At 63.4% G+C, this 50,202-nt stretch carries 47 protein-coding genes and 1 pseudogene (1 of these 48 running past the window's edge); 26 read left to right on the top strand and 22 right to left on the bottom strand.

Annotated features, from left to right (window positions below):
- Positions 1-490: 490 nt before the first annotated feature.
- Positions 491-1,090, bottom strand: a complete 600-nt coding sequence (locus tag JQ611_RS18915) for a cupin domain-containing protein (RefSeq protein ID WP_212263674.1) — start codon at positions 1,088-1,090, stop codon at positions 491-493.
- Positions 1,091-1,274: 184 nt separating this feature from the next.
- Here JQ611_RS18915 and JQ611_RS18910 point away from each other — a divergent pair, with 184 nt between their 5' ends.
- From JQ611_RS18910 to JQ611_RS18885, 7 genes and pseudogenes are all read left to right on the top strand, one after another.
- Positions 1,275-2,042, top strand: a complete 768-nt coding sequence (locus JQ611_RS18910) for an ABC transporter substrate-binding protein (RefSeq protein WP_212263675.1) — start codon at positions 1,275-1,277, stop codon at positions 2,040-2,042.
- Between the two features lie 101 nt (positions 2,043-2,143).
- Positions 2,144-2,797 (top strand): amino acid ABC transporter permease, encoded by a 654-nt coding sequence (locus tag JQ611_RS18905; RefSeq protein WP_192734427.1) that lies wholly within the window; start codon positions 2,144-2,146, stop codon positions 2,795-2,797.
- Entirely contained in the window at positions 2,794-3,525 is a 732-nt protein-coding gene (locus JQ611_RS18900; protein ID WP_212466243.1) for an amino acid ABC transporter ATP-binding protein, read from the top strand. Before JQ611_RS18905 ends, JQ611_RS18900 begins: the two co-directional genes overlap by 4 nt.
- A 19-nt stretch (positions 3,526-3,544) precedes the next feature.
- Positions 3,545-4,840: an FAD-binding oxidoreductase gene (locus JQ611_RS18895; protein ID WP_212466242.1), complete on the top strand. Its 1,296-nt coding sequence runs from the start codon at positions 3,545-3,547 to the stop codon at positions 4,838-4,840.
- A gap of 3 nt (positions 4,841-4,843) precedes the next feature.
- Positions 4,844-4,963, top strand: a pseudogene (locus tag JQ611_RS42505) (Gfo/Idh/MocA family oxidoreductase); the annotation flags it as partial.
- 64 nt (positions 4,964-5,027) lie between these two features.
- The gene (locus tag JQ611_RS18890; RefSeq protein WP_312012029.1) at positions 5,028-5,894 is read left to right on the top strand and encodes a Gfo/Idh/MocA family oxidoreductase; all 867 of its coding nucleotides are present in this window, start codon (positions 5,028-5,030) and stop codon (positions 5,892-5,894) included.
- A 130-nt stretch (positions 5,895-6,024) separates the two neighbouring features.
- Positions 6,025-7,896 (top strand): bifunctional sugar phosphate isomerase/epimerase/4-hydroxyphenylpyruvate dioxygenase family protein, encoded by a 1,872-nt coding sequence (locus JQ611_RS18885; protein WP_212263679.1) that lies wholly within the window; start codon positions 6,025-6,027, stop codon positions 7,894-7,896.
- A gap of 6 nt (positions 7,897-7,902) precedes the next feature.
- Here JQ611_RS18885 and JQ611_RS18880 read toward each other — a convergent pair whose 3' ends face one another.
- The 13 genes from JQ611_RS18880 to JQ611_RS42730 all read right to left on the bottom strand — a co-directional run bounded on the left by JQ611_RS18880 (position 7,903) and on the right by JQ611_RS42730 (position 25,349).
- Positions 7,903-8,631, bottom strand: a complete 729-nt coding sequence (locus tag JQ611_RS18880; protein WP_212466241.1) for an SDR family oxidoreductase — start codon at positions 8,629-8,631, stop codon at positions 7,903-7,905.
- A gap of 7 nt (positions 8,632-8,638) precedes the next feature.
- On the bottom strand, positions 8,639-10,291 hold the full coding sequence (locus JQ611_RS18875) for an AMP-binding protein (RefSeq protein WP_212466240.1): 1,653 nt from the start codon (positions 10,289-10,291) through the stop codon (positions 8,639-8,641).
- Positions 10,292-10,298: 7 nt separating this feature from the next.
- Complete coding sequence (locus tag JQ611_RS18870) at positions 10,299-10,781, bottom strand: aromatic-ring-hydroxylating dioxygenase subunit beta (protein ID WP_212263682.1); 483 nt, start codon at positions 10,779-10,781, stop codon at positions 10,299-10,301.
- 8 nt (positions 10,782-10,789) lie between these two features.
- Positions 10,790-12,103, bottom strand: a complete 1,314-nt coding sequence (locus JQ611_RS18865; protein WP_212263683.1) for an aromatic ring-hydroxylating dioxygenase subunit alpha — start codon at positions 12,101-12,103, stop codon at positions 10,790-10,792.
- 17 nt (positions 12,104-12,120) lie between these two features.
- Positions 12,121-13,095 (bottom strand): PDR/VanB family oxidoreductase, encoded by a 975-nt coding sequence (locus tag JQ611_RS41765; protein WP_212466239.1) that lies wholly within the window; start codon positions 13,093-13,095, stop codon positions 12,121-12,123.
- Positions 13,092-14,633 (bottom strand): indolepyruvate oxidoreductase subunit beta family protein, encoded by a 1,542-nt coding sequence (locus JQ611_RS18855; protein WP_249133274.1) that lies wholly within the window; start codon positions 14,631-14,633, stop codon positions 13,092-13,094. The genes JQ611_RS41765 and JQ611_RS18855 overlap by 4 nt, the downstream gene beginning before the upstream one ends.
- Before the next feature lie 21 nt (positions 14,634-14,654).
- Positions 14,655-16,805 (bottom strand): indolepyruvate ferredoxin oxidoreductase subunit alpha, encoded by a 2,151-nt coding sequence (locus JQ611_RS18850; RefSeq protein WP_212466236.1) that lies wholly within the window; start codon positions 16,803-16,805, stop codon positions 14,655-14,657.
- A gap of 132 nt (positions 16,806-16,937) precedes the next feature.
- Positions 16,938-18,548 (bottom strand): ATP-dependent acyl-CoA ligase, encoded by a 1,611-nt coding sequence (locus tag JQ611_RS18845; protein ID WP_212466234.1) that lies wholly within the window; start codon positions 18,546-18,548, stop codon positions 16,938-16,940.
- Positions 18,545-19,372, bottom strand: a complete 828-nt coding sequence (locus JQ611_RS18840; protein ID WP_249133273.1) for a cyclase family protein — start codon at positions 19,370-19,372, stop codon at positions 18,545-18,547. Before JQ611_RS18840 ends, JQ611_RS18845 begins: the two co-directional genes overlap by 4 nt.
- Positions 19,369-20,613, bottom strand: a complete 1,245-nt coding sequence (locus tag JQ611_RS18835) for an SDR family NAD(P)-dependent oxidoreductase (protein WP_212466232.1) — start codon at positions 20,611-20,613, stop codon at positions 19,369-19,371. Before JQ611_RS18835 ends, JQ611_RS18840 begins: the two co-directional genes overlap by 4 nt.
- Before the next feature lie 13 nt (positions 20,614-20,626).
- The gene (locus JQ611_RS18830; RefSeq protein ID WP_212466229.1) at positions 20,627-21,796 is read right to left on the bottom strand and encodes a thiolase family protein; all 1,170 of its coding nucleotides are present in this window, start codon (positions 21,794-21,796) and stop codon (positions 20,627-20,629) included.
- Positions 21,797-21,801: 5 nt separating this feature from the next.
- Entirely contained in the window at positions 21,802-22,521 is a 720-nt protein-coding gene (locus JQ611_RS18825; RefSeq protein ID WP_212263691.1) for an ABC transporter ATP-binding protein, read from the bottom strand.
- Positions 22,518-25,349: a branched-chain amino acid ABC transporter permease/ATP-binding protein gene (locus tag JQ611_RS42730; protein ID WP_312012028.1), complete on the bottom strand. Its 2,832-nt coding sequence runs from the start codon at positions 25,347-25,349 to the stop codon at positions 22,518-22,520. The genes JQ611_RS18825 and JQ611_RS42730 overlap by 4 nt, the downstream gene beginning before the upstream one ends.
- Before the next feature lie 77 nt (positions 25,350-25,426).
- Here JQ611_RS42730 and JQ611_RS18810 point away from each other — a divergent pair, with 77 nt between their 5' ends.
- From JQ611_RS18810 to JQ611_RS18800, 3 genes are all read left to right on the top strand, one after another.
- Complete coding sequence (locus JQ611_RS18810) at positions 25,427-25,996, top strand: winged helix DNA-binding protein (RefSeq protein ID WP_212263692.1); 570 nt, start codon at positions 25,427-25,429, stop codon at positions 25,994-25,996.
- Positions 25,997-26,259: 263 nt separating this feature from the next.
- Complete coding sequence (locus JQ611_RS18805) at positions 26,260-27,447, top strand: ABC transporter substrate-binding protein (RefSeq protein ID WP_249133272.1); 1,188 nt, start codon at positions 26,260-26,262, stop codon at positions 27,445-27,447.
- A gap of 79 nt (positions 27,448-27,526) precedes the next feature.
- Complete coding sequence (locus tag JQ611_RS18800) at positions 27,527-28,309, top strand: aspartate/glutamate racemase family protein (RefSeq protein ID WP_249133271.1); 783 nt, start codon at positions 27,527-27,529, stop codon at positions 28,307-28,309.
- A 3-nt stretch (positions 28,310-28,312) separates the two neighbouring features.
- Here the strand turns inward: JQ611_RS18800 and kynA are convergent, their stop codons facing one another.
- Both kynA and kynU read right to left on the bottom strand, forming a co-directional pair.
- Positions 28,313-29,182 (bottom strand): tryptophan 2,3-dioxygenase, encoded by an 870-nt coding sequence (gene kynA, locus JQ611_RS18795; RefSeq protein ID WP_249133270.1) that lies wholly within the window; start codon positions 29,180-29,182, stop codon positions 28,313-28,315.
- Complete coding sequence (gene kynU, locus JQ611_RS18790; RefSeq protein ID WP_212466228.1) at positions 29,179-30,372, bottom strand: kynureninase; 1,194 nt, start codon at positions 30,370-30,372, stop codon at positions 29,179-29,181. The genes kynA and kynU overlap by 4 nt, the downstream gene beginning before the upstream one ends.
- A gap of 186 nt (positions 30,373-30,558) precedes the next feature.
- Between kynU and JQ611_RS18785 the strand changes: the two genes are divergently transcribed.
- Complete coding sequence (locus JQ611_RS18785; protein ID WP_212466227.1) at positions 30,559-31,395, top strand: alpha/beta hydrolase; 837 nt, start codon at positions 30,559-30,561, stop codon at positions 31,393-31,395.
- Between the two features lie 30 nt (positions 31,396-31,425).
- On the opposite strand, the gene JQ611_RS18780 is transcribed toward JQ611_RS18785, so the two are convergent.
- Positions 31,426-32,181 (bottom strand): helix-turn-helix transcriptional regulator, encoded by a 756-nt coding sequence (locus JQ611_RS18780; RefSeq protein ID WP_212466226.1) that lies wholly within the window; start codon positions 32,179-32,181, stop codon positions 31,426-31,428.
- Positions 32,182-32,326: 145 nt separating this feature from the next.
- Here JQ611_RS18780 and JQ611_RS43025 point away from each other — a divergent pair, with 145 nt between their 5' ends.
- Both JQ611_RS43025 and JQ611_RS42495 read left to right on the top strand, forming a co-directional pair.
- Positions 32,327-32,770, top strand: a complete 444-nt coding sequence (locus JQ611_RS43025; protein WP_212466225.1) for an alpha/beta fold hydrolase — start codon at positions 32,327-32,329, stop codon at positions 32,768-32,770.
- Positions 32,688-33,107, top strand: coding sequence for an alpha/beta fold hydrolase (locus tag JQ611_RS42495; RefSeq protein WP_283816759.1), 420 nt, complete (start codon positions 32,688-32,690; stop codon positions 33,105-33,107). Before JQ611_RS43025 ends, JQ611_RS42495 begins: the two co-directional genes overlap by 83 nt.
- Before the next feature lie 8 nt (positions 33,108-33,115).
- Here JQ611_RS42495 and upp read toward each other — a convergent pair whose 3' ends face one another.
- Genes upp through JQ611_RS18755 form a run of 3 tightly spaced genes read right to left on the bottom strand, consistent with a single transcriptional unit; the run spans position 33,116 to position 36,266 of the window.
- Complete coding sequence (gene upp / locus JQ611_RS18765) at positions 33,116-33,745, bottom strand: uracil phosphoribosyltransferase (RefSeq protein WP_212466223.1); 630 nt, start codon at positions 33,743-33,745, stop codon at positions 33,116-33,118.
- Between the two features lie 16 nt (positions 33,746-33,761).
- Positions 33,762-34,985, bottom strand: a complete 1,224-nt coding sequence (locus tag JQ611_RS18760) for a URC4/urg3 family protein (RefSeq protein ID WP_212466250.1) — start codon at positions 34,983-34,985, stop codon at positions 33,762-33,764.
- 30 nt (positions 34,986-35,015) lie between these two features.
- A complete protein-coding gene (locus tag JQ611_RS18755) occupies positions 35,016-36,266 on the bottom strand; it encodes a GTP cyclohydrolase II (protein WP_212263698.1) in 1,251 nt (416 codons plus the stop codon).
- A gap of 318 nt (positions 36,267-36,584) precedes the next feature.
- Between JQ611_RS18755 and JQ611_RS18750 the strand changes: the two genes are divergently transcribed.
- Genes JQ611_RS18750 through JQ611_RS18740 form a run of 3 tightly spaced genes read left to right on the top strand, consistent with a single transcriptional unit; the run spans position 36,585 to position 39,117 of the window.
- Positions 36,585-37,355: a 5-oxoprolinase subunit PxpA gene (locus JQ611_RS18750; protein ID WP_212466222.1), complete on the top strand. Its 771-nt coding sequence runs from the start codon at positions 36,585-36,587 to the stop codon at positions 37,353-37,355.
- Entirely contained in the window at positions 37,352-38,080 is a 729-nt protein-coding gene (locus tag JQ611_RS18745) for an allophanate hydrolase subunit 1 (protein WP_212389002.1), read from the top strand. Before JQ611_RS18750 ends, JQ611_RS18745 begins: the two co-directional genes overlap by 4 nt.
- Positions 38,077-39,117 (top strand): biotin-dependent carboxyltransferase family protein, encoded by a 1,041-nt coding sequence (locus JQ611_RS18740; protein ID WP_212466221.1) that lies wholly within the window; start codon positions 38,077-38,079, stop codon positions 39,115-39,117. Before JQ611_RS18745 ends, JQ611_RS18740 begins: the two co-directional genes overlap by 4 nt.
- Positions 39,118-39,145: 28 nt before the next feature.
- Here the strand turns inward: JQ611_RS18740 and JQ611_RS18735 are convergent, their stop codons facing one another.
- Positions 39,146-40,045, bottom strand: a complete 900-nt coding sequence (locus JQ611_RS18735; RefSeq protein ID WP_212263702.1) for a LysR family transcriptional regulator — start codon at positions 40,043-40,045, stop codon at positions 39,146-39,148.
- A 149-nt stretch (positions 40,046-40,194) separates the two neighbouring features.
- Between JQ611_RS18735 and JQ611_RS18730 the strand changes: the two genes are divergently transcribed.
- The 9 genes from JQ611_RS18730 to JQ611_RS18690 all read left to right on the top strand — a co-directional run bounded on the left by JQ611_RS18730 (position 40,195) and on the right by JQ611_RS18690 (position 49,589).
- Positions 40,195-41,154 carry an N-carbamoyl-D-amino-acid hydrolase gene (locus JQ611_RS18730; protein ID WP_212263703.1) on the top strand — a complete coding sequence of 320 codons (960 nt, stop codon included), beginning with the start codon at positions 40,195-40,197 and terminating at the stop codon, positions 41,152-41,154.
- 41 nt (positions 41,155-41,195) lie between these two features.
- Complete coding sequence (locus JQ611_RS18725) at positions 41,196-42,020, top strand: ABC transporter substrate-binding protein (RefSeq protein ID WP_212263704.1); 825 nt, start codon at positions 41,196-41,198, stop codon at positions 42,018-42,020.
- Positions 42,017-42,874, top strand: coding sequence for an amino acid ABC transporter permease (locus tag JQ611_RS18720; protein ID WP_212263705.1), 858 nt, complete (start codon positions 42,017-42,019; stop codon positions 42,872-42,874). The genes JQ611_RS18725 and JQ611_RS18720 overlap by 4 nt, the downstream gene beginning before the upstream one ends.
- Complete coding sequence (locus JQ611_RS18715; RefSeq protein ID WP_212263706.1) at positions 42,871-43,635, top strand: amino acid ABC transporter ATP-binding protein; 765 nt, start codon at positions 42,871-42,873, stop codon at positions 43,633-43,635. Before JQ611_RS18720 ends, JQ611_RS18715 begins: the two co-directional genes overlap by 4 nt.
- Before the next feature lie 16 nt (positions 43,636-43,651).
- Positions 43,652-44,464 carry an ABC transporter substrate-binding protein gene (locus JQ611_RS18710; RefSeq protein WP_212263783.1) on the top strand — a complete coding sequence of 271 codons (813 nt, stop codon included), beginning with the start codon at positions 43,652-43,654 and terminating at the stop codon, positions 44,462-44,464.
- A complete protein-coding gene (locus JQ611_RS18705) occupies positions 44,451-45,335 on the top strand; it encodes a polysaccharide deacetylase (protein ID WP_212263707.1) in 885 nt (294 codons plus the stop codon). Before JQ611_RS18710 ends, JQ611_RS18705 begins: the two co-directional genes overlap by 14 nt.
- Before the next feature lie 49 nt (positions 45,336-45,384).
- Positions 45,385-46,965 (top strand): ABC transporter substrate-binding protein, encoded by a 1,581-nt coding sequence (locus JQ611_RS18700; RefSeq protein WP_212466219.1) that lies wholly within the window; start codon positions 45,385-45,387, stop codon positions 46,963-46,965.
- Complete coding sequence (locus JQ611_RS18695) at positions 46,962-48,335, top strand: amidohydrolase family protein (protein WP_212466218.1); 1,374 nt, start codon at positions 46,962-46,964, stop codon at positions 48,333-48,335. Before JQ611_RS18700 ends, JQ611_RS18695 begins: the two co-directional genes overlap by 4 nt.
- An 81-nt stretch (positions 48,336-48,416) precedes the next feature.
- The gene (locus tag JQ611_RS18690; protein WP_212466217.1) at positions 48,417-49,589 is read left to right on the top strand and encodes an amidohydrolase/deacetylase family metallohydrolase; all 1,173 of its coding nucleotides are present in this window, start codon (positions 48,417-48,419) and stop codon (positions 49,587-49,589) included.
- Here JQ611_RS18690 and JQ611_RS18685 read toward each other — a convergent pair.
- On the bottom strand, positions 49,567-49,797 hold the full coding sequence (locus tag JQ611_RS18685) for a hypothetical protein (RefSeq protein WP_212466216.1): 231 nt from the start codon (positions 49,795-49,797) through the stop codon (positions 49,567-49,569). The two genes, JQ611_RS18690 and JQ611_RS18685, sit on opposite strands and share 23 nt — an antisense overlap.
- Positions 49,798-49,823: 26 nt before the next feature.
- Between JQ611_RS18685 and JQ611_RS18680 the strand changes: the two genes are divergently transcribed.
- Positions 49,824-50,202 carry the 5' end (the start) of an ABC transporter substrate-binding protein gene (locus tag JQ611_RS18680; protein WP_212466215.1) on the top strand. Its footprint extends 1,226 nt past the window's final position, so only the first 379 of its 1,605 coding nucleotides appear in the window; it begins with the start codon at positions 49,824-49,826; the stop codon falls past the right edge of the window.

The following is a 50,202-nucleotide window of genomic DNA, read 5'->3' as shown; positions in this document are numbered from 1 at the left end:
TTACGCCTCGACGACGGCGTGGATAAGCGTACGGCAAAACCGTGTGGTCCTGGCGCCCGTTGCAGGCGTCAAGCTGTTGGAGAAGCGCAAGCGGGAACGGCAGCGACGGAGTCAACCAAGAACTCGTCTCCGGGGAGAGCACGGCATAAGCCGTAAAGCCATTGCGCAGGGAAGGCCGGGTGTTCTCCGCTGCCCTGTATGCTCGTGTGCAGCCTACTTAGTGCTAACCGCACACGGGACCGCGGGTGCAGCGCGCACCCGGTCTTCCCTGCGCCCTCTCATTTCGGGGGCAAGGAGTTTCTGGCAAAGCTCGGGCGCAGTGCGTCGCGAGAATGCGAAACTGTATCCTTGTCGTCCCGGCGAAGGCCGGGACCCATAACCCCAGGGAGTAGTTTTGCGAACGGTCTCTGCTACCGAGCCTCTATTGAGAGATCACGCGGTATGGGTCCCCCGATGCGCAATTGCGCATCGGCCTCCGCCGGGACGACAGCTACTGCGCCGAAACGCAATTCACCCACAGCACCACCGCCTTGGCCTTGTCAGACGGATTGCTGAAACGGTGCGGGCGGCGGCTGGCGAAACGGAAACTGTCGCCGGTCTTGAGCGTCCAGCTTTCGGCGTCGACCGTGAGTTTCATTTCGCCTTCGAGCACGAGACCGGCTTCCTCGCCGTCATGCGTATACAATTCGTCACCGGTGCTGCCGGCGGGCTCCATGTGGACCAGAAACAGATTGAGACGGCCTTCAGAACCCGACGGGCTGAGCAACTGCTTGGATATGCCGGTGCGCCACAAATTCAACTCGGCGCGCTGCGGTTCGCGGGTGACGATGGCTTCCGAGCCGCTTCCGGCCGCTTCCTTGGCGCCGAACAGGCCGGCGATGCCGACGCCCAGCACGTCGGCGATGGTCGCCAACACCCGCAGCGAAGGCGAGGACAGGCCGCGTTCGATCTGGCTGAGAAAGCCGATCGACAGATCGGTGCGGGCGGCAATCGTTTCAAGCGACAGCTTGCGGCTTCGCCGCAGGTCGCGGAGGCGCTGCCCGACCGCGACGTCCACCGCCGGTTCGGCCTTGACGGCCTTCTTGCTCATGCGCTTGCCGCCGCTCACGTCAAACCGCGTCCTTCATGTGTATGAAAATCCCGCTTGCGCAATTCCGGGCAATGTGTCCATAATTTCATGGTTGTGAAAATAGGCTTGGACGGCGAAACCTGCAACTGGCTTGTTGACGATGAGGCAAATTCGCCGCCCGGTGCCCAAACAGTTGAGGGGTACGATGCTTTTCAAACGTCTCGTTCAGGCCGCGGCCGCGGCGCTCGTCCTTGCCGCCGCCACGCCTTCATCGGCGCAGCAGGTGCTCAAGGTCGGGTCGACCCCGACCGGCGTGCCCTTCACCTTCCTCGAAACCAAGACCAACAGCATTCAGGGCGTGATGGTCGATCTGATTACGGAGATCGGCAAGGACGCCGGCTTCCAGGTCCAGATCGAACCGATGCAATTCTCCGCGCTGGTGCCGTCGCTGACGTCGAACAAGATCGACATCATCTCGGCGGCGATGTTCGCCACCGCCGCGCGCAAGGAAGTGATCGATTTCTCGGAGGCCGTCTACACCTATGGCGAGGGCCTCGTGGTGCCGAAGGCCGACGCCAAGAACTATGCCTCGCAGGAAGATCTGAAGGGCGAGGTGGTCGGCGCCCAGGTCGGAACGGCCTTCGTCGATGCGTTGAAGAAGACGGGATTGTTCAGCGAGGTCAAGGTCTACGACACCATTCCGGATATTCTGCGTGATGTGAATGCGGGCCGTCTCAAGGCCGGCTTCGCCGACTTCCCGATCCTCGCCTACAACTTGAAGCAGGGCGCGTTTGGCGAAGTCCGGCTGGTGGATTCCTACAAGCCGGTCACGGTGGGCACGGTCTCGATCGGGGTCCGCAAGACCGACCAGGAACTGCTCGGCAAGATCAACGCCTCGCTCGCCAAGCTCAAGGCCAATGGCGCCCTCGACAAGATTCTCGACAAATGGGGTCTGAAACCCAAAGCTTCCTGATCAGGCCCCTTGATGCGGCATAGCGTTTTCGAGCGAAGTGGATACCGGTTCGCGCAAAGAAAACGCGTCAAAAAATAAAGCCGGCAACGCGTGATGAACTGATGCAAAATTTCCTGCGCGATGCCGTCGAGTTCATGCCGATCCTGCTGCAGGGCGTCTGGCTGACGGTCGTCGTCACCATCGGCTCGCTGCTGCTGTCGACCGTTCTGGGCCTGCTATGGGCCCTGATGCGGGTCTCCGGCATTCGGGTCCTGACTGGCCTGAGCGCCGGCCTGATCAACGTGATCCGCGGCATCCCGATCATCGTGCTGCTGTTCTACCTCTATTTCGTGATGCCCGATTTCGGCGTCGCGCTGACGGCGCTGCAGGCCTCGATCATCGGGCTCGGCATTGCCTATTCGGCCTACCAGGCCGAGAATTTCCGGGCCGGCATCGAAGCGATCGACAAGGGGCAGATCGAGGCGGCGCAGACCATCGGGATGGGCTGGTGGCTGACCATGCGCCGCGTGGTGCTGCCGCAGGCGGTCCGGATCGTGCTGCCGCCCTATGGCAACGTCATGATCATGATGCTGAAGGATTCCTCGCAGGCCTCCACCATCACGGTCGCCGAACTGGCGTTGCAGGGCAAATTGATCGCATCCTCGACCTTCAAGAACACCAGCGTGTTCACGCTGGTCGCGCTGATGTACCTGACCATGAGCATCCCGCTGATCCTGCTGGTTCGCCATTTCGAGAACAAGGCGAAGCGCAAATGATCGAGCTCAGCAACGTCCATAAGAGCTTTGGTTCCAACGAGGTACTCAAGGGCATTACCGCTTCGGTTGAGAAGAGCGAGGTGGTCTGCATTATCGGCCCGTCAGGCTCCGGCAAGTCGACCATCCTGCGCTGCATCAACGGCCTGGAAAGCTACGATTCCGGCGACATTCTGGTGGAAGGCACCAAGGTCGATAACAAGGCGCCATCGATCGTGGCGATCCGAACCCAGGTGTCGATGGTGTTCCAGCGCTTCAACCTGTTTCCGCATCGGACCGCGCTGGAGAACGTCGTCGAAGGACCGATCTATGTGAAAAAGGAACCGCCGGCCGAGGCGCTTGAGCGCGGCCGCGCGCTGCTGGCGCAGGTCGGCCTTGCCGAGAAGGCCGACGCCCATCCGGGGCAGCTTTCCGGCGGCCAGCAGCAGCGCGTCGCCATTGCGCGCGCGCTGGCGATGCAGCCTAAGGCGATCCTGTTCGACGAGCCGACCTCCGCGCTCGACCCTGAATTGGTCGGCGAGGTGCTCGGCGTCATGCGCAAGCTCGCCGATGACGGCATGACCATGGTCGTGGTCACCCATGAGATGGGCTTTGCCCGGGATGTCGCCGATCGCGTGCTTTTCATCGACGGCGGCGTCATCGTCGAGCAGGGGGCGGCGAAGTCCGTGCTTAACGCGCCGCAGCACGCGCGGACCCAGGATTTCCTGCACCGCGTGCTGCATCCCCTCTGAATTGAAGCTGCCGGACCTGATGAACGTGACCCACCATCCCCTTGCCCTGCCGCCGAGCCTCTATGCGGACACCGCCGTTGCGCCGGTCGCGGCGCCGCCGCTCGATGTCGACAAGATCGTGTCGGTGGCGATCATCGGTGGCGGCTTTGCCGGATTGTCGACCGCGCTGCATCTTGCTGAAGCGGGAACCGACGCGATCGTGCTCGAAGCCCAGCAGCCCGGCTGGGGCGCATCGGGCAACAATGGCGGCCAGCTCAATCCGGGACTGAAGCTCGACCCCGATACGATCGAGGCGACGTTCGGCGCGGATCTCGGCCGGCGCATGGTTGCGTTCAGCTACAACACGCCGGTATTCACGCTCGACTTGATCCGCCGCCTCGGGATTGAATGCGAGGCAAGGCAGAACGGCACGCTGCGCGCGGCCTATCATCCGTCCAGCACCGCGGGGGTCGAAATATCAGCCGAGCAGTGCATCCGGCGCGGCATGCCGGTCACGGTACTCGGCCGCGACGCCGTCCGCGAAGCGACCGGGACGGACCGATATCTGCTGGCGATGCGGGACGCGCGTGGCGGCGACGTGCAGCCGCTGAGCTACGCGCGCGGTCTTGCGCGGGCGGCGATGGCTGCCGGTGCTGCCGTTCACGGCGAGACCCCGGCGACCTCGCTGCGGCGCGAAGGCGGACGATGGCGCATTGAAACCCCGCGCGCGGTGGTCCGGGCCGAAAAGGTCCTGATCGCCACCAACGGCTTTACCGATGATCTCTGGCCCGACCTGCGCCGCACCATCGTGCCGGTGTTCAGCTCGATCGCCGCGACTGAGCCTTTGCCCGACGAGGTCGCGCGAAAAATCATGCCGACGCGGTCGGTGCTGTACGAAAGCGGCCATATCACCGTTTATTATCGCATCGATGCGTCGAACCGCCTGCTGATGGGGGGCCGCGGTCCGATGCAATGGATCAAGGATCCAGCGCCGGTCTCGTACCTCATGCGTTACGCGGAACGGCTTTGGCCTGGAATCCGCGGCGCGCGCTGGACGCACGGCTGGAACAGCCGGCTCGCCATGACGCCGGATCACTACCCGCATGTGCACGAACCCGGCGCGGGCGCGCTGGCCTATCTCGGCTGCAATGGCCGCGGCGTCGCGCTCGCAACCGCCATGGGGCAACAACTCGCGAAACGGTTGATCGGGGGCGAGAAGGCCGAGATCGACATGCCGATCACGGGCTTGAAACCCATTCGTTTTCACGCATTGTGGCCGGTGGCGGTCAAGAGTGTGGTGATGACGGGCCGGATCCGCGATCGCCTTGGGCTTTAGGACATGAAGAACATCACGATCGGCGTGATCGGCGCCGGGCTGATCGGGCGCAAACATCTGCGCAAAATCGCCGAGCGGCACGACTACGAGCTCGTCGGCATCGCGGACGTGAATGCCGATGCGGTCTCCGCCGAGCACCCCAGGACGCGCGTTTTCGCCGATTACCGTCAGTTGCTTGACGAAGCCCGTGATCATCGCTTCCCCCAACCAGCTTCATGCGGAGAACGGCATCGAATGCGCCCGGCGGGGCATTCATATCCTGATCGAGAAGCCGGTCACCGATACGCTCGAGACGGCGGCCACCTTGATCACGGAAGTGCGAAAGGGCGGTGTCAAATCGCTGGTCGGACATCACCGCCGCCATCATTTGCCGGTCAAGACGCTGCAAGCGCTGCTGCGGGATGGCCGGATCGGGGATATCGTCGGTGTATCGGCGATCTGGGCGACGCATAAGCCGGCGCATTACTTCAAGATCGCGCCGTGGCGGAGTGAGGCTGGCGGCGGCCCGATCCTGATCAACCTGATCCACGAGATCGATTTCCTGCGCTACACCGTCGGCGAAATCGTCGCCGTCGAAGCCATCGCGTCGAATCGCCAGCGCGGCTTTGCGGTCGAGGATAGCGCCGCCGCACTGATCGAATTCGACAATGGCGCGCTCGGCACCTTTTTCATCAGCGACAGCGCCGTCTCCCCCTGGACGACGGAGCAGGGTCTGGGTGAGGCGCCGGAATTCCCGTTCAGCGGCGAAAGCAGCTACCGCTTCATGGGCCGTCGCGGTGCGATCGAGTTTCCCGAACTAGTGCAATGGACGCAGGCGGGCGACGCGCAGGACTGGAACAAGCCGATCCAGGCCCAGCGCCTCCACGCGCCAACGATCGATCCCTATGTCGCGCAGCTCGATCATTTCCGCGACATTATCCGCGGCACCGCTTCCTCGTTGCAGCCGGTCGAGGACGGCGCGCGGTCCTTGCTCGCAACCCTTGCGATCGCCGAGGCGGCCACCGCCGGGCGGCGCATCGACTTGCGGGACCGGTATGCGGCGCTTTCGCCATAGGTCCGCTGAGAATCAGTGAAAGTTATTGGAGACCAGAGATAACAATTGGTCCAAATGGTTGAAAAAGAAGATGCTTTAGCTCTATCGTGCGGCCCTCGGGACGCGCCTGGGACCTTCCGGAGCTAATTGCATGACCAAACGCTCGATCGCCACGGTTTCGCTGAGCGGCTCGCTCGACGAAAAGCTGCGCGCCATCGCCGGCGCCGGCTTCGATGCCGTCGAGATTTTCGAGAACGACCTGTTGACGTTCAACGGCAGCCCCCGCGACGTCGGGCAGCTCTGCCGCGACCTCGGCCTTTCAATTTGCGCGTTCCAGCCGTTTCGCGATTTCGAGGGCATGCCCGAACCGCAGCGCGCCCGCAATTTTGCACGCGCCGCACACAAGTTCGATCTGATGCAGGAATTGGGGACCGACTTGCTGCTGATCTGCAGCAATGTTTCACCGGCGTCCCTTGGAGGCATCGACCGCGCCGCTGCGGATTTCCGTGCGCTTGGCGAACTCGCGGCTTCGCACGGCCTGCGCGTCGGTTTCGAGGCGCTGGCCTGGGGGCGTCACGTCAATGACTATCGCGACGCCTGGGAAATCGTGCGCCGCGCCGATCACAAATCGATCGGGGTCATTCTAGACAGTTTTCACGCGCTGGCGCCGGGATTTCCGGTCAGCGCGATCCAGTCGATTCCGGCGGACAGGATCTTCCTGGTTCAGCTTGCCGACGCGCCGAAGCTTGGTCTCGACGTATTGTCCTGGAGCCGGCACTTCCGTTGCTTCCCGGGGCAGGGCGACCTGCCGGTGGGGGCCTTCATGGACGCTGTGGCCGCGACCGGATACAGCGGCCCGCTGTCGCTGGAAATATTCAACGATCAGTTTCGCTCCGGCTCGCCGGTCCGCACCGCGACCGACGGGCTGCGTTCGCTGATCTTGCTGGAGGATGAACTCGCCAAGAGTTCGTCCAGGGCATCGACGAACAGGCTGCAGCCCAAAGCGCAGAGCCGCGGCGTCGGCTTCGTCGAATTCGCCGTCGATGAAACCAAAGCGAGGAACCTGTCGGCGCTGTTGGGCCAACTCGGCTTTCGTAAGACCGGTTCCCACCGCAGCAAGGATGTCGAACGCTGGTCGCAGGGCCATATCGAGCTGGTCATCAATTGCGAACCGGACGGCTTTGCTCATTCGCACTACGTCACGCACGGCCCGGGCGTCTGCGCCATCGCGATCGACATCGACGACGCCGGGAAAACCATGGCCCGCGCGGAAGCGCTGAAGGCCCACACCTTCTATCAGCCGGTTGGGCCCGGTGAGCTCGAGATCCCCGCGATCCGGGGCGTCGGCGGCAGCCTGCTGTATTTTCTGGAGGCGGCGGGCAAGAACTGGGACACCGATTTCGAAGCGTTGCGCAGCGATGCCGCGACCGACCGTCTCGAGGTGGTCGACCATATCTCGCAGTCGATGCCTTATGACGAGATGCTGTCCTGGCTGTTGTTCTACACCGGCATACTCGATCTGCAGCGCCTGCCGCAGATGGAGATCGCCGATCCGGTCGGGCTGGTGCAGAGCCAGGCGCTGATCAACGGCAATCAGGGCTTGCGCGTGATCCTGAACGGCTCGTCGGCGACGCGGACGCTATCGGCCCGATTCATTAACGAATTCTTCGGCTCCGGGGTTCAGCACATTGCATTTTCATGCAGCGATATTTTCACAGCTGTCGCGGACATGCGCTCGCGCGGTGCGGATTTCCTGAAGATTCCGGACAATTATTATGACGATATCGAAGCCAAATACGATCTCGATGCCGCGACCATGACAGCCCTGCGCGACAATCAGATTCTGTACGATCGCGAAGGCGACGGCGAATTCTTCCAGGTCTACACCCACACCTTCGATGACCGCTTCTTCTTCGAGATCGTCCAGCGGCGGGATTACCAGGGATTTGGCGCCGCCAATGCCGCGGTTCGCCTCGCGGCGCAGACGCGGGAGTCGCGGCCCTTGACCATTCCCCGCGCGTGAAAAAATCTAGAGCGCGATCGATCCGATACTCGCGCCGCCGCAAACATAGAGCGCCTGGCCGGTGATGAAATCGGCATCGCGGCTCGAGAAGAACATCACGGCGCGCGCCACATCGTTCGGCCGGCCGATGCGGCCGACCGGGATCGAGCGGGCGAGTTGATCGACCTTCGGGCTGCCCTGCGGAATGACCTCGTGGAACATGTCGGTCTCGACCGGTCCAGGGGCCACCACATTGACCGTGATGCCATGGGCGGCCGTCTCCAGCGCCCAGGTCCGCGCCATGCCGAGCATGCCGGATTTCGTTGCCGAATAGGCGGTGCGGGTGGCGGCGCCAAGCGCGGCGCGCGAGGCGATCAGGACGATGCGTCCGAAATGCCGTTGCTTCATGCCGGGCAGCGCGGCCTGGACCAGCGTCAAGGCCGCGCCGAGATGGAGCTGGCTGAGCGCTGCGATGTCGTCTGGCGTCACCTGTTCGATCAGATTGGGCCGGATGATCCCGGCATTGTGGACGATGTGTGAAACTTCATGCCGTGCGGCTACATCCCGGGCCGCATCCGCCGTCGCCTTCGGATCGAACAGATCCACCAGAACCGGCTCGAGGTTGGCGTGCGTCCAGTCCGGCAGGCGCCGGTCGAGCGAGATGACTTGGTGTCCGGCGGCCAGCATCGCCTCGGCGATGGCCCGGCCGATGCCGCCGCTGGCGCCCGTGACGATGGCAACGTTGCGCTCGCTCATGATTCCCTCATCCGGCCTTCTGCACCGGCCGCTTCTTCAGCGACCTTGTATCGACGCACTGATCAGAACCGATCGTCGCAGCAACCAGTTCCTTGAGCGCACCGCGCTGGATTTTCTGCGTCGAGGTCAGCGGCAGCGCCGACACGAACGCGACATAGCCGGGCGCCTTGTAATAGGCGAGGCGGCTCAGGCTCCAGGCGACGAGATCGGCCGCGATCTGCTTGCGTGCCGCGGCGTCCGGGGAGGCTCCCTCGCTCACCACGCAGGCGAAGACCTCGTCGCCGCGCACCGGGTCCGGGGCAGGCGCCACCGCAACCTGCCTCACGGCCGGGTGCTGCATCAGCACGCTCTCAACCTCGACCGCCGAGATATTTTCGCCGGAGCGGCGGATCACGTTCTTCTTGCGGTCGACGAAATGAAACGACCCATCCGGACCGCGCCGCACCACGTCGCCGGTGTGAAACCAGCCGCCATCCCAGGCCTCCGCGGTGGCTTCCGCGTCCTTGAGATATTCGCGGAAGAAGCCGTAGCGCGGCGCTGCGCCGGCATGACGAACCAGCAGTTCACCGGGCTCGTCGACACCGGCGTCTGCGCCAGTATCGGTAAGGATGCGAGCCTCGAGTTCGGATCCGAGGCGGCCGAAGCAGCTCGTGCCGGTGTGGCGCGGTTCCTGGGAGGCGACGACCACGGCGCCGGCACCGGTCTCGGTCATCGCCCATGCCTCGACCAGCGGAAAGCCGAACCGCGCCTCGAACGGATCGTGCAGCGCCTTGTCGACACCGGCGCCAAAACCGAAGCGGACGTCATGGCGCTTGTCGTCGGCGCTTTCGGGGGCGCCCATCAGCATCGGCGGCATCACGCCGAGATAATGCACGATGGTGGCACGGCTTTCCTTGACGCTGGCCCACCAGCTCTTGGGGTGGAAACGGTCGAGCACAATCAGGCAGCCACCGGTGGTCACCATCGCCATTGCGGAATAGGCCATCGCATTCATATGGAATACCGGCAATGGCGTCAGCATCCGCTCGGAGCCATGGTTCAGCGCGATCAAGCCGCCGACCGTGGCGTACCAGTGGCCGGCGTAAAGAAAATATTCGTTCGGCAGCACGCAGCCCTTCGGCCGGCCGGTGGTGCCGGACGTGTAGAGCAGGGCGCATTCGCTGTCGCGATCGGGTGTGCCCGGCTGCGGCGCTGAGGCGTGGATCGCCGCCGGTTCGTCATCCGGCCCGACGACGGGAATGTCGCGCCCGATCGCCTTGGCCGCGGCCGCGACATCGTCCTGACGCGAAGGGATCACGACCGCCGCGACGACCTCGGAATGGCCGATCAGATATTCGAGTTCCGCTGCGCGCATGTCCGGATTGATGGGTACCAGCGACACGCCGAGCGCATTGAGCGCAAACCAATGCAGGAAGAAGCCCGGGCGATTCTCCATGAGGATGCCGACCCGATGGCCGCTTCCGTAGCCCTTGGCGCGATAGGCGTCGGTCAACGCCGCCATCCGCGCGAGCGCCTCGCCATAGCCGATCTCGCCGGCCGCGATGCTATAGGCCTGCGCCGTTTCGGGCAGCACGGCGAGAAATGGCTTGTCGCCGTGGCTCGCCGCGGCGCGCGCGAAAGCCTCGAAGACGGTTGCCGGAGCCTCGATCGGAAGCTGCATCACCGTCTCACATGAACAGTTGGATGTTGCCGAAGGCGGCATCGCAATTGACGATGTCGACCCGCTTCAGCTTGATCTTGAGCGCGCCGTCCACCACGGCCAAGGTGTGCGTGGCCCAGGCGGCGTAGAGGTCCTGCTGATCGAGGCGGGTCTCGACATAATGCATCGGCGTCCAGGTGACGTACTCGTTCAATGCTTCGTTGCGGCTGTCGACCTGCGGCGTTTGCAGCACATGATGACAGCGGCTCTTGGGCTTCTGCGAGAAGGTGCGATTTCCCTTGAGGCGCTCGACGCGGATCTTGAGCAGCAGCTTGTCCTCGTACATCAGCGACGTCGTCAGCCGCGGATCGGTCTGGCCCCATTCAAGCGGCATCCAGTAAAAACCGTCCTCGGCGAACAGGTCGAGCCATTCCTCGAAACGGTGCTGGTCGATCAAGCGGGTTTCGCGAATGACGAAATCTATCAATTGCTGGTCGGTGGGCGCGGTCATGGCAGCACTCACATCGACATCGTCATGAATTTCGACCAGGCGCGGAACTGGTTCCGCATCTGCCATTCGGTGGTGCCGTTGGTGACGGCCGTCGTGTCCGGTATTTCGGAAGGGTCGTAGAGCCGCTGCAGATTGACCCATTGATTGGCGTCGACATGCAGGCCTTCCTGCGCGCGCTCGTACATTTCGAGGTCGTCATGGCCGACGACGGAGGTCGGCGCGTTGATCAGCCGGTTATACATCAAGGTACGTTCCAGCAGCATGTCGGGTGCATCGACGAGGCGGAAGGTCCAGCTTTCCACCAGCGTCTTGTTGGCCGCGATCGGCTTGAACACGCGAACCAGCTGGATCGGTCCCTTGATCATGATGTTGGGAAAATACACCGTGTTGTGGCGGTTCTCACCCAGGATCGCCTTGGCGCGTTCCTCTCCATGGGCTGCCGTCATTTTCTCGAAATAGCCGGGCACCGCTGAATAGTCGGAATGGATCGAGTGATGCACACCGGTATGACCGTGGCCGTTGGGCCAGACGCGGATGCCCATGTTCTCGAAGAACTCGTAGGGCGCCATGAAGGGTGCGTAGATCTCCACCGCCATCGGCTTCTTGGCGCCGGGAGGCGCGTTCTTCCACACCTCGATCGCGGTGCCGGCCGACGATTCATGCGCGACCATGGGATGGCAGGTGTCGGTCTGGTTCTCGACCAGCATTTTCCAATTGCAATTGTGCATGTAACGCAGCACGCCGCCGGCGACTTCGAGCCGGCCGGCCGGGGAACGGTCGACCATGTTGTCGAAGCTCGACAGGCTGTCGCCGAAAAATTCCTCGAAGCCGGGGCCGACATCGTTGAGTTTTGCAAAAACGAAGCCGCGATAATTGTGCACGTGCTTGACGGGGCTCATGCCGCGCCCGGCATGGCTCTGTTCGACGCCGGTGTTCTCGTAACCCTTCTTCAGGGGGATCGCGAGCAGCGAACCGTCGGTCTTGAAGCTCCAGGCGTGATAGGGACAGCGGAAGAATTTTCCGGTGTTGCCGCAGGATTCGGTGGTGATGCGGGTGCCCTTGTGCGGGCAGCGATTGTGCAGCACCTTCACGGTGTTGTCGGTGTGGCGCACCATCAGGATCGGTTGGGTGCCGATGGTGGTGCCGTAATAGTCGCCCGGTTTCGCGACCTGGCTGTCATGGCCGACATAGGCCCAGGTGTTGGCGAAGACATGCTCCATTTCGAGCTGGAAAACCTCCTCGTCGATATAGACGTCGCGATGAACCTCGGTCTCGCGCACGAGGCCTTTGATTGCTTCGAGATTTCCGCGATATCTGGCCATCAACACCTCCTCAGGAATCAAAGATCGAGCACGAGCCGCGGGCTTTTCGACCGCGAGACGCAGATTTGCATGACCTTGCCATCGGCCTTTTCGGTATCGGTCAGGATATAGTCGCGATGGTCCGGCGTGCCTTCGATCACGCTGACCTGGCAGATGCCGCAATCGCCGCGCTGGCAATCATGCATGGGATCTTCACCCGCTTCGATCAGCACGGCGAGAATGGTCTTGTCGGGCGGAATAAGGAAGGTCTTGCCGGAATTGTTCAGCACTACTTCGAAGGGCTGGTCACCGGCGAGGGGGGCGGCGGTGGCAAAAATCTCGAACCGCAAGCGACCGTCGGCCCAGCCGAGATCCTTGGCGCTCTGGATCGCCGTATCGATCATCGGCTTGGGTCCGCAGACGTACAGCGGTTCGTCGCCGGTGAGTGAGGTCATCAGGCCCTTCACGTCGAAGATGCCGTTGGCGTCGTCGGTGTGGACGGTCAAATGCTCGCCGCACAGCGCCTCGCTTTCGCTGAGAAAGGCGAGCTGGTCGCGCGAGCGGCCGGCATAGATGAAGCGGTAGGGGTGCTTGCTGGCGGTGAGCGTCGTTGCCATCGAGAGCACCGGCGTCACCCCGATGCCGCCGGCAAGAAGCACGATCGGTTTCGACGCCGGCTCCAGCGGAAAGTTATTCCGTGGCGCGGCGAGCGAGAGAACGTCGCCGACCTTGAGCGCATGCATGAATTGGGAGCCGCCCTGGCTCGGCTGTTCCAGCCGCACGCCGAGCCGGTAGGCGTGCGGGCGCGTGGTCGCTGCCGGATCGAGCGAGGTGTTGATCAGCGAGTAGGAGCGTTCGCTGCCATCGGGCAGGCGTACTTTGACATGCGCGCCGGCCTCCCAGGAGGGCAGCGGCTCGGCGTGCGGACGGGCGAGCTTGATCGCGCGGATCAACGTGGTTTCCGCGTGGATATCGGTCACGGTGAGGTCGAACTGGTCCATCGTATCAATCACAGAAATGTTTCAACCGTGGCAAGCGCGCCGTCGAGCGCCTTACCTTCTTCATCGGCGAGTGCCGCCTTGCAAAGGCGGCGCAGCCATTGGCCGCCATCAGCGCGACCGGCAAGACGCGGTGCAACCGCGATCACCCTGTCGAATTTCGAGGCGCCGCGCGCGTGGGTGTCGGAATAGCCCTTCACCAGCCGACGCGCCTCGAGAATGGCGACGGCAAGCTCGTAATCTTTTGCGGCGGTCGTGCGGGCAAGATCGAGCCAGGCATCGCGATGGGCGACCTCGCGCTGATGGCGCAACGTGCCGCGGCGAAAGCGCTTCAGGCCACCCAGCACATACAGCGGCAGGAACCAGCGCACGGTGCCGGTCTGCACGCGCCGCCCGCGATTGACGAGGCGGTCGAGCGTCTTGCACAGGCCAGGCTTGCCTTCGAGCCACAGGCCAAGGCCCGCGGGAAGCGTGCCCAAGACCTCTTCCATGCGCGGATGCATGAATTCGGTGGTGTAGACGAGTTGATCGGGCTTTGCGAGAACCTCGCTGCGGACGCGTTCGAAACGGCTCGCGCGGGTCTTGAGGTCGGCAACGCGGATGACGTCGTCATAGGCCATGGCCACGGCGACATGTTTTGCCGCCGCTCGCGTCAATGCGGGATCGCTGCCGCGTTCCAGGCGCATAAAGCCTGCGACGAGATCGAGGTATTCCCGGCCATAGCCGACGTCCTGAAAATCGACGACCTTGCGCAAGCCTGCAGCGATGATGCCGTGCAGGGACGTGGGGAAAGTCGTGCTTGCGTCGGTGACGAGTGCATCGAAGGCGGAGTCGCCGATCGGTGCGAGCGCCGGATACAGCTTGCCGGCTGAAGCAGGCTTGGGCGGCGCGGGCGGCGTCGCGGTTGCGGCATCCGCCTGGGTGCGCTCAAAACCCGCCGCGAACGCGCGCAGGCTCGGTTCGATGCCGATGCCGGCGGCGCGGATGGTCGCTTCATAGGCTTCCCGGCCAAACGGCAGGGCGCCGCTGCCGGCGAGCGCACCGAACAACACGGCCGAGATGGCGCTGCCGGTGCTGTCGGCAAGCACAGCCATGTCGAAGGCGACAAAACGTTTCGCGGTGGCCTCTGCGGCCTCATATACCTTGCTGGAATCGCTGATGCCGTCGCCGGGCACGAGCTTCTCCTGGACCGCGAAGGAACGATGCGACGAGGCGATCAGCGTGGTCTTGTCTGGCGTGACGAGGCCGCGCTGGATGGCGCGGCCGGCTTCCATCAGTTCGGCGCCGACCACGACATCGACCTCGCCGGGAACCGGCATCAGCGACAGCACCGGGTAGGCGGCATCGGCGCGGGCAGGGATCATCTCGACATAATAGATGGTCGCGCCGGTGCGCTGGGCGACACCGGGCACTGAGGTGGATTGCGCAATCCAGTTCTGGCTTTCCGCCAGTGCCACGATCCAGTCGACCAGCACGCCGCCGCCCTGGCCGCCCATCGCGAGCACGGCGATCGAAAGCGGTCGGGTCAGATCGATGGCGGGGGGCTGCAGCATGATGTTCATTCGGTCATGCCCTCAAACCAGAGCGAGACGGCGCCGGTCGCGGCGTCGCTGCAGGAAACCGATAATGCCGCCGCGCAGTTTCGCCATGAACTGATCGAATCCGTTCGGGTTGTGGATGATATCCGCGCGGTAGAATGACGGGCACAGTAAGGCGGCCTCCGCCACCTCACCGCAATTGCCACAGCCGACGCAGCTGTTGTCGATCGCCGCCACCGGATCGTCCTTCAGGGGATCGTCGGTGTGCTTCACCGAAAGCGAGGGGCAGCCGGACAGCCGGATGCAGGCATGGTCGCCGGTGCAGACGTCCTCATCGACACCGAAGCGCTCGCGCACGACGCGCTCGCCACCCTTTACGGCCTTGTTGAACAGCGGCTTGATCCGGCGCTGCTTGTTCAGCATGCATTCGGACGAGGCGACGATGATCTTCGGTCCCTTGTCGGTGCTTGTAAGCGCTTCCTTCAGCGTGTCGCGCATCTTGGCGACGTCGTAGGTGTGGTCGATCTGGCGGACCCATTTGGCGCCGATGCCTTTGACTGCCTCGGTGATCGGGTGGTTGGTCGAGCGCGATTTATTGTCGGCGCGTGACGACAGGATGTCCTGGCCGCCGGTGGCCGCGGAATAATGATTGTCGACCACCAGGATGACGCCGTCATGCTGGTTGTAGACCGCATTGCCGATGCCGCTGGTCAGGCCGTTGTGCCAGAAGCCGCCGTCGCCCATGATAGCGATCGAACGCTTGTCTGCCTTCACGTTAAACGCGGACGCCGAGGCCGGGCCGAGGCCATAGCCCATCGTTGTCGCCCCGATGTTGAACGGCGGCAGGATCGAGAACAAATGGCAGCCGATATCGGCCGCGACATGATGCGGCCCGAGGTCCTTTTCCACGAGCTTCATCGCGGCGAAGATCGGCCGCTCCGGGCAGCCGGTGCAGAAGCCGGCGGGACGCGCCGGCACCACTTCGGCCAAGGCCTTGACCTTGTCGTGCGCTGACATCGATGGGTCGTTCGGGGCGCGGATCCGATCCGGCAGCGCGCCGGGCGCGGCAGCGGTGAGGAAGTTGCGAAGCCCCGCCGCCATCACGGCTGCGGTATATTCGCCGCCGATCGGCAACTCGCCCTTGCCGTAGATCTTCGTAGAGACATCAGCCTTTCGCAGCACCTTGTGCAGGGCCTGTTCGATGTAATCAGGCTGGCCTTCCTCAACCATCAGCACCGCGCGCTTCGATTGGCAGAAGTCGATCAGCTCGTCGTCGATCAAGGGGTAGGTCACGTTCATCACGTAGAGCGGAATGCGGGTGTTGCCCCAGACGTCCGCCAGGCCAAGGCCCTGCAGCGCGCGGATCACGCCATTGTACATGCCGCCTTGCAGGATAATACCTACGTCGTCGATGTCGCCTTCGAATACCTCGTTGAGCTTGCGCGCCTTGATGAACGCGATTGCGGCCGGCCAGCGCTGTTCGATCTTTTCCTTCTCGTGCTGGTAGGCGGCCGGCGGCAGCACGATGCGGTTGGTATCCCGCCGCGGATTTTCCAGCGCCTGGGCCAGCGTGAATTCGGGGCGCTTGTTGTCCTTGGCGACAAAGCGGCCATGGACGTGGCAGGAACGGATGCGCACTTCGAGCATCACGGGCGTATTGGTCGCCTCCGACAGCTCAAATCCGTCCTCCACCGCTTTCACGATGGATTCGAGGTTGGGGCGGGGATCGAGCAGCCAAATCTGGGATTTCATCGCAAAGGCGTGGCTGCGCTCCTGCATGATGGAGGAGCCTTCCCCATAATCTTCGCCGAGCACGATCAACGCGCCGCCGGTGACGCCGCCGGAGGCGAGATTAGCCAGCGCATCGGAGGCGACGTTGGTGCCGGCGGTCGATTTCCAGGTGACGGCGCCGCGGATCGGATACATCACGGATGCGGAAAGCATCGCGGCTGCGGCCGCCTCGGACGCCGACGTTTCGAAGTGAACGCCGAGATCGCCGAGAATGTCCTGCGCATCCGCCAGCACGTCCATCAGATGCGAGATCGGCGCGCCCTGATAGCCGCCGACATAGCCGACGCCGGACTGCAGCAGCGCCTTGGTGATGGCCAGAATCCCCTCGCCGTGGAAGACATCCCCGTTGCCTAGTTTGAGGTCCTGGACCTCTCGGGCGAAAGAGCGTTCAGCCATGACGCATTTCCTTCGGCTTGGGCGATGGCGGCGAGCCGTGCCATCTCGACTGGGGTCGTCGCCAATGACGGCCCGGTGTCGGATCGGTAAAAATGCTAAGCCGACATATTTTAAGTGTCAAATAATTATCCATTACACGGCACCCCGCTTCAGCCGGTAGCCGGCCGCTTCGCGATCCCAGGTCGACGCGGTCACGCCGCGCTCGCGCAACTCGTATTTCCGGATTTTGCCGTTCTCCGTCCGTGGCAGGTCCGCGACAAAATCGATGAAGCGAGGCACCGCGAAATAGGGCAGACGCAGGGCGCAGAATTGCATCAGTTCGACGGGCGGGATCGCCGCTCCCGGCCGCACCACGATCGCGGCCATCACTTCATCCTCGGCAAGTTCCGAGCGCACGGGAAAGACCGCCGTCATCTCGATGTCAGGGTGAGCCAGCAGCACCTGCTCGACCTCATAGGACGAGATGTTCTCGCCGCGGCGGCGAATCGCGTCCTTGAGCCGGTCCACGAAGCGGAAATAGCCGTTCTCGTCACGGATAACCCGATCGCCGGTATGGAACCAGAGATTCCGCCAGGCTTCCACGGTCTTCTCGGCCATGCCGAAATAGCCGCTCGCGAACGCAAACGGCTCGTCGGCGCGCAGCACCAGCTCACCGGCCTCGCCATCCGGCAATTCAACGTCGCTGATATCGACGACGCGGGCCTGAAAACCATCGATGATACGGCCCATGGTTCCCGGCTTCTGCGTTTCCGGCGATGCGCCGATGACGAAATTGGTTTCGGTCGAGCCGTAACCTTCGAGCAGTGTAACGCCAGTGCGCGCAGCGAATGTCGCGCCGAGATTAGCCGGAACCCCTGGTCCGAGCCCGGTGCGGACTTTGTGCCCGCGTTCGTCCGCTCGCGGTTCACCCGCCAGCAGGATCGGCACCATGGCGCCGAGCAGATAGATCACCGTTGCTTCGTTGCGGATCATGGCTGGCCAGAAACCGGAGGCCGAGAAACGCGGTTCGAGGACCATGTGCGCGCCGCTGAGAAGCGCCTGCGCGAAAGTATTGAGGGCATTGATATGGAACAGCGGCAGGGTCGTGCAAAGCACGTCGTCTGCCGTCAGGCCAAACATGCGGCCGGAGTGGATGCCCCACCAATAATATTGTGCATGCGGGCACATCACGCCCTTGGATGGACCGGTGGTGCCGCTGGTATAGATGATCGCGAGCGTGTCGCCGGGGCTGACGGGCGCTGCCGAAATCGGGGCTGCGCGTGGCGGCATGGCTTCCATCAACGGCGCTGCACCCTTGGGCGGGGCATCGGCGCCGATCACCCAGATCGAACCAAGTGAGGCCATGCCTTCGGGGACATGGGCCAGGCGTTCGACGAATTGCGCCTCGATCGCGAACAGCCGTGCACCGCTATTCGACAGGTAGTAACCGATCTGCGGTCCCATCGCGGCGGTGTTGATCGGGACAGCGATGGCGCCGATCCAGCCACACCCCAAAACGATCTCCAGCATTTCGAGGCGATTGGAGCAGAGGATCGCGACCCGGTCGCCGGCCGAAACGCCGGCAGCGCGCAACGTCGCGGCACGGCCGGCCGCGATGTCGCGCGCCTCGCGGAACGTCCATGAATCAGTTGCGCACGAGACCAAGGTCCGGTCGCCGTGGCTTCCGGCCTGAATCTCGAGCATGCGCGGCAGCGTCCGGTCTTCCGGCGGCAGCGGAATCATGCCGGGCGCATGGAGGCTCACGAGCGGGGCGCTCCCGCATGATTTGAAGGCACCAGCGCCAGCACGCGCAATGGGCTGCCGCTGCCCTGTTGGATCTTCAGCGGCGGCGCGATCAGCGAGCTGCCGGTCGGTGGCAGCAGGTCGAGATTCGTCAGGCATTGCAGGCCATAGCGTCCGGCACCGTGCATGTAGTAGTGGCACGGATAGGGAGGCAGGAAATGCGCCGCCTGGCCCGCATCGGTGCCGATGGTTTCGGTGCCGAAGCCGAGCACGTCGCGCTCATTGAGCAGGAAACGCACGGCGTCAGGATCGGGACCCGGTGTGTGCTGCCCGACGTCGTCGAAATTCTGATAGGCCGCCGGATCGGTCTTCTTCGACCAGTCGGTGCGCATCAGCACCCAGCACCGCGGCGGGATTTTGCCGTGCACGGCTTCCCAGGCCTTGATGAAATCCGGCGTCAGCAGGAAGTCGGCATCCTGTGCGGATTCCTTCGAGCAGTCGATGACCACGGCGGGCGCGATGAAATCGGCAACCGGGATCGTATCGGTGGAGCTGTTGGGAAGGTCGCGGCCCGAGACCCAGTGGATCGGGGCGTCGAAATGCGTGCCGGTATGTTCGCCAAAGGACAAATTATTCCAGTACCAGGCGCCGCCGCGTTCGTCGTAACGCGAAATTTCTTCCATGCGGAAGGCGCGGCTCTGGCCTATTTCCGGCGGCATCACGATGCTCGGAAAATCCGGACCAAGCGTCTGCGTCAGATCGATGATGCGGATCGCGCCGGTGGCGAGCGCCGTGGTGAAGCCTGCGAGAATTTCCATGCCGGGCGCTGGATCGTGCGGTTTCATCGGCCAAGCTCCCGTTCCAGTGCCTTGGGATTGTCGCGGAAACGGGCGAGCCAGTCCTGCGCGATATCGCCGGGATAGACGTCCTCGACCGATCCTTTGAGCGCGCCGACGATGGCGCGGGCGACCGCCGATGGCGCCAATTTCGGCGGCAGCAGCAGCTGATTCCATTCGTCGTCGATCGGACCCGGAAAGATGTTGACGACCCTGATGCCGGCGACGCGCATTTCGGCGCGCAGCGCCTGCGCGACCGAAAGGGCCGCGGCCATCGACGCCGAATAGGTCGCGTGCTGCGGAAAATTGGACAGCGCATAGATCGACAGCAGATTGACCCAGGCCACCGCGCTGGTTTCGCCATCGGCGCCGCGCGACTGCATCACCGGACCGAACGCCTGGGCCAGCCGCAACAGGCCGAAGCAATTGGTCTCCATCTCCGCCCGTGCGGTTTCGACGCCGGCACGGCCGAAAATGCCAAACGTGCGATGATGTTCTGATGTGTTGATCACGATGTCGACCTTGAAGCCGAGTTCGGCGGCAAGCTCATTGACCGACTTGGTGTCGGTGACATCGAGCGGGACCAGCGTCACCTTGGGTAGCTCGGCGATCGCCGGCCAGCCTGGCGGGTTCTTCCAGGGTTCGCAATGGCCGGCCCAGACGAGATCGGCGCCGGCCTCCAGCACCGCTTTCACGACAGCCTGGCCGACCGCCGATTTGGCGTCGGTGACCAGCACTTTGCGGAATCTCGGATCCGACGTGAAATTGCGCAGCTTCGGCTCGTCGGCGAGGGCGGTATTGCCACCATCCGGCTTGGCGACGAGTGCGGCCTGGCCGGCGCGGTCGAGCACCGCCTCCACTATGACCGGAGACGGCGCCGGGCCACAGCGCGCGTCGAGGTGGACGACGAGGCTGACGCCTTCGGCCAGGCGGACCAGTCCAAGTCGCCAGGGCATGCGCTCGCGAAAGAACAGTTCCTGGGAATGATGCAACGTGGTCTCACTGACGAGTTCGCCCCGTCCGCTCATCACGGTCCATTCGAGTTCGGCCGACAGACAGCGAACGCAGGCCTCGCGCGGCGGATATTGCACGGCGCCGCAGGCCGCGCAGCATTGCAGTTCGAGGTTACCAAGTGCTGCGCCGCGAACGAGGCCGAGCGCAATGCGGCTGCGGCGGTCCGGCGGCAGTGTCGGCGCGCGCGTCTTCAGGATCGGGTTCTTGCGCTTGGGCCGTTTGATTGTTTCACTCATCATCAAGTCCCAATCATGTTGCGGCGAGAATGGCGGCGCCGGTGCATAGTCCCCGGTCGAAGTTGATCATGCCGAATCCGGAGACCAGCGCATGACGGGCGTTCTCGACCCGCGCGCCAAGCGACTGTCCCGTGACCTGCCGGAGCGCTTCGACGATTCCGAGCGTGCCGCCGGCGGCACCGGCCTGGCCGACAGATAATTGTCCACCCGATGTGTTGAAGGGAAAGCTGCCGTTCGCTTCGAATGTGTGGCGACGAATGAAGTCCGGCCCTTCGCCCTTGCCGCAGAAGCCGAGATCCTCGATCTGCAACACGCAGATCACAGGATAATCGTCATAGGCCTCGAGCAGGTCGATGTCTTCAGGCCCGATGCCTGCGCTTTCGTACAGGCGGTCGCGGTCCATTGCCCAGCCGCCCCGGTGTTGCACGGGATCATCAGGGAATGCGTTGTGCCGCTCGATGGCACCTCGCAGCCGCGCGTGCGGCAATCCGAGGCGCCGGGCCCGGTCTTCGCTCATGACAAGAAAGGCTTCGGCGCCGGCGCAAGGCATCACGCAATCGAACAGCCGAAGCGGGTCGGCCACCGGTCGGGCGTTAAGATACTCGTCCAGGGTCAAAGGCTTCTTGAACAGCGCATGGGGGAATTGCAACGCGTTGGAACGCTGCGCGACGCAGAGCTTGCCGAAATCCTCAGGCTTCGCGCCATAGGTGCGCATGTAATAGGCGGTGAGGAAGGCGAAACTGGTATTGGGCCCACCGGCGCCATAGGGATAGACCGCGTCCTGCGCAAACATGCTGAAGGTCGCCGTGCTGAGCCGGAAGCTGTCGACGTGGTTGGTGTCGCCGGCAATGCAGGCAACGATCTCGGCGTCACCCGCCTGGACGGCGCGCGCGGCGCGGCGGAGGCTGACAATGCCGGATGCGCCGCCCATCGGCACGTGATCGAGCCAGCGCGGCGAAAGGCCGAGATGCTGGGTCAGGCCGACGGCGCTGTCGGGCGCCAGCGTGAAGCTCCCCACGCACAGGCCGTCGATTTCATCCTTGGAAATCCCGGCGCCATCAACCAGGGCCTTCAGCGCGCGGGCGATGAACCAGTGCGCGCCGCGGATGGAGAAGCGCTCATAGGGCACGGTGACGGGTACCGCGACGGCGACCCCGTCGTAACTTGCAATGCGGTTTGCCATGGCGGTCAATGCCCTCCGCCCAGATAAGTTGCCTGCACGCGGGCATCGCCGAGCAGGCTAGCGGCTTCACCGTCGAGCACGATTTCGCCGGTTTCCAGCACATAGCCGTAGTCGGCGATTTCAAGCGCCGCCTTCGCATTCTGCTCAACCAGCAGGATCGAGACTCCGGCATCGCGCAGGCCAGCGACGATGCGCAGGATGTCACGCACGATCAGCGGCGCGAGGCCGAGGCTGGGCTCGTCGAGCATCAGGAGCCGCGGCGCCGACATCAGCGCGCGGCCAAGCGCGAGCATCTGGCGTTCGCCACCGGAAAGCGTGTCGGCGCGCTGGGAACGACGTTCGGCAAGGCGTGGAAAGCGTCCATACGTCTCCTCAAGCGCGCGGGCGACGAAGGCGCGATCCGAACGGCGCGGGTAGGCCCCGAGCACGAGATTGTCGTAGACCGTCAACTCTCCGAACAGCTCCCGCGTCTCCGGCACCAGGCAGAAGCCGTGCTCGACACGCGCCTCGACGTCGAGCTTCAACAAATCCTGGCCTTCGAAGATAAGCCGGCCGCGCGATGGCAAAAGGCCGATGGTGGCCGCAAGCAGGGTGGTCTTGCCCGCGCCGTTCGGCCCGATCACCGTGACGATCTGGCCTCTCTGCAGCGATAGCGAAACGCCGCGTACGGCTTCGACCTTGCCGTAAGCCACATGAAGATCTGATATTTCGAGCATCGCGCTCATAATACGCCTCCGAGATAGGCTTCCTGCACCTTCGGATCGGCGCGGACCGCTGCCGGATTTCCCTCGACCAGTTTGCAGCCGAACTCCATGACCACCAGCCGGTCGACCAGGCCCATGACGAAATCCATGTCGTGCTCGACGATCAGGATCGTGACGCCTTCATCGCGAATCTGGCGCAAGACCTTGGCAAGCGCTTCCTTCTCGGGCGGCCGCAAGCCTGCGGCCGGCTCATCCAGCACCACCAGCACGGGATCGGCCGCCAGCGCGCGGGCAACTTCGAGGATGCGCTGTCCGCCGAGCGGAAGGTTGCCGGCGAGTTCGTAAGATTTGTCGCCGAGACCAACGCGCTGCAACTGCCGCTGGGTCTCGTGCAGCGTCCGCCGCTCTTCGGTGCGATCGAGGCGAAGCGCGCTCTTCAGGAAACCGGTCGCGGTGCGCGCATAGGCGCCGAGCGCGACGTTGTCGATCAGGCTCATGTTCGGCCGCAGCTTCACGTGCTGAAACGTGCGCGCGATGCCCATGCGTGCGATTTCCATCTGTGGACGGTACGTGATGTCCTCGCCCAGGAAACTGATCCGGCCGGCGTTGGCCTGCAACGCGCCGGTCAAGAGGTTGAACATCGTGCTCTTGCCGGCGCCGTTCGGACCGATCAGGCCCAGGATCTCACCGGCCTTGAGATCAAAACTCACCTTGTTGACGGCGGTCAGTCCGCCAAACGTCCTCACGGCGTTTTCGACGTTCAGAATCAGCGTGCCATTTTCCGGCAACGCGCGGCGCGGCATCGCCTCGGCGGCCGCAGGCGCCGGGCGCGTGCCCTTGGGCAGGTGCTTGGCGATGAACGCGATGAGGCCGCCCCGGGCATTCTGCAGCAGCAGGACAAGGAGAACGCTGAAGGCGATGATCTCGAATTGCGCCGGGTTCTTCGTCACCAGCGGCAGCACATCCTGCAACCAGTTCTTGAGCAGCGTGATCAAGGCGGAACCGGCAACTGCGCCCGCGATATGGCCGGCGCCGCCCGCCATCGCCATCAGCAGGTATTCGATGCCGGGCTTGACGTCGAACGGGGCGGGGCTGATGAACCGGTTCATGTGCGCATAGAGCCAGCCGGCCAATCCGGCGAGCAGGGCCGCGATCACGAAGGTAACAAGGCGAATTCGGAAGATGTTGACGCCGAGGCTCGCCAGCAGAATGCCGCCGCCGCGCAGGCTTCTGATCGCACGGCCCTCGCGCGAATTGAGCAGATTGGCGCTGGCCAGCATGGCGAGCCCGACCATCAGCCAGATCAGGTAGAAGATCATTTGCGAGGAAATCAATGAGACCGAGGCGATGGTGATCGGCGGGATGCCGGCCATGCCGGTGTTCTGCCCGAGGCCCGGGACATTGCCGAACAGGAAATAGATCGAGATGCCCCAGGCGATTGTGCTGAGCGAGAGAAAATGCCCGCCTAGCCGCAGCGTCAGCGCGCCGATCGCGAGCGCCGCAAGCCCGGTCATTGCCAGCGCCAGCAGCAATCCAATCCACGGCGACAAATCGAGCGTCACGGTCGCCCAGGCCGTCGCATAGGCGGCGATGCCGACAAAGGCGGCTTGCCCGAAAGACGTCATGCCGCCGATACCGGTCAGCAACACCAGCCCGAGCGCGACCAGCGCGGAGATGCCGATATAGTTGAGAAGCGTAATGGCGAAGCTGCCGAGCAGTGCAGGGGCGATGAGCAGGGCGATGACGGCGGCGCTGAGAAGGCCGATGCGAAGCGGCGCGATCAGCGTGATCGCGTCGGGCATTTCCATTTCCTCGCCTTCCTCATCGGCATGCCCGGCTGATTTCCAGGACTGCCAGAGCAGCACCGGGATCAGCAGGCCGAACACGATCACTTCCTTGTAGGAACTGCTCCAGAACGAGGCGAAGCTTTCCATGATGCCGACAAACACGGCGCCGAGAGCTGCGATCGGATAGCTGGTGAAGCCGCCGATGATGGCGCCGATAAAAGCCTTCAGCCCGATCATGAAACCGGAATCGTAATAGATCGTCGTGGTCGGGCCGATCAGGATGGCGGAGACGCCGGCGAGCAGCGAGGCAATGAAATAGGCGATGGTGCCGGTGCGTGCCGGCCGGATACCGACGAGCCGGGCGCCGATGCGGTTGACCGCGGTCGCGCGCAGCGCCCGGCCCGACATCGAGCGCTCGAAGAATAGGAAGAACAGCAGGCTGAGCAGGGCGGCGGTGACCAGCATCAGCAGGACCTGCGCCGATACGATGACGCCGCCGAAGCTGTAGATGCCATTGACCAAGGGACGAATGCGGAATCCTTCGGCGCCAAAGGCCATCAGGCCCAGTCCGCTGATCGCGAAATGAACCGCCAGCGCGATGATGAGCAGAACCAGCACGGAAGCATCGGCGGCGGGCCGGAACGCGATGCGGTCGAGCAGCGGGGCGATCGGCAGCACGAGCACCAGCGCAAGGATGATCTGCACCGCCTGGGGCAGGGCGTACGATGCGGCGACCCAGGCCAGTACGCAGGGAATAAGCGGCAGCAGGCCATACATGAATATCGAACGCGGGATCCGCGCGTGTTCGCCTGACCGGTAATGACCGGCCGCATCGACAACGGTTGCGATGACGGCCAGGATCGCGACCACCCAGATCGTGCCTGGCACCCGGCCAAGTTCGAACGCGGCGATCGAGAGTACGCAGAACGCCGTGATATCGCCGAACGGCACGAACACGACGCGGGTGACCGAAAAGATCAGCACGAGGCCGAGGCCCGCCAGCAGATAGATCGCTCCATTGGCGATCCCATCGAGCAGCAGAATGATGGCGATTTCAGTCATCATGCGATCCAGCACCTTGATTAGTCAGGTTAATACATTAAATTGCTGTTTGAAATTGATATTTGAGGAGGCATTCTGTGGCCAAAAAACAAGCAGTTTCGGCACAAATAACGGCAGTAGTCTCGGAGCCGGCCGCCGAAATTTCGCCGATCGAGCAGACCGTGAACGCGTTCGAATATGCCGCCTGGCATTTCGGTTCGGCGTTCGCGCGCTGGCGGCGCGACTGTCTGGGCGCCATGCCAACGAACGCGCTGGGCGGTACGGAGGCCTCGATCCTGCATGTGCTTCATCTCAATGGCACGCCGAAGGGCCTGAGCGATGTGGCGCGGCTTCTGCATCGCGATGACCTTGCCAACCTGCAATACGGGCTGAAAAAGCTGCTTTCCCTGGGCTTTATCGAGAAAGCGAGCAATGGAGCCTCGCGCCGCAACACCACTTACGTGCCCACCGAGCCCGGCCGTGCCATCGTCGACGCTTATCTGCAGCACCGGCGCGACACACTGGTGCGTCTGGTCGGCAGCATGTCGGGCACCCAGGACGCACTGCAGCAGGCGACCTCGATCCTCCATGTGATGACCGGTCTCTACGATCAGGCCAGCACGATCCTGTCGAGCCAGATCGGCGACACCCTCGGCCTTCGGCCATAAGGCATGAATTGCAACTTTAATCGGTAAGTTGATCATGTGAATTGCCTCTTGACTGGGGCCATACTGCACGCTTTTATATTTTATGTCTAAAACAATTTTTGTCCGGAATGGCGGATGGCGCGGCTGTGAACAGTAAATCAAGCCACGACGCGGGGACGAACCGGCGGCCGTGCCGCCGTCGGCCTGCCATCGCTCCGGTCTCCCACTTCTTCAGTAGCCCGGCCCCCGTCGACTGACCGGCGGCCCAACAGGAGGTAGCGACGATGAGCAGACAGATGATTTCGCGCCGAAACGTTCTCGTCGGCGGTGCAGCACTCTCCGGTTTCGTCGCGGCTCCCGCGATCCTTCGGGCGCAGTCCGCTCCCATCTCCGTTGGTTTCGTGACCGGTCAGACCGGACCGGGCGCCTCCATCGGCATTCCCTATTCAAGGGGCATTGCCGCTGCCATGGCTTACCTCGACACGATCGAAGGCCATAAGATCAGGCTGGTCCAGATGGACGATGGCGGCGATCCATCGGCTTCCACGCGCAATGCCCGCAAGCTAGTCGAAGAAGAAAAGGTCGACCTGTTGATCGGGACGTCGGGCCTGCCGGGATCGGTCGCGATGGCGGCGGTCGCCGGCGAGCAGAAGGTGCCGTTCGTTTCCATCTCGCCGCTTCCGCCGACGGCGGGCAAGGGTGACGGGGGATTCTGGGCGATTTCGATTCCGCAACCGCCACCGCTGATGGTCGCGGCGGTGGTCGCGCAAATGCAAAAAGCCGGCATCAAGAGCCTCGGCTATATCGGCTTCAGCGACGCCTGGGGCGATCTCGTCTTCAACGCGCTGTCCAAGACGGCCGCGCCCATTGGCATCAAGATCCTGACAGACGAGCGCTATGCGCGTCCCGATACCACGGTGACCGCACAAACGCTCAAGATCATGGCCGCCCAGCCCGATGCCGTCATGACCGGCGGTTCGGGAACGCCGGGGGCGCTGCCGTTTTTGGCGCTGCGCGAGCGCGGTTTTCGCGGCCCGATCTACGGCACGCATGCCCTGATCAACCCTGACTTCATCCGGGTCGGTGGTGCTGCGGTCGAAGGCGTTCTGGCGCCGACCGGGCCGGTGATCGTCGCCGAACAATTGCCCGACAGCAATCCGGTGAAGAAGGTCGGTCTGGAATTCCGCGCCGCTCACCTCAAGGCCAACAACGTGGCATCGACCGACGCCTTCTCGGCCTATTCCTTCGACGGCTGGCTGGTTTTCGCCGCCGCGGCCAAGCGCGCGCTCGCGTCGACACCGCCCGGCACGCCTGCCTTCCGCGCGGCGTTGCGCGATGAGCTCTACCGCACCAAGGACGTGGTGGGCTCGCATGGCGTCTACAACTATACCCAGAACGACAATTCCGGTGTCGACGAACGCGCTCGCGTCATCGTCACGCTCGAGAAGGGGCAGTGGAAACTGCTGGGCTGAGCCACGGCCCCGACGATCGCGCCGCATTCATCAAACGCCGCGCCGTCCTTAGGGACGCGCGCGGAAGGAGACGCCTGCCATGAAGCCGATCCGCATCTGGTATCAGAGCTACGTCGACTACGAGAACGGCAAGACCTATTGGGATCGTTTGCGCAAACATCTCGATGACGTTGTCGAGCCCGGCACCACGATCGACATCAAGGGCATTACGCCGCACGATTCCTATGCCCACGCCATCGTCGAATTCCGTTGTGCGCGCGAAGTGATCTGCAATGCGGTGCGGGCTGAACGCGAGGGGTACGATGCCTTCGTGATCGGCCACTTCCAGGATGCGGGTTTATACGAAGCCCGCTCGGTGGTCGATATTCCGGTTCTGGCGCTCGGCGAATCGTCGATGCTCCACGGCTGCCAGCTCGGCCAACGCAGCGGCATCATCACGATCAATCCCCGCTACATTCCCTGGTTCCATCACCAGATCACTAAATACGGGCTGGAGCGCCGCGTTGCGGGCACCCACGCCATGACGTTCGAGCCGGGGCAGATCTTGAAGGCCTATGAATCGGAAGCGCTGGCGCGTGAGGTCGAAGAGCTGTTCGCCGAACAGGCGCGGCCGCTGGTGGCCAAGGGTGTCGAAGTGCTGATCCCGGGCGGCGGCATCCCGATGCTGCTGTTTGCTGCGCTCCGCAATCACGCGATCGACGGCGCGCCTGTCATCAACGGAATACCGATCGTGGTGAAGATGGCTGAAATGGCGGTAAAACTTCGCCGTCTCACCGGCCTCGGCGTCAGTCGCGCGGGGGAATTCGTCAAGCCGCCAGCGGAGATCATCGAGGAATTCATGACGCATCCGAAGCTCGGCTAGGGCCTAAAGCTCCGTTCTTACTTTCCAAAGCTCCGGAAAGAGTTCGACCTCGAGCATCTTGCGCAAATAGGAAACGCCCGACGTACCGCCGGTTCCGCGCTTTAGGCCGATAATGCGCTCGACCGTCGTGACGTGGTTAAAGCGCCAGCGGCGAAAATAGTCTTCGAAATCGACCAGTTTTTCGGCCAGCTCGTACAGCATCCAGTGTTTGTCGGGAGATGCGTAGACGGTCTTCCAGGCAGCCAGCACCTTGTCATTTGCGGTCCGCGTCAGGCGCCAATCCGTTCGATGCGCATCTTCGCCGATGTCGAAGCCGTTGCGCGCCAGCAGAAGCAGGGCTTCGTCGTAGAGACTGGGCTGGCTCAGAATCTCCTCCAGCTTCGCGACGATGTCGCCGCGGTGGGCATGAGGGCCAAGCATTGCAACATTGCGGTTGCCGGCGAGGAATTCGATCGCCCGGTACTGGTACGACTGGAAGCCTGACGATTGGCCGAGCTGGTCGCGAAATTCGGTGTACTCGCTCGGCGTCATCGTCCGCAAAACATCCCAGGCGCCCGTGAGCTGCTCGAAGATTCGGGCGATGCGCGACAGCATCTTGAACGCGGGTTGGAGCTTGTCGTTGTGGATGGCCTTGATGGCGGAGCGGATTTCGTGGATCGCCAGCTTCATCCAGAGTTCGGAGGTCTGATGCTGTATGATGAACAGAAGTTCGTCATGCGCATCCGAAAGCGGTTCCTGCGCGTCCAATACGCGTTCCAGATGCAGGTAATCACTGTAGGACATCCGCCCGTCGAACGACATCTGGGCTCCCTCGCGGGAGGGGTCCAAAGGTTTTTCGGTCAAGGGTTTTTCGGTCACGGGTTTTTCGGTCATGTCACGACAGCCATTTTGCGATACTCCGCGGCATCCCAGCGGCGATTGTTCACGACGTCCTCGATCGCATCGACAGCCGCGCGAATTTCGGCCTCGCCGATGTAGAGCGGCGTAAAGCCGAAGCGGATTGCGTCGGGAGCCCGAAAATCGCCGATCACGCCGCGCGCGATCAGCGCCTGCATGATCGCGTAACCGCTCGGGTGGCGAAACGACACCTGGCTGCCGCGCTTGTTGCCGTCCCGCGGCGAGGCCAGCGTCAACTCCGGACAGCGGGCTTCGACTTCGCGGATGAACAGATCGGCCAGCGCGATCGACGCCTTGCGGACCTCGTTCATGCTGACGCCCTCCCAGACATCGAGCGCTGCGTCGAGCGCGGCCATCGCAATGACGGGAGGCGTTCCAACCCGCATCCGTTCGATGCCGGCGCCGGCCCGGTAATCAAGATCGAAGGCAAACGGCGCCTGATGCCCCATCCATCCGGAAAGTGCCGGCCGCGCCATGTCGGCATGGTCAGGTGCGACATAGATGAAGGCCGGCGCGCCGGGACCACCATTGAGATATTTGTAGGTGCAGCCGACCGCGAAGTCGGCTTTGGCACCTGACACGTCGACCGGGATGGCTCCCGCGGAGTGGGCGAGGTCCCAAACCGTCAATGCGCCGGCGGCGTGCGCTTTCTGCGTCAAGGCCTTCATGTCGTGAAGGCGGCCGGTGCGATAGTCGACCTCGGTCAGCATCAGCACCGCAATCGTTGCGTCGATGGCGTCTTCGACTTCCTCGGGGGCGACAATTTTGAGCGTGTATCCCTTGTCGAGCGATCTGAGCAGACCTTCGGCCATATAGAGGTCGGTTGGAAAGTTGCCGTTGTCCGACAGAATCACACGCTTGCTGGAATTGAGTTCGAGCGCTGCGGCAAGCGCTTGATAGACCTTGATCGACAGGGTGTCGCCGATCACCAAGGTGCCTTCAGGCGCGCCGATCAGCCGGCCGACGCGATCTCCGATGCGGCGCGGCTGAGCCATCCAGCCGGCGCTGTTCCAGCCCCTGATAAGCTGTTTCCCCCATTGCTCGGACATCATGCTGCGGACGCGATCGGTCGCCGCAACGGGGAGGGGACCGAGCGAGTTGCCGTCGAGATAGATGACGCCATCCGGCATATGGAACAGGGATCGCGTTCGCGTGAAATCGGTCATCATTGGCCTCGTTCGCAGGCGGCGGATACTCGCATGGCGGCGAATTGTTTCAAGCCCATAAGTTATATGTCTAAAATACTTTTGGACTTGTCCTGCAGGCGGCCGATGTGAGTAGATATCACCCAACTGAATCCTGATCGTAGGCGCCTGCGCCGGCTACTCAAGACCAAACGGAAACCGACCCGCATGATCTTTCATCAGATTTCCGACTGGAACGACGCCTACGCCAATGGCCCCAACATCCCCGGTGGCGAACGCTGGCCGGCGGCCTGGGTGCAGCCCGCCCAGACCTATCGCGATGAACTAGGGGGGAGTGGCCGCACGACGCTTGATGTCGGCTATGGCGAGCGGCCGCGAAACCGCTTCGATCTGTTCCGCCCCGAGGGCCAGCCCAAGGGCCTGGTCGTTTTCGTTCATGGCGGGTTCTGGCGCGCCCTCGACAAGAGTTTTTGGTCGCACCTCGCGCGCGGCTCCGTCGAAAGCGGCTATGCGGTGGCGATGCCTTCCTACACACTATGCCCCGCCGTTCGCGTTGCCGACATTACGCGCGAAATTGCCGCCGCGATCACGCAGGCGGCCTCGATGGTGGAAGGCCCGATTTTCCTGACAGGCCACTCCGCAGGCGGACACCTGGTCACGCGCATGATTTCGGCGACTTCGCCGCTGTCGGAGCCCGCCCGCGCGCGCATCCGCAATACCGTCTCGATCTCGGGCGTCCATGACCTTCGCCCGATGCTGAAGACCACGATGAATGCCGAGCTGCGGATCGACGACGCCGAAGCGCAAACCGAAAGCCCCGCGCTCCTGCAGCCTTTGCCCGGTGCCCGCGTGACCTGCTGGGTGGGCAGCGCGGAGCGCCCGGAATTCGTCCGCCAGAACGCCCTGCTTGCCAACATCTGGACCGGGCTCGGCGCGCAAACCTGCACGATCGAAGAACCCGGTCGCCACCATTTTGACGTCATTGACGGCCTGACCGACCGGAATCATCCGATCGTCCGGACCCTCTTGGCCGATGCCGCGTAGTTCACCATGACTTTGTAGACATCGACGTGTTTATTCGGTCGCGGAAGGTCCACGATGAAGCCGCGCGACGAGGGCCGCGCGATTGCCCACCGCGAGCTTCTCGAAAATATGGTCGAGATGCGAACGGACGGTCCAATAGCTGATCTGCAGTGATCTGGCGATGGCGCGATCGGTTAAGCCGTTCACGACGCCCGCAGCTATCTGCCGTTCCCTGACCGTCAGTTGCTGAAAGCAAAGCGAAGCGGGGGCGAGGCTCTGGTTGCGCAGCTCTCGGGTCGCCCGCAGCAGCACCGGCTGCAATAGTCCCAGCAGCAACATCTCGCGCGACCCGACCGGCGTGCGGCCTCGATCGCGCCAGAACCTGAAGTCGCCAACGTTCGTACCGCCGTCATGGAGATGGAGATCGATACCGTCGATGGTCCGGTAGGTCCGCAGGAATTCGTGGAAGTAGCGCGTGCGCTCGAGTTCATCGCGGCGGATCACCGAATAGATCGGCGTCGGACCCTTGCGGTGCCGAAGCCGCGGCGAAATAGGGTCACAGCCCTGGAATTCCGCGACATAGGCCCGCGCCATGTCCATTCCGCGGCCGACGCACATGGCGTTTTCGTAGCGGCCACTGGCGGGATTCCACAGGGTGGTCCCGATGAAATCCATCGATAGCAGGTGCTGCAGATCCAAGGCCACGCCTGGCGCTGTCAGCAGCCAATCGGGAGCCAATGGCTGGAGCAGGGCCTCGCTCACCCGCTTCAGGAGCGTCACATCCTTGGAAGAAAGACTAAGCGCCATGGCGTTGCCGAGGGCTCCTGTCGTGCAGTGAGGCGCATCCCAGAAAACAGGGATAGTGGGCAAATATTGTGAAAGCTAGCGTGGGGTGCGTCAAGCGCGGGAGGGGCGCCCCATCACCTCCCGGTGGATCAAGACGAGGAGCGACATGAAGATCTCAATGCCGGACGGATGCCGCCTCCACGTCGAGTCGGAAGGACATGGCGATACGCCCATCGTGTTTCTGCACGGCATCATGATGAGCGGTGCCGTCTTCAAGCGGCAGGTCAGTGCGCTGTCCGCTGACTATCGGGTCGTCACCGTCGATCTCCGCGGCTTCGGCCAGTCCGACAAGCCGGAGACCGGGTACTCGGGGGAGAATTTTGTCGCCGATTTGAAATGCGTCATCGATCATCTCAATCTGACGCGGCCGATCATTGCCGGCTGGTCGATGGGCGGAGCCATCGCGCTGGCATTTGCGGCCACGTTTCCTGGGATAGCCTCGCGAGCTGATCGGTACGACGCCATGCTTGATTCAGCGACCCGATTGGCCGCACGCGGTGCCGCCGGCGGCCGCCGAGCAACTCGGGCAGGCGCTGGCAACCGACTATGACGCGGGCGTCGACGGCTTCTGTCGCTTGATGTTCCCGGAAGCCAATTCTGAGGACGATATGAACTTTGTCAGGCAGATCATGCTGGCGACACCGCCGCGCGTCACTTTGACCTGCATGCAGAATCTCGGCGGCAGCGATCTTCGTCCCCTGTTGGGCTCGATCCGCGAACCGGTCAGCGTGCTCTGCGGTACTGAAGACATGGTCTGTCCGCCGGCGGCAAGCCAGTTCCTGGCTGATACGCTTGGCGGCAAGCTCGCTCTCATTCCTGGCGGGGGACACTGCGCGTTCCTGACCAAGGCCGAGCAATTCAACAGCGCGCTCCGCGCTGCAGTTTGATCGCCAACCTATTTGGTGCCATAGGCACGGTCACCGGCATCGCCGAGACCGGGCACAATGTAGGCGTTGTCGTCCAGCCCCTGGTCGATCGCGGCGAGCCAGATCGGAACGTCCGGGTGAATGCCGCGCACGCGCTCGACGCCTTCCGGTGCGCCGATCAGGCACACCAGCCTGATGTCGTTGGCGCCGCGCTCTTTCAGCCGGTCGATCGCGGCGACGGCGGAGTTCGCCGTCGCCAGTATCGGTGAAATCACGATCACCAGGCGCTCGTGCAGATCGCTCGGGGCTTTAAAGAAATATTCGACGGCAACGAAGGTTTCCGGCTCGCGGTAAAGACCGATATGCGCGATACGCGCGGTCGGCACCAGATCGAGCATGCCGTCGGCAAACGTAATGCCGGCGCGCAGTATCGGTGCGAACACCAGCTTCTTGCCCGCGATCTGCGGCGACATCATCTGCGCAAGCGGCGTTTCTATTTCGACGTCGGCCAGCGGCAGGTCACGGGTGACTTCGTAACACAGCAGCATCCCGATCTCCTTGAGGAGTTCGCGAAACGACTTGGTCGAAACTTCCTTCTTCCGCAACAGCGTCAGCTTGTGCTGCACCAGCGGATGACTAACGATCGTGACGCCGTCCATGTTGCTAATCCCAAATCTAGAAAACAGTGCCGTCGCTGATAATTTTCACCGGCGGCGAAGCGTCGGCGCGGCGTTCGCGCGCCAGCAATCGACCCGCCGCCCAGGTGCCACCCTCGAGAATTTTTGCCAATGGCATCGAGGTGGCATCGGCTTTGAGCCGGTGTCGTAAACCATCGGCGATGCGGTCAAGCAGCGCCACCGTCAGCGCACGCCATTCCACGACCAGCGGCGAGGCGACCTCGTGTTCCCTTTGCGCGGCCTCCGGATCGCGAAACGCGAGTACGCCGATATCGATGAACAGTCCGCCATTGCGATATTCAGCGAGGCCGGTAAGGCCATCGATATCGGTCACGGTGATGCCGGCCGTTTGCAGCGGCTCGATCAGGGAGTAAGCCAGCCATTGCGAGAGCTTGTGCAGCGGCACGAGTCCATTTGTGGCATCCGCTGTCGTCAATGCTGGATGCTTCCAGCAGTCGCCGAGCGGGATTCCGCCCAGCGTCAGCCGCGATGGCCAGATTGGGCCGAGCTGTTGCAGCAACTCCACAAGAATGGTTGGCGCGGGAAGCTTTCCGCCGTAGGCGAGTTTCGCCAATCGATCGAACAGGCCGCCGGGCCGCGGCGTGTCCTGGCTGCCGAACACATCCGGCTTCGAGACCACCAGTTGGCCCAGCCGGCGCATTAGCTCGGCGCGACCGTCCATTCCGACCAGCGGATTGGTATCCGAGACCTGCATGCCGCTCTCGAGGTCGGCGACGGCCAGATTTGCAAGAATCTCGCCATCGGCGCGCAGCGGTTCCTGCGGATCGGTGGAGAATGCGCCGCCCGCGAACATCGCGAGGCTGGCGAGCCCCAATCCTTCCGAACGGCCGATGTCAGATCCGGTTTTCGGATCGTGGTAGCGCCACGACGGTCCGGCGCCGGCATCGAGGAAGACGCTGACGATCGCCAGATCGAATTCGGCCCGGGCGCGGGCCGCCCGACCGAGCCATTTGGTCCGGCCGGCGATATCGGCCCAGCGATTATCCCCATTGGTGACGAAGTGCCGCCAGCGCGAATGAAAGGGAACGTCGAAGGAGGGATAGGCCTTGCGCGTGGTCTCCAGCACCAAATCGACGGCGCTGTCCATGCGATCGAGGTGAACACGGAAATTCGGCAGCCTGTCGTCAAGGCCGATTGCGAGCATGCGATGCGCCCGCTCACGGACCGCGCTGGCGTTCAGCAATGACAACGCGGCCGACATCTCCGGATCTGCGGGGGACACAGCGCCCTCTCAAAATTTTTCGAGCGGACGGCCGACCGGATTGTCCGGACTTTCTTGCGGCTCGGGCGTGTAGTAGCCGGCGGCTTTCTTTGCCGCGATTTCCACATGCGCGTCGGCTGGGATCATGTCGTCGGGGATAGGCACGCGTTCGACGATTTCGATGCCCTGGCCGGTCAGCGCGTCGTGCTTCATGTCGCTCATGGATACGAAGCGGTCGATCCGCTTCAGGCCGAGCCAATGCACCACATCCGGCATCAATTGCTGGAACCGGGCGTCCTGCACGCCGGCGACGCATTCGGTGCGCTCGAAATACTGGGCCGCGGCATCGCCGCCTTCCTGACGCTTGCGCGCGTTGTAGACCAGAAACTTCGTGACTTCGCCGAGCGCGCGGCCTTCCTTGCGATTGTAGATGATGATGCCGAGACCGCCGGTCTGGCCGGCGCGCGCGCATTCCTCGATGCCGTGAATGAGGTACGGACGGCAGGTGCAGATATCAGAACCAAACACGTCGGAGCCGTTGCACTCGTCATGCACGCGGCAGGTGATCTTGGTGCGGTGGTCCGGCAGCTTGGTAACGTCGCCGAACAGATAGGCGGTCGTGCCGCCGATCGGCGGCAGAAAAACCTGCAGATCGGGCCGTGTCACCAGTTCCGGAAACATGCCGGCGGTCTGCTCGAACAATTGCCGGCGCAAATTGTTTTCGGTGGTCGCGAAGCGCTCGGCCAGGCCCGGCAGGTACCACACCGGGTCGATCGCGATCTTGACCACGGAGACACTGCCGTTCTTGTGCACGAACTCGCCGTCGTGCTTGAGCCGTCCGGCTTCGATCGCCGCCTGCAACTCGGGCAGGTCAAGGCGCGCGCGGGTGATGGCAATGCTCGGGCGGATGTCGATGCCCTCGGCGATTTCGGTTGCAAAATTTTCGGCGGCGAGATGTCCCCAGGGATCCAGCGAAACGATCCGCTGCGGATCGGTCCATTGCGGAAACGGCCCAATGGTTTCGGCGGGGTGGGTGTTGGTGAGATCCGGGCGCCGGATCGGATCGAGCGCGCCGGAGGAGACGGCCAGTGCCCGATAGACTGAATAGGAGCCGCCATGGGTGCCGATGACGTTGCGGTCCTGCGGGCGCGACACCGTTCCGATCACCGGTCCGCGCTCACGCGCGCTGGCGGCGCCCCAGCTGATTGGAAAGTTGAGCTTGGCACCCGGAGCCGGGTGCGACGTAATGCGAATATGATCAACCCGATTGGAACGAGTCATCGCTACGAACCCTGAAACGGCGACGGCCCGCCTGGACAGACGGGCCTGGTCACACCAACGTTAAATTCAGCAGCGGTTGCAGCTGAGAGAGCAATATAATCAAATCTTGGCCGATTACAACGGCGATCAGAACGCGCCACGGAGGCCCTCCCGGCCTGTTAACCTTTTGGGTGCGGTGCCGCGATGCCTGTTCTTTTGCCCCCGCGGTATTGCAGGGCAGATATCGGCATCGGTCGATGCCTCCCGACTTTACGATCCCGTGTTTCGCGGCGAAGGTGACGTTCATTCGTCAACATCCGCACCGCCAAGGAGGCAGCCATGCCGTCAGTCGATCTCAATTCCGATCTTGGCGAAGGGTTTGGGACATATCGCTGCGGTGATGATGACGCCATGCTCTCCATCGTCACCTCGGCCAACGTGGCCTGCGGGCTTCATGCCGGCGACCCCGAGGTGATGGCGCGGACGTTTGCCGTCGCGCGCAAGCGCGGCGTCGCGGTGGGAGCCCATCCCGGGTTTCCGGATCTGTGGGGTTTTGGTCGCCGCCGTCTCCCGTTCTCGAATGGCGAGATCGAAAGGCTCATCGCCTACCAGATCGGCGCGGCCATGGCGCTTGCGGCTTACGCCGGTCATCGCATCACCTATGTGAAGACCCACGGCGCGCTCGGCAACATCGCCTGCGAGGAACGCGACGTTGCGGACGCGGTAGCGCGGGCGGTTCGGGCGGTCGATCCTAATCTGGCGTTGCTGGCCATCGCGGTGACGGAGCTGGTCGCGGCCGGTGAAGCCGCGGGACTTGAAATTCATCAGGAGATCTATGCCGACCGTGGTTACACCGAAACCGGGCAATTGATCCCGCGCGGTCAGCCCGGCGCAATGATCGAAGGCGCTGAAGAAGCTGCCGCGCGCGTGCTCGCGATGGTGCAGGCGGGGGCGGTGATCACCGCAAGCGGCAAGCATTTGCCGACACCGATCCGTTCGATCTGCGTTCATGGCGATTCCGACCATGCGGTTGCGACCGCCAGCCTCGTGCGCGCGCGATTGGAAAAGGCCGGTGTTACGCTGAAGCCGTTCAAGCCGATGGCCGCATGACACTGCAGATCGATCCGCGCTTTCTCGACGCGGGGGAAGCCGCCCTCGTCGTCGAATTCGGTGACACCGTTGATCCCGTGATTAACGACAGGGTGCTTGCCCTCGACGCGGCTTTGCGTGCCGATCCTCCGACAGGAACGCGTGAATTCGTGCCGACCTATCGCTCGCTGATGATTCACTATGATCCGCTTGGGATCGACAGGGAAACGCTGGTTGCCATCGTGCGCCGTATGATGACGGGTCTTACCGAATGGCGGGGCGAGGGCACCATTTGGACGTTGCCTTGTTGTTACGATCCCGCGCTGGCCGAGGACCTCGACGAGGCCGCCAGGATTCTCGGCCTCACGCGGGATGACGCCGTTGCTTTGCATACGAAGGCGACGTATCGCGTCTATATGTGTGGTTTCACGCCTGGCCAGATCTATCTGGGCGGCGTACCCGAGCAGCTGAAGATCTCGCGCCGCGCGACCCCAAGACCGCCGCATCCGGCCGGTGCGGTGTCGATCGGAGGTGGTCTTGGCACCGTGGTGCCGTTCGTGATGCCGACCGGTTGGTATGTCATCGGCCAAACGCCGGAGCGCCTCTTTGCCGCGGAACGCCAAGACGCCTTTCTGATCCAGGCCGGCGATCTCGTGCGGTTCGAACCGATCGATCTCGCGACATTTCGCGATCTGGCGCAACGCGCCGGGAGCGGCGAAATCGTTGCCCGCAAGCGTGCCGCATGAGGGCTGACGCTTCGGAGGCGATCCTTCGCATCCTGTCGGCCGGGCCGGGTGCAACGCTGCAGGACGCCGGCCGGCACGGCTATCTGCGCTTTGGTGTCACTGCCGCAGGCCCGATGGATCAACTGGCGCACGCCACGGCAAACCTTGCGGTCGGCAATCCCGCGGGCGCAACCGCGATCGAAGTATCCGTCGGTGGGTTAGAGGTGACCGCTGAATCTGGACCGCTCTGTGTCGCCGTTGCCGGCGGCGAATTCTCGCTCAGCCTCGACGGCAGGTCGCTCCCACCGGCGGTGGTACTCAATCTGGAGGCAGGCGCCGTGCTGAAAATTCGCGCCGGCGGTCGCGGCTCCTGGTGCTATCTGGCGGTGGCGGGCCGCTTTATCGTGCCAAAGGTGCTGGGCTCTCACGCCACCCACACGCGCACCGGCTTTGGCGGCGTGAATGGCCGCGCGCTTGCCGCGGGCGATCGTCTCGCCATCGAGCGATCCGCTTCTTCGACATCGTCGCTGAGCGCCATCGCAGCACCATGGCTCGACCGTCCCCTCGACACCATTCGCGTGGTCCTAGGCCCTCAGCACGACTACTTCGCCAACGACCAGATCGCCGCGTTTCTTGCCGGGCCCTGGACGGTCTCCGCCAAGGTCGATCGCATGGCGTATTATCTTGACGGACCCCGGCTGACGCACGCGCGTGGCTACAACATCGTGTCTGACGGGATCGCCATGGGGGCGATCCAGGTGCCGGGAGACGGCCGTCCGATCGTTCTGATGGCCGATCGCCAATCAACCGGCGGTTATCCGAAGATTGCAAACATCATCGGTCCCGATCTTGGCCGGCTGGCGCAGGCGCGACCGGGAGCGGTGTTCAGATTCGCGGCGGTCACGATCGGACAGGCGGTCGAAGCGCGCCGCAGCGAGGCCGCGTTGCTGGCGCGCGGCATTGTCGTCGAGCCGCTGACGCGCACCGAACTCAGCTCCGAATTTCTGCTCGGCCTCAATCTGATCGACGGTGTTGTCGGCGCTGAGGCCTCCGGATGAGGCTCCGGCCATCAACGGGGTTCAATGCCTAAGCGCCGTCCCGGTCCAGGGCGCGGCTCGCCTGCCGGACTTCGTTCAGGAACGCCTTGGCCAAACGCGACAGAGGCTCCGCCTCAGACCACAGCATATACGCCACGGCCACGGTTTTCGGCGTGAAAGGCCGGACGATAAGGCCCTGGCCGCCGCCCTGGCGCGGCGAAAACGGATCGACGACCGCAGCGCCTACGCCGGCGGCCGCGAGCACGCAGGCCGTATTGCAGTATCGCACTTCGACGGTCGGCTGGAACGGCGCGCCGGCTTGCGCAAAACTCTCGCGCACGGCTTCACCCAATCGCGTACCGCGCTCCAGCCCGATGAAGGGCAAGCCGACGAGGTCGGTGGCTGAAATGACCGGCCGTTCGGCCAGCGCATGGTTCGGCGGCAAGACGCAGACCATTTCGCCGGTGTGAACCACCTCGTGCGCGATGCCGGGATGATGTGAAAGCCCAAGCGCGAAGCCGAGTTCTGCGACCCTGCTCGTGACGCCGTCGATGATACCCTCGTAGCGCCGTACGTCGAAGAAGACGCGCGTCTGCTGACGGCGGCGCAGGAAGTCCGATAGAGCGTGTGGAATGATGCTGTAGGCCAGCGGCGGCGTCGCCACGATCGATAGAAGGCCGGTGCGGCACTCCCGCAAATCGCGCACGCGATTTTCGAGCTTGGCGTGCAGCGCAAAGATCGCTTCACTTTCCTTGTAGAGCGTCATCGCCTCCGATGTCGGGAACAGCCGGTTGTTGACGCGCTCGAACAGGGCGAAACCCGCCTGTGCTTCCATCGCCTTGAGCGCATTGCTGATCGCCGGCTGCGACAGCGCCAGTTCGTCGGCCGCCGCGACCGTGGTCCGATGGCGGATGACCGCCCGCAGGATCTCCAATTGGCGCAGGTTCATATAACCACCGGTTATTGTCTCGGTGAAAATATCATAGCACGAGTGATTGCGTTTTGGCCCGCGCTTTCGCGTAACCACCTCTGCATCGGGGCGTTGCCGGAGCGGGCTTGTCCGCCTCCTGCGTAAGCAATCCGCTCAGATTGGAGGCAATGTTGGTTCGAGTTCTCCGCGCCGCCGCCGCTCAGATGGGGCCGACGCAAAAAGCGGATCCGCGAGAGCATACGCTTGGCCGGATGCTGGAACTGTTGGAGGCGGCCGCGGCGAGTGGCGCAACGCTGGTGGTTTTTCCCGAATTGGCGTTTACGACCTTCTTCCCGCGATGGCTGATCGAGGGTGAAGCGCTCGAGCATTATTTCGAGCGCGGCATGCCGAATCCGGCCGTGCAGCCCTTGTTCGATCGCGCCCGGGCGCTGCGGATCGGCTTCTATGTCGGTTATGCCGAGCTGACCTCGGATGGTCAGCGCTTCAATTGCTCCATCCTGGTCGATGGCGACGGCGAAATTCTAGGCCGCTATCGCAAGGTGCATTTGCCGGGTTCGGTCGAGCCGCGGGCCGGCGCACGCTACCAGCAGCTCGAAAAACGCTATTTCGAATATGGTGATCTCGGATTTCCTGCCTTTCGGGCGGGGGAGGATTGGCGCCACGCGATCATGGGCATGATGATTTGCAACGATCGCCGCTGGCCGGAAGCCTGGCGCGTGTTGGGCCTGCAGGGCGTCGAGCTGGTGTGTATCGGCTACAATTCCGCGGCCTACGATCCCAACGGCGGTGTTTCCGAAGATGCGGCGCTGCGTACCTTCCATTCAAAGCTCGTAACGCAGGCCAACGCTTACATGAACGCGACCTGGGCGATCTCGGTCGCCAAGGCAGGGAACGAGGACGGCTCCGGACTGATCGGCGGCTCCTGCATCGTCGATCCGAATGGCCGGATTGTTGCAGAGGCGCAGACGCTCGCGGATGAAATCGTGGTCGCCGACCTCGATCTTGATCTCTGCCGCCAAGGCAAGGACAAGATGTTCAATTTCGCCGCGCATCGGCGGCCGGAGCAATACATGGCTATTACGGAGCGCGCGGGCGTCGTCGAACCGGCTGATCTCGATGCGATTTAACATGCTGCGTCCAGTCGCGGCCGTGGGCCGAAGGAGCTGATATGACACGCCTCTGGTACTCCGCTGGTTTCGCCGCCCTCCTTGCCACTACAACTGCGCAGGCCGCCGAACTGCCCGAAACGATCAAGCAAGCGGGCACGTTGCGGCTGACGGTCAATTCGACCTACGCGCCCATGGAGTACCGCGATCCGACGACGAACCAACTCGTCGGGCTCGACATCGATCTCGCGAACGAGCTTGCGAAACGCCTCGGCGTGAAGATCATCTGGAGCGAAACGCCGTTCGCCGAGCTCATCCCCTCATTGCAGACCAAGCGCGCGGATTTCATCATCAGCGGCATTTCGGATCGCGCCTCGCGGCGCGAGACCGCTGATTTCATCGACTATCTGGCGACAGGTCCGCAGTTCTTCGTCCTGGCTGAAAATGCGGCGAAGGCCGCCATCGATCTCTGCGGCAAGAAGGTTGGAACGACGCGCAGCACCAGCTTCCCGATCGAGATCGAGAAGTGGAGCAAGCAGAACTGCGAAGCGACCGGCAAGCCCGCTGTGCAATATGTTCCGGGCGAAAACAGCATCGATGTCCGCAACCAGCTCAAGCAGGGCCGCATCGACGCCGCGGTGCAAGGCAGCGAAACCTTGCCCTACGCCCAGGCACAGGAGGTCGGGAAATACCGCGTTATCGGTGAGCCGTTTTCCACCGGCTATCAGGGCATCATGTTCCGGAAAGACGATGTGGCATTGCGCGAGGTGGTGACGGAGCATCTCGCCGCGATGATGAAGGATGGATCGTACAAGGCCATCCTCGAGAAATGGGGGCTCGGTGCGAACGCGGTCGCCCAGCCGATGATGAATGCGGCCACGCAATGAGAACGGCGCCCGCGCTGGCCGGAGGCTTCCCCGACATCTCCGGCATGACGGTCGCGCGTCAGGTGCATTGGCAGCGATGGCTTGCCGCGGCGGCTATTCTCGTGGTGCTGGCTGCGATCGGTCGCGCCTTCGTCAACGGTCAGATCGAATGGAGCTATGTCGGTCGCTTTCTGACTGCGAAGGCGATCCTCGAAGGCATCGTCAACACCATGGTGATGGCGGTGCTTGCGATGACCCTTGGCATCGTGCTCGGCGTCGTCGCCGCGATCATGCGGCTGTCGCCCAATCCAGTGCTCAAATCGGTCGCAGCCGGCTATACGTGGCTGTTCCGCGGCACACCGCTGATCCTGCAACTGCTATTGTGGTTCAACATCGCGCTGGTGTTTCCGACGATCGGCATTCCCGGCCTGTGGGAGGCCCGGGCGGTCGACGTCATGACGCCGTTCCTTTCAGCCCTTCTCGGTCTCGGCATCAATCAGGGCGCCTATACGTCCGAAGTGATGCGGGCGGGCATGCTGTCGGTCGACGTCGGACAATATGAGGCCGCGCAGGCGATCGGCATGGGACGGTTGCGCGCGCTGCGCCGGATCATTCTGCCACAGGCGATGCGGGTGGTGACCCCGCCACTCGGCAATGAGTTCATCGGCATGGTGAAGGCGACGTCGCTGGCGAGCGTCATTCAGTATCCGGAGGTGCTGCACGCCGCGGAGAACATCTATTACGCGAACTCGCGCGTGATCGAACTCCTGATCGTCGCTGGCTCGTGGTATCTGCTCGTCGTGTCAATTCTGACGCCTCTGCAGATGCTGCTCGAGCGCCGCTTCGCGCGTGGCGCATTGCAGATCACCCGATGACCCAACCCCTCGTCGCCATCCGATCGGTCAGCAAGAATTTCGGGGAGTTTCAGGCCCTGAACAAGGTCTCGCTGGACGTCCGGGCAGGCGAGGTGCTTTGCCTGATCGGTGCGTCAGGGTCGGGCAAGACGACGCTGCTGCGTTGCATCAACCAGCTTACGCCGGTCGACAGCGGCGGCATCTGGCTCGATGGCGAGCTGCTGGGCGTGCGGGAAGAGGGCGGGCGGTTGCATCGCCTCACCGAGCGGCAGGTCGCGCGCCAGCGCCTGAAGACCGGCATGGTGTTCCAGCGCTTCAACCTGTTTCCGCACAAGACAGCACTGGAAAACATCACCGAAGGTCCGGTGCAGGTGCAGGGCCGCAACCGGGCTGAGGTGCAGGCGGAGGCGATGGAACTGCTGCGGCGCGTCGGGCTGGTGGCGAAGGCCGATGCCTATCCCTCCCAGCTTTCCGGCGGGCAGCAGCAGCGGGTGGCTATCGCCCGTGCGCTCGCCATGAAGCCGATGCTGATGCTGTTCGACGAGCCCACCAGTGCGCTCGATCCCGAACTGGTCGGAGAGGTGCTCGGCGTCATGAAGGAGCTTGCCCGCAGCGGCATGACGATGATGGTGGTGACGCACGAACTCGGCTTCGCGCGCGAGGTCGCCGACACCGTCATCTATATGGACCATGGCGCGATCGTGGAGTCCGGGCCCGCTGCCGAAGTTCTCGGCGCGCCCCGTGAAGTGCGCACAAAATCGTTTCTTTCCGCGGTGATCTGATGGGGACATTTTCATGATCAAACGTATTCTTGCAGCGGCGTTCCTCTGTGCCGCCGATAGCTCAGCGATGGCGGTCGAGTTGCCTCCGGAAATCGCAAAGCAGGGCAGTATCAAGGTCGCCATCGTGCCGAACTATCCCCCGCTGGAATTCAAGGATCCGGCGACCAACACGCTGGCCGGTTTCGATGTCGAACTCGGCGAGGCGCTCGGCCGCAAGCTCGGACTCAAGATCGTCTGGCAGGAAACCAGTTTCGACCAGATGATGCCCGCGATTGCGACGGGGAGGGTGGATGCGATCCTGTCCGGGATGACCGACATGGCAAGCCGGCAGGATACGGCGACCTTTGTCGACTACCTCCGCAATGGTCCGCGCTTCTTTGTGCAGCAATCGCGCGCCGCCGAGTTCAAGGACACGAAGGCGTTCTGCGGAAAAAAGGTCGGCGCCAGCCGGCGCACGTCGTTTCCGAAATTGATCGCCGCCTGGAGCGATGCGAATTGCGGCGGCAATCCGATCGTATACGTCGGCACCGAAGGCTCGGCCGATGCCCGGACCCAGCTCAGGCAGGGGCGGCTCGACGCGGCCGTTCAGGGCGGCGAGACGCTTCCCTACATCATGGACCTCGAGCCTGGGACTTATGTTCCGGTCGGCGAGGTTTTCGCGGTCCAGTTCACAGGACTTGCTTTGGGTGTGAAGGAGACGGTGCTTCAGCAGGCGTTCGTGGAGGCCCTCGACGGCTTGATCGCCGACGGCTCCTACCGCGCGTTGCTGGCGAAATGGAAATTGACCGACTACGGCGTAGAAAAGGCGATGATCAATGCAGGACAGTAAAGCACTCGCGAGCATTCCGCTGGTACCGGCGAACACCGCGCCGATGGCGCCGGAGTATCCCTGGCCCAAACCCTATACCTCGGCGATGTTCCTTTCCTTCGACGTCGACGCGGAGAGCGCCTGGACCAGCAAGGACGCAGCCCATGCCCAGCGCCTGATCACGATGAGTTACGGTGGCTACGAGGCGCGCGTCGGCACGCCGAAACTGCTGGAACTGCTCGATCAGCTTGATCTGAAGGCGACGTTCTTCATCACCGGCTGGTCTGTCGATGCGCATCCCGCGATGGCCGAGGCCATTCTCAAGGCCGGCCATGAGATCGGCCATCACGGCTATCACCATTTGCTGCCGGATCCGGGCGATCCCTGGATCGAGGAAGAACTGGAGCGGGGTTTTGAAGCGCTGAAGCGTCGCCTTGGTGTCAGGCCGACCGGCTATCGGGCGCCTTACGGCGAATTCACCGAAGAACTGCGCGTGGCGCTGGTGCGCCACGGCATCGTCTATACCTCCTCGTTTAGGGACGACGTGCGGCCTTACCGCCATCAGCTGGCGGATGGCCGGCCGGGCACGATCGAGCTTCCGGTGACCGCAAGCTATGACGACTGGATGCACGGCCTGTCTGCCCGGTTCAGCCCACGGCCGATCTTTCCCAAGGAGCATGTGCTCTCGATCTGGAAGGATGAGCTCGACGAGGTCAGGGATTGGGGCGCGATGGTGACGACCGTGCTGCATCCGCAATGCAGCGGTCGCCCAATGCGGCTGCGCCTGCTGCGGGAATTTCTCACCTACGCCAAATCCTGCCCCGATCTGTGGATCACGACCGGCGAGGCGATCGCGGCAAATTACAGCCGTCACGAAGCCGCCAGCCGCTGAGAACCGCACCGATTGAATATCCGCCGATTGATTGTTCCAGGAGTTCTCGATGCTTGTTTCCCGCCGCTCACTGTTGAAGGCTGCCGCCGCGGCGCCGGCGCTGTCGCTGCCGGGAATCGTGCGGGCGCAGTCGCAGACCACACTGCGCTTCATTCCCGTGATCGATCTGACCTTCATCGACCCGATCTACTCCACGGCGCAGGTCTCCCGTAACCATGGATTCATGGTCTACGACACCCTCTACGGCATGAACTCGGCGCTCGAGGTCTCGCCGCAGATGGTGTCTGGGCACGTCGTCTCCAATGAAGACCAGCAATGGGATCTCACGTTGCGCGACGGCCTGCTATGGCATGACGGCGAGCGCGTGCTGGCGCGGGATTGCGTCGCCAGCATTCGCCGATGGGCGGCTCGCGACGGATTCGGCGCCGAACTGATGGCGGCGACGGATGAATTGTCGGCGCCGGACGACCGCACCATCCGCTTTCGGTTGAGCCGGCCTTTCCCTCTGTTGCCCGCGGCGCTCGGCAAGGCGGCGATCCAGGCGCCGTTCATGATGCCCGAGCGGCTGGCGAGCCAGGATCCGTTCAAGCCGCTGACCGAGGTCGTGGGCAGCGGTCCTTTCCGTTTCGTGGCAGACGAGCGGGTGCAGGGCGCGCGCAATGTGTACGCCCGCTTCGATCGCTATCAGCCCCGTCAGGATGGCAAGCCGGATTGGACCGCCGGTCCCAAGATCGTTCACTACGACCGCGTGGTCTGGACGACGATGCCGGATGCGGCGACAGGGGTCGCTGCACTGCAAACGCGCGAACAGGATTGGCAGGAAACGACGCCGCACGATCTGCTGCCGGTGCTGAAGCGTACCGGCGTCACCACGCGGATCCTCGACCCGCGAGGGTACACCTGCATGTTGCGGGTGAACCATCTGCAGCCGCCATTCGACAATCCGGCTATCCGCCGCGCGCTGCTCGGCGCGATCGACCAGTCCGCCTTCATGACGGCGGTTGCGGGCGAAGATCCCGCCTATCAATCCGCGCCGATCGGCTTCTTTGCGCCGGGTACGCCGATGGCAAGCGATGTCGGCCTGAACGTGTTTCGCGGGCCGCGCGACATGGCGAAGGTCAAGGCCGATCTGAAAGCTGCCGGTTATAATGGTGAGAAGGTGGTGCTGCTCGTCCCCACCAATTCGCTGGCACAAAAGCCGCTCGGCGACATCGCCGCCGACATGCTGCAGCAGGCCGGCATGAACGTCGAATATGCCGGGCTGGATTTCGGCCTGGTGTTGCAGCGGCAGTTGAAAAAGGATCCTGTCGCCCAGGGCGGCTGGAGCGCGGGCGTCGGCAACTGGCAGGGCATCGATTGGCTCAACCCGGCCGGCAATTCGAACCTGCGCGGCGACAGCAAAGTGGCCGGCTGGTACAAGAGCGAGAAGATGGGGGCGCTCCGAAGCCAATGGCTCGCCGCCGCCAATCTGGCCGAGCAACAGCGGATCTGCCGCGATATCCAGGCGTTGTCGTTCGAGGAAATTCCTTATTTCCCGATCGGTCAGTATAAACAACCGACGGCCTACCGCTCTGGTATCACCGGGATCCTCGACGGCACGGCCGTGTTCTGGAATGTGAAACCCGCATGAGCACGATCGCGATCTTCGGCAGCTATGTGTTGTCACGCAAAGACGGTGCGCAGGAGGTGCTGCGCGATCATTGGGTGCTGCTCGAGGGCAAGCGGATCGCCGCCGTCACGCGCGACCGCCCGTCCGCCACCGAGGTGTTCGACCGACCGGGCCGCTTCGTGCTGCCCGGGCTTTTGAACCTGCACAACCATTGCTTCAGCGAAGCCGTCGCCCGGACCCATACGGAGGACGGCAACGGTCGCAAGAACAACCAGAGCATCGTCTATACGGTGCTGCTGCCGCTGACCAAGCGGGGCGCCGACATACTGTCGCCTTCGGAACGGCTCGCCATCGCACGGCTCGGCATTCTGCAATTGCTGAAGGGCGGCGCCACCACGGTCATGGAGCCGTTTCGCAACACCATCCCTGAAATGTTCGACGCCGCCGAGGAGATGGGCATCCGCTTCTATGGCGCGCCGTATTTGTTCTCCACGTCGGACGCCAAGGCCGGGCCGGACGGCGTGGTGCGCTACGCCGGTGATGACGGCAAGGCCGATATGGATACCTGGAACGCGCTGTACCATCGCTGGAATGGGCGAGGCGATGGGCGGATCGGCCTTGCGATGAGCCCGCACGCGACCGACACCTGTGGTCCGGATCTGCTGCGGGCGTGCGCCGCCCGCGCACGCGAGCTCGGCGTTCCCATCACCACCCATCTCGCACAAAGCCAGGCCGAAGTCGCGACGATCGGCAGCCGTCACGGTGGTCGCACGCCGGCCGAGTATCTCGACTGGCTGGGCCTGCTGGCGCCAGACCTTCTGGCCGCGCACTGCATCGCGAGCACCGATGGTGATTTGAAGCTGATGGCGGCGAGGGGCGCCACGGTGCTGAACTGCCCGCGCGTGTTTGCGCGCGCTGGCGTCACCGCGGCGTTCGGCCGGTTTGCCGGGCACGGCGTGCGGACGGTGGTCGGAACCGACGGCTACAACATGGATCTGCTCGGCGAACTCAACGCGGCGTCGATGATCTCGAAGATCGTGTCTGCTCGGCCCGACGTCGCCAATGCACCCGAATTGATCGAGTCGGTCACGGCAACCGCGGCCGCGGTCATCAAGCGACCGGATCTCGGGATCATCACCCCGGGCGCAACAGCCGACCTCACCGTCGTTGATTTGACCCATCCCCATCTGCAGCCGCTGTTCGATCCGCGGCGTGGGCTGGTGGCGCTTGGCAATCGCGCCAATATCGACCAGGTCATTGTTGACGGGCGTGTGCTGATCGATGGCGGCCAATACATTCATGGCGACGAGGCCGCGACGATCTCGGCTGGAACCGCGGCGATCGGCAAAATCTGGGATTTGCCAGAAGCCCAGGCGGCCTTTAGTGGCTGACGTCCCGTCGACACACGCGCAATGTTGGAGAGGCGAGACGCGCTCCCGCCGCTTCCTTCACTGTCTTATCAGGAGTTAGCAATGCCTTTCGACTTGATCCTGCGCGGCGGCCGGGTGGTTGACCCATCCCAAAAACTCGACGCCGTGACGGATGTCGCCTTCGCCGGCGGCAAGGTGGCCATGGTCGGAAACGAGCTCAAGGCCGATCCCGGCACCGACGTGCGCGACGTCTCGGGTTACATCGTCACGCCGGGTCTGATCGATCTGCACACCCATGTTTATTGGGGTGGCACCTCGCTGGGCATCGACGCCGAAGAATTCTGCCGTACTTCGGGCGTCACCACGGCGGTCGATACCGGCAGCGCCGGCCCGGGGAATTTCGCAGGCTTCCGCAAGCATGTGATCGAGCCGAGCCAGGTCCGCATTCTCGCTTATCTGCACGTTTCGCATGCCGGCATCTTCGGCTTCTCGCATCGGGTTATGGTCGGCGAGAGCGAAGAGCTCCGGCTGATGAATCCGATCGACGCCGCCACAGTGGCGGATCAAAATCGTGATCTCATTGTCGGCATCAAGGTGCGGGTCGGTCTTCACGCCTCGGGCACTTCGGGTATCGTGCCGCTCGACATCGCGCTTGAGGTCGCCGAACAGGTCGGCATGCCGCTGATGGCGCATATCGACCATCCGCCGCCGAGCTACGAGGAGGTGCTCGCCCGCCTGCGTCCGGGCGACGTCCTCACCCACGCATTCCGGCCGTTTCCCAATACGCCGGCTACGGCCCAGGGCACGGTGAAAAGGGCGGTTCTCGAGGCGCGCGAACGCGGCGTGTTGTTCGACATCGGCCACGGCAAGGGCTCCTTCGCCTTCAAGACCGCCCGGGCGATGCTCGCCAACGGTTTCTATCCCGACACCATCTCTTCGGATGTCCATCTGTTGTGCATCGACGGCCCAGCGTTCGATCAGGTGACGACCATGTCCAAGTTCCTCTGCATGGGAATGCCGCTCCCTGACGTGGTCGCGGCTTCGACGGTCAATGCCGCGATGGCGCTGCGGCGTCCCGAACTCGGCAGCCTCAAGCCGGGCAGCGCCGGAGACGCCACCCTGATCTCGATCGCGCAAGGTCAGTTTGACTATGTCGACGTCATCGGCGAGCATCTGATCGGCGACCGCAAGATCGTCTCCGAAGGCGTCGTCATTGGCGGTCGCTGGTGGCACCCGAAACCGTCGGAGAAGTTCAGGCAACTCGCAGCAGGTTGATCGGCCCTGGATGATGCATCGCTCGAAGATGTGATCGCTCGAAAAATGTTTCTTCGTTCATGATCGACCTGACTTTTGGCAGCGGAACAACCTGGCCCCGCTGGCATACCATTTGCACGCAAAGGAAGCTGATCGCTATCATCTGATTGGCCTGTTTCACCTCACCGGCGCCGAACCCTCGGCCCATGAAACGGGCGGAATCGTTCATCACAACCCAAAACTGGGGAGAGCACCATGGATCGCAGGACGCTGTTGAAGGGATTTGCGGGGGTGGGCAGCCTGGCCGCAACGGCTGGCTTGTCGATGCCGGCCCTTTCCCAAGGCGCCGCGGCGCGCACCTTGCGCTTCGTGCCCCAGGCCAACCTTGCGAATTTCGACCCCATTTGGGGGACCCAGTATGTCGTGCGCAACGCCGCCGCGATGGTGTGGGACACCCTCTACGGCGTCGACGCGGCGCTGCAGCCGCAGCGCCAGATGATCGAGTCCGAGGAGACCTCCGATGACGGTCTGGTCTGGACCTTCCGGCTCCGGCCGGGGTTGAAGTTCCATGACGGCGAGCCGGTGCGGAGCAAGGATGTGGTGGCAAGCCTGACGCGTTGGTCGGCTCGCGATC

Origin of the sequence: Bradyrhizobium sp. AUGA SZCCT0182 (assembly GCF_018130185.1) — a bacterium.
In the GTDB taxonomy this organism is placed as follows: Bacteria; Pseudomonadota; Alphaproteobacteria; order Rhizobiales; family Xanthobacteraceae; genus Bradyrhizobium.
Note: the sequence above shows the minus strand (reverse complement) of the source record. Positions and strands in the feature narration are given on the sequence as shown.

What these genes read in the sequence shown, in the direction of transcription:
- JQ611_RS18915 (WP_212263674.1), bottom strand. Translation starts at nt 1,090, where the DNA reads ATGAGCAAGAAGGCCGTCAAGGCCGAACCGGCGGTGGACGTCGCGGTC.
- JQ611_RS18910 (WP_212263675.1), top strand. Translation starts at nt 1,275, where the DNA reads ATGCTTTTCAAACGTCTCGTTCAGGCCGCGGCCGCGGCGCTCGTCCTT.
- JQ611_RS18905 (WP_192734427.1), top strand. Translation starts at nt 2,144, where the DNA reads ATGCAAAATTTCCTGCGCGATGCCGTCGAGTTCATGCCGATCCTGCTG.
- JQ611_RS18900 (WP_212466243.1), top strand. Translation starts at nt 2,794, where the DNA reads ATGATCGAGCTCAGCAACGTCCATAAGAGCTTTGGTTCCAACGAGGTA.
- JQ611_RS18895 (WP_212466242.1), top strand. Translation starts at nt 3,545, where the DNA reads ATGAACGTGACCCACCATCCCCTTGCCCTGCCGCCGAGCCTCTATGCG.
- JQ611_RS18885 (WP_212263679.1), top strand. Translation starts at nt 6,025, where the DNA reads ATGACCAAACGCTCGATCGCCACGGTTTCGCTGAGCGGCTCGCTCGAC.
- JQ611_RS18880 (WP_212466241.1), bottom strand. Translation starts at nt 8,631, where the DNA reads ATGAGCGAGCGCAACGTTGCCATCGTCACGGGCGCCAGCGGCGGCATC.
- JQ611_RS18875 (WP_212466240.1), bottom strand. Translation starts at nt 10,291, where the DNA reads ATGCAGCTTCCGATCGAGGCTCCGGCAACCGTCTTCGAGGCTTTCGCG.
- JQ611_RS18870 (WP_212263682.1), bottom strand. Translation starts at nt 10,781, where the DNA reads ATGACCGCGCCCACCGACCAGCAATTGATAGATTTCGTCATTCGCGAA.
- JQ611_RS18865 (WP_212263683.1), bottom strand. Translation starts at nt 12,103, where the DNA reads ATGGCCAGATATCGCGGAAATCTCGAAGCAATCAAAGGCCTCGTGCGC.
- JQ611_RS18855 (WP_249133274.1), bottom strand. Translation starts at nt 14,633, where the DNA reads ATGCTGCAGCCCCCCGCCATCGATCTGACCCGACCGCTTTCGATCGCC.
- JQ611_RS18850 (WP_212466236.1), bottom strand. Translation starts at nt 16,805, where the DNA reads ATGGCTGAACGCTCTTTCGCCCGAGAGGTCCAGGACCTCAAACTAGGC.
- JQ611_RS18840 (WP_249133273.1), bottom strand. Translation starts at nt 19,372, where the DNA reads ATGAAACCGCACGATCCAGCGCCCGGCATGGAAATTCTCGCAGGCTTC.
- JQ611_RS18835 (WP_212466232.1), bottom strand. Translation starts at nt 20,613, where the DNA reads ATGAGTGAAACAATCAAACGGCCCAAGCGCAAGAACCCGATCCTGAAG.
- JQ611_RS18830 (WP_212466229.1), bottom strand. Translation starts at nt 21,796, where the DNA reads ATGGCAAACCGCATTGCAAGTTACGACGGGGTCGCCGTCGCGGTACCC.
- JQ611_RS18825 (WP_212263691.1), bottom strand. Translation starts at nt 22,521, where the DNA reads ATGAGCGCGATGCTCGAAATATCAGATCTTCATGTGGCTTACGGCAAG.
- JQ611_RS42730 (WP_312012028.1), bottom strand. Translation starts at nt 25,349, where the DNA reads ATGACTGAAATCGCCATCATTCTGCTGCTCGATGGGATCGCCAATGGA.
- JQ611_RS18805 (WP_249133272.1), top strand. Translation starts at nt 26,260, where the DNA reads ATGAGCAGACAGATGATTTCGCGCCGAAACGTTCTCGTCGGCGGTGCA.
- JQ611_RS18800 (WP_249133271.1), top strand. Translation starts at nt 27,527, where the DNA reads ATGAAGCCGATCCGCATCTGGTATCAGAGCTACGTCGACTACGAGAAC.
- kynA (WP_249133270.1), bottom strand. Translation starts at nt 29,182, where the DNA reads ATGACCGAAAAACCCGTGACCGAAAAACCCTTGACCGAAAAACCTTTG.
- kynU (WP_212466228.1), bottom strand. Translation starts at nt 30,372, where the DNA reads ATGACCGATTTCACGCGAACGCGATCCCTGTTCCATATGCCGGATGGC.
- JQ611_RS18785 (WP_212466227.1), top strand. Translation starts at nt 30,559, where the DNA reads ATGATCTTTCATCAGATTTCCGACTGGAACGACGCCTACGCCAATGGC.
- JQ611_RS18780 (WP_212466226.1), bottom strand. Translation starts at nt 32,181, where the DNA reads ATGGCGCTTAGTCTTTCTTCCAAGGATGTGACGCTCCTGAAGCGGGTG.
- JQ611_RS43025 (WP_212466225.1), top strand. Translation starts at nt 32,327, where the DNA reads ATGAAGATCTCAATGCCGGACGGATGCCGCCTCCACGTCGAGTCGGAA.
- upp (WP_212466223.1), bottom strand. Translation starts at nt 33,745, where the DNA reads ATGGACGGCGTCACGATCGTTAGTCATCCGCTGGTGCAGCACAAGCTG.
- JQ611_RS18760 (WP_212466250.1), bottom strand. Translation starts at nt 34,985, where the DNA reads ATGTCGGCCGCGTTGTCATTGCTGAACGCCAGCGCGGTCCGTGAGCGG.
- JQ611_RS18755 (WP_212263698.1), bottom strand. Translation starts at nt 36,266, where the DNA reads ATGACTCGTTCCAATCGGGTTGATCATATTCGCATTACGTCGCACCCG.
- JQ611_RS18750 (WP_212466222.1), top strand. Translation starts at nt 36,585, where the DNA reads ATGCCGTCAGTCGATCTCAATTCCGATCTTGGCGAAGGGTTTGGGACA.
- JQ611_RS18745 (WP_212389002.1), top strand. Translation starts at nt 37,352, where the DNA reads ATGACACTGCAGATCGATCCGCGCTTTCTCGACGCGGGGGAAGCCGCC.
- JQ611_RS18740 (WP_212466221.1), top strand. Translation starts at nt 38,077, where the DNA reads ATGAGGGCTGACGCTTCGGAGGCGATCCTTCGCATCCTGTCGGCCGGG.
- JQ611_RS18735 (WP_212263702.1), bottom strand. Translation starts at nt 40,045, where the DNA reads ATGAACCTGCGCCAATTGGAGATCCTGCGGGCGGTCATCCGCCATCGG.
- JQ611_RS18730 (WP_212263703.1), top strand. Translation starts at nt 40,195, where the DNA reads ATGTTGGTTCGAGTTCTCCGCGCCGCCGCCGCTCAGATGGGGCCGACG.
- JQ611_RS18725 (WP_212263704.1), top strand. Translation starts at nt 41,196, where the DNA reads ATGACACGCCTCTGGTACTCCGCTGGTTTCGCCGCCCTCCTTGCCACT.
- JQ611_RS18720 (WP_212263705.1), top strand. Translation starts at nt 42,017, where the DNA reads ATGAGAACGGCGCCCGCGCTGGCCGGAGGCTTCCCCGACATCTCCGGC.
- JQ611_RS18715 (WP_212263706.1), top strand. Translation starts at nt 42,871, where the DNA reads ATGACCCAACCCCTCGTCGCCATCCGATCGGTCAGCAAGAATTTCGGG.
- JQ611_RS18705 (WP_212263707.1), top strand. Translation starts at nt 44,451, where the DNA reads ATGCAGGACAGTAAAGCACTCGCGAGCATTCCGCTGGTACCGGCGAAC.
- JQ611_RS18700 (WP_212466219.1), top strand. Translation starts at nt 45,385, where the DNA reads ATGCTTGTTTCCCGCCGCTCACTGTTGAAGGCTGCCGCCGCGGCGCCG.
- JQ611_RS18695 (WP_212466218.1), top strand. Translation starts at nt 46,962, where the DNA reads ATGAGCACGATCGCGATCTTCGGCAGCTATGTGTTGTCACGCAAAGAC.
- JQ611_RS18690 (WP_212466217.1), top strand. Translation starts at nt 48,417, where the DNA reads ATGCCTTTCGACTTGATCCTGCGCGGCGGCCGGGTGGTTGACCCATCC.
- JQ611_RS18685 (WP_212466216.1), bottom strand. Translation starts at nt 49,797, where the DNA reads ATGAACGATTCCGCCCGTTTCATGGGCCGAGGGTTCGGCGCCGGTGAG.